Raw genomic sequence first — 55,986 nt, forward strand, 5'->3', positions numbered from 1 at the left:
TCGGTGGGCGGCGCGATGCCGGCCACGGCCACATCGGCGCCGGCCTGGGCCAGCGCTACGGCGATGCCCTGCCCCAGGCCGGTGTTGCCACCGGTAACGAGGGCGACCTTGCCTTCCAGACTGAACGGATTAGCCATTGCGGTTACGGTCCTTATCCAATGCGGTGTGGGTTACTTGAGCTGGCAGATGTCCAGCACGTGCATGTCGGTGTAATCCAGGTTTTCGCCGCCCATCGCCCAGATGAAGGCGTAGTTGCTGGTACCGGCACCCATGTGGATCGACCACGGCGGGGACACCACCGCTTCGTTGTTCTGGATCACGATGTGGCGCTGCGCGTCCGGCTCGCCCATGAAGTGGTACACGCGGTCGTTCTGGCCCAGGTCGAAGTAGAAATAGACCTCGCTGCGGCGGTCGTGCAGGTGCGGCGGCATGGTGTTCCAGACGCTGCCCGGCTTCAGCACGGTCAGGCCCAGCAGCAGCTGCGAGGACTGGCAGGTGGCCGGCACGATGTACTGGTAGATGGTGCGCTCGTTGCTGGTTTCCAGCGCGCCGCGTTCCAGCGCAACCGCATCCTTGATGGACAGCTGCTTGGTCTCGAAGCGCGCGTGCGCCGGGGTCGAGGCCAGGTAGAACTGCGCGGGGTTGGCCGCGTCGTCGGAGGCGAACACCACCTCTTCGCTGCCCATGGCCACGTACAGGCCGTCCTTCGGGCCCAGCGTGTACACGGTGCCGTCGACGGTGACGGTGCCGCTGCCGGCGCCGACGTTGATGATGCCCAGCTCGCGGCGCTCCAGGAACGCGTGGCCGGCGGCGGAGGCCGGTTCGGTCTGCTTCGGCAGCGACACCGGGCCCTTCACCGGGGCCGCACCGCCGAGCACGAAGCGCTCGTAGTGGGTGTACTTCAGGGTCACTGCGTCGGCATTGAACAGGCCGTCGAGCAGGTACAGCTCGCGCAGGTCATCGTTGCTGGCGCCCTTGATGGCGTCGGGATGGGTGGCGTAGTGGGTCTTGCAGTACATGGCGTCTCCAGAGCAGGGGTGGGCCGACGGGGCGGCCCCGGCGCGATTTCCCCCATTCTAGCCAAGGAGGAAACCGGTGTCATTTTGCATTGCGGGATCGGTGGGAAGTCACGACCAACGGTCGTGACCTACCGCGTGGAATCATCTCGTGGCGTTCGGCCGGGTGGGCTGCCTTGCCGGTAGGTCACGACCGTTGGTCGTGACCCGCACCGTCCCGTCAGTCCTCCGGCGGCTGGCACGAATCGCGAACGATCAGGTGCGGGCGCACGCTGGCGATCTGCAGCGCGGCCTGGCCGTCGGGCTGGACCAGCATCGCGGCGGCGGTGCGGCCGGTGTCGCGGGTGTGGCGGCGCACCGAGGTCAGCGAGGGCCACAGGCGCGAGGCCAGCGGGCTGTCGTCGTAGCCGATGATGGACAGCTGGCGCGGAATGTTGATGCCCGCGCGCAGCGCCACCTTGTAGATACCGGCCGCCATTTCATCGTTACCGGTGAAGATCGCGGTCGGGCGCTGCTTGCCCAGCAGCAGCTTTTCGGCGGCGGCCACACCGGACTCGAAGGTATAGCCGGCTTCCACGATGCGCCCGGGCGGCAGTTCGATACCGCGCTGGGCGAGGGCATCGATGAAGCCGGCGGTGCGCTCGTGCGCCGAGCGGTAGGCGCTGGGGCCGGTGACCAGCGCGATGTCGCGGTGGCCCAGCGACAGCAGGTAATCGGCCGCTTCTGCGGCGCCGTCGCGGTCGTGGGTCACCACCATCTGCGAGGTGTCATCCAGCGGCAGCGCAGCGATGCGGGTGAAGCGGCAGCCGATCTCATCGAGCATGTCCACCAGCGCCTGGTCTTCCGAGGCACGCGGCACCAGGATGACACCGTGCAGCTTCTGCTGCTGCACGAAGCGGCGCACGCCTTCGATGTAGCCGGGGCTGCGCGAATCGCACGGGTGCACCACCAATTCGAAGCTGGAGCCGCGCAGCGCGTCCAGCGCGCCGTACTGCATGTCCACGATGTACTGCGCGGTGGGGTTGTCGTAGACCATGCCGATCAGGAACGAGCGGCGGAAGGCCAGCCCGCGCGCCAGCGGGTCGGGCGTGTAGCCCACCTCGCGCATCAGCGTTTCCACCTTCTCACGGGTGTCCTTGCGCACCAGTGGCGAGTTGTTGATGATCCGCGAAACCGTTTTCTTGGATACACCCGACAGCCGCGCGATGTCATTGATCGTGGCGGCCTTGCCCTTGGTCAACCCGTGCGGTGGCGGGTCGGTCTTGCTGCGCAGTGACATGTGTTCAAACCATGAGAGGTCGAAGGAGTCTACCGGCGCCCTCAATCAAGGGCGCGGTAGCGGAACTGGCGGAAGGTCACCTTGCCGTCGCCGGCAGCGTACAGGGCCGGCTTCAGGGCGAGGAACTTCCCGGCCACATTGTGATGGTAGCCGGAGACTTCCATCTGAACCGGGTACTTCTGCCAGGTTTTGCCGTCGGTGCTGGAATGGATGGTGACGATGTGGCGGTTGTTGGTCACCCGCAGCCACAGCTTGCCGCCTTTGGCACTGGGGGCCAGCCGGGTGGGGCGCTCCTCGCCGTAGCGGTGCATGATGAACTTCTCGCCGTTGCTGCCCACGCCCACGTACAGCCGGTCGCTGTAGAAGAGCAGGGCACCGCCCACCGCGCCGGGCGCGATGTCCATTTCGACCTCGAACTGGTACGCCTGGTCGCCGGCGATGGCGGTCAGCGGCGAGCTGTCCTTCGGGGTGTCGCCCTTGCCCTGCACGGTCAGGCCGTTGGCGCTGAAGCCGAGGCGTTTGTACTCGTCCTGGGCCGGGTTGAAGAACGACCACTGCGCGCCCAGGGTCTTGCCGGTGAAGTCGTCCGACAGCGCCATGCCGTGCGGGCCGACCGACTCGCCCGAAGGCTTGGCCAGCGGCTGGCCGAGGTCGCCGCCCTTGGCCACGAACCAGCCATCGTCGGTCCACTCGATCGGCTCCAGCAGTGCCTGGCGGCCCAGGGTCCAGTAGCCGTTCTCGTAGCCGTGGTAGATCATCCACCAGCGCCCGTCGGTGCCTTCCACCACGGTGGCATGGCCACGCGACCACCACGGCTCACTGGCGGACTTCGTGCGGGTGATCGGGTTGTTCGGCGCGTTCACCCACGGCCCGTGGATCGAGCGCGAGCGCGCGGTGATCACCATGTGCCCGGTCGGCGGGCCGGCGGTGCCGCCCACGGCGGTGGTCATGTAGTACCAGCCGTTGCGGAAATTGATCTTCGGACCTTCCTGCGCGTAGGCCTCCACGTCCCAGCTTTCCGGGTACTTCCAGCCGTCGTAGACGTGTTTCGGCTTGCCCACCACGCTCAGGCCATCGTCGGCCAGCTGCACGTAGGCGCCGCCACTGAGGAACAGGTAGCGCTTGCCGTCTTCGCCCACCGCGTGGCCCGGGTCGATGTAGCCGCCCAGGCCGATGTCGATCGGCTCGCTCCACGGCCCGCGGATGTTGTCCGACCACACCACGAAGTTGCTGCGGGTTTCGCCGGTGCGTGCCGGGAAGTAAATGAAGTAGCGGCCGTCGTGCTTGACGATGTCCGGTGCCCAGATCGCGCCGACATTCTTCGTGATCGCGTGGCCCAGCGGCTGCCAGTTCACCAGATCGCGCGAATGCCAGATCGGCAGGCCCGGGTAGGCGTCGAAGGAGGACAGGGTGAGGTAGTAGTCGTCGCCATCCTTGAGCACCGAAGGATCGGGGCGGTCGCCGGCGAGCACCGGGTTGAGGAAAGTGCCGTTGCCCAGGTCGGCCTGGCGCTGGTTCTCGATGCCACGCTTCCACGACGTGGCCGGGACATCGGCGGCATGCAGGGCGCCGGCGAGCAGCAGGCCGGCGGTGGCCAGCCCGGCCAGCAGGGTCTTCATACGCATGGGGTGTCTCCCTGGTTCGGTGCAGGACCCGCCCGTGCGGGGCGGGTCCACGTCGGCGATGGCGGCACCGGGCCGCCGTGCGGTCAGGCGCGCAGCAGCGCCGGCAGCCACAGCGACAGCTGCGGGAAGAACGTCACGATCAGCAGCACGCCCACCGCCGCGAACCAGAACGGCCAGATCGAACGCATGCTTTCGCCCACGCTGATCTTGCCGATTGCCGTGCCGATGAACAGCACCGAGCCCACCGGCGGGGTCACCAGGCCCAGGCCGCCGGTCAGCACCAGCACCAGGCCGAAGTGGATCGGGTCGATCCCGTAGGCCTTGGCCACGGGCAGGAAGATCGGCGTGCAGATCAGGATCATCGGTGCCAGGTCCATGAAGGTGCCCAGCAGCAGCAACATCACCACGATCATCAGCAGCACCATGAACTGGCTGTGCGCGAACGACTGCAGGAAGTCCACCGCCGCCGCCGGCACCTGCAGGAACGCCAGCAGCCAGCCGAACACGGCAGCGGTGGCGATCACGAACAGGATTACGCCGGTACTGCGCGCCGCATGGGTCACCGTGCCCAGGAACTCGCGCCAGTTGAGCTGGCGGTACAGCACCGTGGTCACCAGCAACGCGTAGACCACGGCAATGGCCGCGCTTTCCACCGCAGTGAAGATGCCGGCGCGGATACCGATGAAGATCAACGCCACCAGGCCCAGGCCGGGCAGGGCGGAGACCATGCGCAGCAGCACCGCGCGCCAGCCCGGGAACACTTCCACCCCGTAGCCACGACGGCGTGCCACCACGTAGCCGGTGACCATCAGTGCCACGGTCATCAACAGCGCCGGCACGATGCCCGCCGCGAACAGGTCGGCAATGGACAGGCCACCACCGGCGGCGGCCGAGAACAGGATCAGGTTATGCGAGGGCGGCACCAGCAGCGCCACCAGCGCGGCGGTGATGCTCACGTTCACCGCGAAATCGCGGTCGTAACCACGCTTGACCATCTGCGGAATCATCGTGCCGCCGACCGCAGACACGTCCGCGATGGCCGAACCGGAGACACCGCCGAAGAACAGCGAGGACAGGATCGACACCTGCCCCAGGCCACCGCGCATGCGCCCGACCAGCGACGAGGCCAGCGCGATCAGCCGTTCGGAGATGCCGCCGCGCATCATGATTTCGCCGGCGAAGATGAACAGTGGAATGGCGATCAGCGAGGCCGAACCGGTACCGGCCGAAATCTGCTGCACCAGCACCAGCGTCGGCAGGTCCAGGTACCACAGGGTGGCAAGCGCCGCCGCGGCCAGCGCATAGGCCACCGGCACGCCGAGCAGCAGCAGCACCGCGAATACAGTGAAAAGAATCGTAATACCCATGACTCAGCGGTCTCCCTCTGCTTCAGCGACGGCCGGTTGCACGGCCTGCACCATCTGGTTCACGGCGAACACCGCCATCAGCGCACCGCCAATGCACAGCGGCAGGTAGTTGATGCTCTGCGGCAGGTTGGCGCCGGCAATCTTGATGTCCAGCCCATCCAGCAGCAGCACGGCTGCCCACCAGGCGATCACCACGCCAAGCAGGGCCACCACGAACGAGGCGAACACGTCCACGGCACGACGCAGGCCGGGACCCATGTGCGCGGCCAGCAGGAAGAAGCCGAAGTGGCGTCGGGTGTGCACACCGGTGGCCGCGCCCAGGCTCATGGCGGTGGCCAGCAGCAGCAGGGTCACCGGCTCGGTCCAGCTGGGCGAATCGTTGATCACATAGCGGGCGAACACCTGCCAGCCCTGCACCACCACCAGCCCGAGCAGGGCAAGTACGGCGATGTAGATGGTGATGTCGGCAATGCGGTCGAGTGCGCGCTGCGGCAGCGTGCGCAGGTCTACGGCGGTTTCGGAAGTCGGGTCGGACATCGCGGCAGGCCTCAGGCGAAGTCGCGGATGCGACGGGTGAGGGCAGCCAGCTCCGGCTGCTGCAGGTACTGCTGCAGCAACGGGTCGGCGGCCTTGCGGAAGGCCGGCATGTCGACCTCGTTGAACTGGATGCCGAAGTCGGCCACGGCTTGGCGGGCGGTGCTTTCCGAGGCGTCCCACTGCTGGCGCATCACCCCTACCGATTCGCGCGCGGTCTGCAGCAGCAGCTGGCGGTCTTCCGGGCTGAGCGACTCGAAGCTGCGGCGCGACATCAGCAGCACGTCGGGCGCATACGAATGGTCGCTCTGCGACCAGTAGCGCGCCGCCTCGAAGTGGCGGCTGGAGTGGAAGCTGCGCATGTTGTTTTCCGCACCATCGATCATGTGCGTTTCCATGCCCGAGAAGGTGTCGCCCAGCGACATCGGGGTCGGGTTGGCGCCCAGCAGGCGCATCAGCTGGATGAAGATGTCCGAGGACGCCACGCGCAGCTTCAGGCCGTGCAGGTCTTTCGGTTCCACGATCGGGTGCTTGGTGTTGTAGAAGCAGCGCGCGCCGGAATCGTAGATCGCCAGCCCCACCAGGTCGCGGCTTTCAAAGCCGCGCAGCACGGTATCGGCCACGCCGCCGTCGAGCGCGCGGCGCATGTGCGCCACCGAATCGAACACGTAGGGCAGGCACAGCGCCTGGGTGAGCGGGAAGGCGTTGTTGAGCGCGCCGGAATACACGCGGGTGATGTCGATGACCCCGAAACGGGCCATGTCGATCGCTTCCGATTCGCGGCCGAGCTGGCCCGAATGGTATTGGCGCAGCCGCAGGCGGCCGCCGGTCTTCGCTTCCAGCTGCTGGCCGATCCACTTCACCGCGGTCACGGTGGGGTAGTCGGCCACATGCACATCGGTTGCGGTCAGCAGGCGCGCGCCATCGGGCGCGTCACCGGTGGAACGTGAACACCCGGCCGACAACAGGGGCACGCTGAGCGCGCCCACGCTGGTGGCAAGGAAACTTCTGCGAGTAATCATCTGCGCCCTCCCAAGCGTACTCGCCATGGCCGCACGGTTACCCGGCGGCGATGGCCCTGCAGGTAATGTCGCCGTAACCGGCGAAACGGATCAGTGCCTGTTGGCCTACGGCGATGTCATGGATACCAGTGGCATTGCCACTGGCGATCAGATCGCCGGCCTTCAGCGGGCGCCCACGCTGGGCCGAACGGGCCAGCGCGAAGGCATACGCGGTGCGCAGGCCACCCGGCAGCAGGGTGGCGCCACCGGTACCCACCACTTCGCCCTCGATGCGGGTTTCGGCGCGCAGGTCGGCATCGTCCAGCGAGGTCCAGTCCGCAATCTCCGGGCCCAGCACCAGGCCGTTGTTGTTGCCGAAGTCCGACACCACTACGCGCGGGCCCAGCTTGTTGATCGTGGCGAGCGGGCTGCTGGCCACTTCCACGCCGATGAACAGCTTGGCGGGAAGGGCTTCTGCCTCTTCGGCCGTCCATTGCAGCTTGTCGGCCGGGGCGTCCTGCTGCAGCTGGATCACGTACTCGGCTTCCACCGCGCCGAAGCCGCCGACGAACACCGGGATGTCCACTGTTCCACCGGTAGCATTCCAGAGCCGCTGAGAGAAGATCGGGCCCAGCAGGCGGTCGTCGCCGGAGCCATCGCGGCGCTCGGCGGCGATGTAGCCGACCTTCCAGCCCACCACCTGGTCGTTCCAGAGCGCGATGGCCTGGTCCTGCACCTGGTAGGCGGTGACCAGGTCTTCCGGGATGGTTCCGGGGAAATCCGGCAGTGAACGGCCCTGCTGGCGGGCCGTGACGAACGCGTGGGCGATGTCGCCCAACCCTTGTTCTGGCAGGTCCTGTTTGCCTTGATCGTTGCTCAAGCGGGTCTCCCGGTGAATTGTTGCACTGCCCATCGACAGCACTTGGATGAGCTGTATATGGTAAACCGGTGTCATTGGCAATGTGCACCGCGTCAGAACCTGCACGAGCCCGGCACGCTCCCGTTTGCCCACCCCTGAGAGGACTGCCGCGGATGCGTTGTGCTGTGTTGATGTCCCTGCTGGCCGGCTGCCTGCTGGCCGCCGTTGCCCCACCGCCGGCCCAGGCCGTCGAGCGCCCGGTGCCGCAGAGCGAGCCCGCCCCCGGCACGCCCACCCGCATCGCGCTCTGGCCCGCCGGCAGGGTGCCGGGTGAGCCCAAGCACGCCTCAGTGCCCAACGTGGTCGAGCGCAGCGCCGACCCCGCGCTGCCGGACCGCTACATCGACAACGTCTCTGCGCCCTATCTGGTCGCCTACAGCCCGGCCAGACCCAACGGCACCGCCCTCCTGGTCATTCCCGGTGGCGGCTACCAGCGCATCGTGCTGGACAAGGAAGGCACCGCGCTGGTGCCGGCCTTCGTGGAGCAGGGTGGGGTAACCCTGTTCGTGCTGCGCTACCGGCTGCCGGCCGGGCGCGGGGACCGCCAGGCCGCACTGGCCGATGCACAGCGCGCGATGCGGGTGATCCGCGCCGGCGCGGCGAAGTGGCAGCTGGATCCGCAACGGATCGGCGTGATCGGCTTTTCCGCCGGCGGCCATGTTGCCGCGCGGCTGAGCAACGGCTACGCCACCGCGCTGCCGGGCATCGGCGATGCCACCGACACGCTCAGCGCGCGCCCGGATTTCGCGCTGCTGCTGTACCCGGTGATCGACATGGGCCGGCATGCACACAGCGGCTCGCGCACCCGGCTGCTGGGCGAACACCCCACGCCCGCGCTGGAGCAGCAGTATACGATGCAGGCGCAGGTCAGCGCGCAGACCCCGCCCACCTTCCTGGTCCACGCGCAGGACGACGACGTGGTGTCCGTGCACAACAGCCTGCTGTACTACCAGGCACTGGTGGCGGCGGGCGTGCCCAGTGAAATGCACCTGTTCGCGCACGGCGGTCACGGCTTCGGCGTACGCCTGCCGCCCGCTGCGCTTGCCACCCAGTGGCCCACGCTCGCGCTGCGCTGGATGCAGGCGCAGAACGGGGAGAAGGCGCCATGACGCTCACCCCTGCCGACCTGCAGCGCCGCCGCTTCCTGCGCGACAGTGCGCGCTACGCAATGCTGCTGGCGGCCGGTACGTTGCCGCTGGTGTCATCGCCTGCAGGCGCGACCACCCGCACCGCCCCGGCCGTTTCACTGGCGAAGGTGCGCGGCGGCCACCTGCGCGGCCGGTATGACCAGGGCGTGCACCGTTTCCTTGGCGTGCCCTATGGCGCGGACACCGCGACCCGGCGCTTCCAGCCGGCACTGCCTGAACGGCCGTGGCGCGGGGTGCGCGATGCACTGGCCTACGGGCCGGCCGCTCCGCAGGGCAGCAAGGAGGACGGCCCCGGCAGCGAAGACTGCCTGTACCTCAACGTGTGGACGCCGGCGCTGCGCGACGGCAAGCCCCGGCCGATCCTGTTCTACATCCACGGCGGCGCGTACAACAACGGCTCCGGCAGCGACCCGCAGTACGACGGCAGCGCGCTGTGCCAGCGTGGCGATGTAGTGGTGGTCACCGTCAACCACCGGCTCAATGTGTTCGGCTACCTGTACCTGGCGCAGCTGGGTGATGCGCGGTTCGCCGATTCGGGCAACGTGGGCCAGCTCGATCTGATCCAGGCCCTGCGGTGGGTGCGCGAACATGCGCACGAGTTCGGTGGCGATGCCGGCAACATCACCGTGTTCGGCCAGTCCGGCGGCGGCGCCAAGATCGCCACGCTGATGGCCATGCCCGCCGCGCGCGGCCTGTTCCAGCGTGCCTGGACGATGAGTGGCCAGCAGGTCACCGCGGCCGGGCCGCGCGCCGCTACCCAGCGCGCGCACATTGCGATGGAAGCGGTAGGCGCAACGGACGTTGACGCGCTGCTGGCGCTGCCTGCCCAGGCATTGCTGGCTGCCACCCGGGCCCGCGACCCCTCGCGAGTGGAAAGCAGCAGCCTGTACTTCGGACCGGTGGTGGATGGCCACAGCCTGCCGGTGCATCCGTTCTGGCCGCAGGCGCCGGCGCAGTCAGCGGCCATCCCCATGGTGATCGGCAACACCCACGACGAAACGCGCGCGTTCCTGGGCCACGACCCGGCCAACTTCGCGCTGACCTGGGAGACGTTGCCGGCCAGGCTGGAGAAGGAACAGTTCGTCGATCTGCTGCCATCGGTGGTGATCGCCGAATATCGGCGCCTGTATCCGCACTACACGCCCTCTGATGTGTTCTTTGCCGCCACCACCGCCGGCCGCTCCTGGCGCGGGGCGGTGGAGGAACTGGAAGCACGCGCGCGGCAGGGCGCGCCCACCTGGGCGTACCAGCTCGATTGGGGCTCACCGCTGGACGGGGGCAGGCTGGGCGCTTTCCACACGCTGGATATCCCGCTGGTGTTCGACAACACCCGGGCAGCGGGTTCGCGCACCGGTGAAGCGGCCGACGCGCAGCGCATGGCGGCAGCGATGAGCGATGCCCTGATCGCCTTCGCCCGCACCGGCAACCCGCAGCACCCTGGGCTGCCGCAGTGGGAGCAGTACGGGCTTGATCGCCGCCAGACGATGCTGTTCAACACCCCGCCGCAGCTCGCTGACGACCCGCGTGGCGGCGAACGACGCCTGTACCAGCAGGCCCCGTTTGTACAGCGAGGCACGATGTAGCCACACGCCACGCGTGTCCCACGCACAGTCGCCCACTCCAAACAACGATAGGCAGCACCAACCGAACAACGAAATCCAATAGATTTTCGGCCAAAAAGCGGTCATCAGCCGTGATTCAGATCAAACATGTCCTTAACCTCCATCGCCTAGACTGGGGGCATGCAGGACCATTGCGATTCCTTTCCGCCGTTCCATGGCCGCGATCGATTGATAGCCGCCATCGATCACGCCGTGCAGCATGACGATCCCCAGCAGATCGCCAGAACCTTGCGTGGTGCGCTCTGCGAGGCCATTGCCGACAGCCGCATCCAGCTGCCGGCCTGCGTGCACCGCCCGATCAGCGACCACTACGCACGCCGCGAGCTGTACCGCAGCCCGGCGCACGGCTACAGCATCGTGGCGATGAGCTGGGCGCCGGGGCAGGGCACGCCGCTGCATGACCACAGCGGCCTGTGGTGCGTGGAAGGGGTGTGGCTGGGGCAACTGGAAGTCACCCAGTACCGGCTGCTCGAACGCAGGGGCGAACGCTTCCGCTTCCAGGCCGAGCCGTCGGTGATCGGCGACTGCGGCAGCGCCGGCAGCCTGATTCCGCCGCACGAATACCACACCATCCGCAACACCAGCGACGAGCGGCTGGCCATTTCCGTGCACGTCTACCAGGGCGAAATGACCCGCAGCGCGATCTTCGAACCCGACCACGACGGCTGGTACGAGCGCCGCATGAAGGAAATGGAAACCGACGTCGCGTGACGCGACGTTGCCAAGCCGCAGTCATGCGGGATGGATGCACCACACCGCTTCTTCGCCTTTGCTGAAACGGGTAAGGGAGAAACGCGCACCGGCGTAGACCTCGGTGGCTCTGGCGCCCTCGGGCAACTTCAACCGCCAGTTCGGCAACGACACCCGCGCTGTGGGAAACCCTACGTGGAGTGCCCAGAACACGCCCGCGGCGTAGGCGATGACCAGTTGCACCCGGCCCGTGCCGTCGCGGACTTCAACGTGGTCCACACCGCCGTCCTCGTACTCCCGCACCCGCCAACCGTGGGTTGCGCCAGAAACGTCAGGCTGTGGGCGCGGACATACCTCGATCCGCACCGCCTCATCAATGTCGGCGACGTTGGTGTTCATAGGTGTTTCCCCAAGAGAGGTGGCGCTGTGCATCGGTGTGGTGATGACGACCAGATGCTATCTGCGGCCATTGGGGTGGTGCGTTGAAAAAGATCCTAGATTTGATGCAGGGTTCACCGCCAAGATGCACGCATGTCGCCACATCCCGCCAAGGAACCGCTGCCCATGACGTCCCACCCCTTCCTCCAGGTCAACGTCTTCAGCACCGATCCGCTGCTGGGCAATCCGCTGGCCGTGGTGCTTGATGCCGATGGGTTGAGCGATGCGCGCATGGCCGCCTTTGCGCGGTGGACCAACCTGAGCGAGACCACGTTCGTATCGAAGCCGAACGACCCGCGTGCCGATTACCGCGTGCGGATCTTCACCACGCTGGGCGAGCTGCCGTTCGCCGGGCATCCCACGCTGGGCAGTTGCCATGCGTGGCTGGCCAATGGCGGCGTGCCGCGTGGCGGGGAAATCGTGCAGGAGTGCGGGATCGGGTTGGTGCGGATCCGCCGCGATGCAGCCGGGTTGGCGTTCGAGGCGCCGCCATTGCGGCGGGAGGGGCCGTTGGACCCGTCGTTGCGCGAGCGGGTGCGGGCGGGATTGGGGGTGGCCGTGGATGAACTGGTAGATGCGCAATGGGTGGACAACGGCCCGCCGTGGTTGGCGGTGCGATTGCGCAGCCGTGCGGCCGTGTTGGCGGTGCGCCCCGATTACGCGGCGTTGGATGGGCTGATGGTGGGCGTGTTCGCGGCGTGTGGCGAAGGCGACGCAGTGGATGCAGATTTTGAATCGCGCGCGTTCATTGCCGGCGAGGCCGCGCCGGAGGATCCGGTGACCGGCAGCCTCAATGCGGGTATCGCGCGGTGGTTGCTACGGGAGAGTGCGGCGCCGGACCGGTATGTAATCAGCCAGGGCACGGTGATGGGTCGCGCCGGCCGCGTGCAGGTGGAACGGGTGGGGGATGCGCTGTGGATCGGGGGTGCCTGCGTGACGTGTATCGAGGGGGCGGTGACGTTGTAGGCGGTTACTCGACCGCCACCACGTTGTTGAGCTGGGTCACTTCGGCGCCCCCATCCGCCAACCTCACCCGCACCTTCAGGCCGCTTCGGTTACCCGTAGGCAGCGGCAATGCCACCGTGGTTGTCTTGGGCACCAGATCCGTGGGCGCTGCCATCGCTGGAATCTCGATCCGCGCCAGCTCGCGCCCGCCCGCATCTTCCAGCACCGCCGTCCCCAACGGCGTGCCCACATGCCCCAGGCTGTGCACGGTGACGTGCACCTGACGGCCATCCACGCGCACGTCGCCACGGCCTACCGCCAGGTCGGGCCGCTCTTCCACCGGCGTGCCCGCCTGGATCAGCTCGAACTCCACCACCTGCGCCTGCCCCGGCGCGAACCGCAGTGGCACGGACGCGCTGCGCTCCAGCGTCACCTCGCGCACGTCGGCCCTGCCGTCGATCCGGTCATCCCCGTCGCGGTCCACCCCGCTGGTCATCCGCCAGGTCCCGGCGGTGACATTCCACGTGCTCATCTGCGCATCCACCGCGCGCTTGCCGGTGTTGTAGGCAATCACCTTGAAGCGCTCGGTGGACGGTGCATGCACCAGCAGCGCCACCTGTTCGGCTGCATCGGGCTGGGCGAAACGCCAGCTCACCGTGTGGCCCGGCCAGCTCTGGTTGCGCTTGAGCGCGATACCGCCCAGGCGGGCGCGCTGCAGGAACTCGCTCGGTGCTTCGACGCGGTCGGACCACCAGTGGCCTTCAGTGTTCATGTACTCGCGCTGCGCCTTGGCCTGGATGCCATCGGCGTGCAGCGCCTCCAGGTACTTCTTGTCACCAGTGGCCTGCCACGCCATCAGGCTGGAGAACCCGGTGTTGCCTGCATCGGCATCGGCGACCAGGCCGGGGTTCCACTCCGCGCCCTTGCCCAGCACCTCGACGAAGTTTTCGCCCAGGTTGGCCAGTGCGCCAGGGCCCCCCCGCTGCACGCGGTAGTCCAGCGCCTTCAGGTACTTGTCGTCGCCGGTCCAGCGCCACGCCGCCCAGAAGGTGTGCATCACATCGCCGCCGCCGGAGCCGTTGTTGAGCTCACCGCCGCGCACCTTGCCGGTGGCCCAGTTGATCTCGTTGGGCAGCGCCCAGCGGCCCTTGTCGTCGGTGTAGGCGTGGGCCAGGTAGCTGTCGGCCAGTCCGGTGACCAGCTTGCGGCCGGTCGGGTCGGCGTTGTACTGGCCCATCAGGAAGGCCGGGTGCAGCGCCGGGAACGAGTATGGCTTCTGCCACTGCCAGTTCGGCTCGCGGTAGACCTTGTTGCCGCCGAACCAGTTGCTGGAGAACAGCAGGTGGCCCTGCGGGTTGGGCAGGATGATGCGCTCGTCGAACGCCTTCACCGTTTCCATCAGGCGCTCCACCGTGAGCGGGTCGCCCCAGTTGAGGTAGAGCATGGCGCTGTTGGCGTTGATGCCTTCCTCGTAGGCGTGCAGCTCGTCGGTTTCGATGGTGCTCAGGCCATTGGAGAACATGCCGTTGCGGTACACCGCGTCGGACAGGGCGGTGAGCGAGCGGTTGAGCCGGTCCGGCTCCACGCCCATCAGCGCCAGGCCCGGCCACTGCTGGGTCAGGTCGGTGTCGTCGGAGATGCCGCCACCGAAATCGCCGTAGGGGATCTGGCGGTTGTCGATCCACCAGTCCACGAAGCGGCGCACGAACTTCAGGTCTTCGGTCTGGCGGAACGCCCACAGCGGCACGCCCTTGGGCGCATCGGGCTGCGTGAACGGCGGTTTGCCCTGGCTGTTGTAGCTGATGTAGTTCCAGTACAGCCGCCCCAGTTCGTGGTCCGGGTCGACCCGCAGCAGGTCGGTCAGGTCCGCGTACACGCGCGCATACAGGCGCTGGCGCTTGGAGGTGGTGTGCTCTTCGACCAGGAAGCCCCAGTTGTCGCGGGCCTGGTTGAAGCGGTCGGCTACATGTTCCTTTTTCGCTTCGGCGCGATCCTTGTACACCATGCGGATTTCCGCGCCGTCCAGCGAGCCGGCGTTGAATCCGGGCGCACCGGAAGCGATGCTGATCCACAGGCTGTTGGCGGTGAGGATGCGGTCGCGCAGGTCCAGCCACAGCGTGCGCTTCTCGTTCGGCTTCACCGACACCGACACGTCGATCATGTCGCGCGCCGGCCAGATCGGGTCCTTGATGCGGATGTTGAGCGGAATGAGCCCGTCCTTCGCCGCCGGCAGGTCCAGCGCAGGCAGGTCGATGGCCACGCCGTCCAGGCCGTCATGCATGTTTTCCCAGCTGTGCGCCCAGCTGCGGATCAACGGCTGTGCAGCGGGGGCGTCGCCCACGCCGGAAGGAATCAGCACGTGCACGATCGGCAGTGGGTTGGCCGGCAGCGTATCGGCCGCACGCCGCCGCGAACCTGCGCCCTTGGGCAGGGCCATCACGGTGCTGCGTTCGGCCGCCGGATAGCGGCCGCCGATGTAGTCGCGCAGCGCGGTGATGTTGAGGTAGTCCGGCCGTGCCTTGCTGTCGATCAAGTAACGCTGCTTGACGGTGCCGGTCGGCTCGGCCGCGTCGCTGACCTGGTAGGCCCAGATTTCCTGGATGGGGGTTTCCTGCGCGGTGTTGCGGAAGTGCAGCACCCCGCCGGTCTGCGCCGGAATTGGGTCGACGCTGCGCACCACGCCCTGCGGGCGCTGCAGCAGCGGTGTGGCCGCCGTGCTGCCCGCGCTGTGACTGAGCGCGCCAAAGGCCGCGCCGCGCACCTCGATGCGGTTGACGGTCTCACCGTCAGGCAGGGTCAGGTCCAGCTGCTGCCCGCCTTCCACGTAGGTGTTCCAGTCGGGCAGCTGGAAATAGTCGTTGCGACCGGGCAGGCGCGAGCGGTTGTACACGCCCGGCCAGGTGGTCTCGGCGATGCCATCGGTGGCCTTCCACATCCACTGCTTGTGGTCTTTGGTGTCGGCGAACTCGATCTTGCGGATGCTGGTGCTGGGCGCGGTCAGCGCGGGCGGTGCCGCCGTGTCCCAGCCGAAGCGATGGTTCCAGGCGCGCATCGCATTGCCATCGGCAACGGCGGAGGCCGGCGCCCTGTTCGCGGCAAGCGCGGCCATGCCTGTCGGGTCCAGCAGGCGGTCGTAGACGCGTATTTCGTCGACATCGCTGCCGCGCAGGAAGTTGTAGCGGCTCTGCACTTGGTACGGCGCCATCACCCTGCCGGCCAGGCCGAGCTGATCCAGGGCGGCATCGTAATCGGCGGTGGTTTCCTGACGGGCGACCTCTTTGCCGTCCACGTACAGGCGCACGCCGTGGTTCTCGTCCCAGCCGAAGGCGATGTGCTGCCACTGCTGTGGCGACGGAAGGGCATCCAGTTTGAACGACACGCGGGTGCGTGCCAGGTTGGCGTCGGTCACGAAGGCATCGAAGCCGTGCCCGTTCCAGTCGATGCGCAGCCAGGCCATGTCCCAGCTGCTGTGGTCGGCATAGCCGACCCGGAAAATCACGAACGGCGCTTCACCCACCGCGTAGCGGGGGCGCCAGAAGAAACCCAGGGTGCCGCGTTGTGCCTGGATGTTGCCGGGGGCATTCCAGGACAGCACGCCGTCGTCTTCCCACTGGATGGCCGCACCGTGCGCGCCATCGGGCACGCGTTTGACCTTGTCCTGGAAGTTCGGAACCGCGTCGCCTTGCGCGGTGTCGGCGGTAAAGCCGCTGTCGGCCGAGACATGGAACAGCAGCTGCGGCGCGCCCTGTGCCCAGGCGCCGGCACTGCCTCCCAGCAGCAGCAACATCAGGCTGGCGGAAAGGCGGGTACGGCGGGGCGAACGGACAACGTGCAGCGGCATGGCAGGTTCCTTTCGACAACTCAGCAGTACGGCAGTGGCGTTGGAGAGCGGCACAACGCAGTGCACGTGCGCTGCGTGCAGGCGCGCGGACATCCCCGCCGCACGCCTGCACGCAGTACACGCTAGCAAAGCAGCGGTTCCCCAACATCTTGCGTCGCAGCAGCGGCGGCGTGCACGTGCACGCCGCCGCCGGCTCTGCGATGGATCAGAACTTGTAGCGCGCGCCCAGCATGAACTGCCGGCCGGTTTCGGTGTACTGAAGCGGCAGGCGACCGGTGGCCGGCGAGTACACCCACTCGTCGCTGGCTTCGTTGGTCAGGTTCATGCCTTCCAGGCTCAGCTCCAGCTTGTCGCTGATCGCGTAGCGGATCGAGGCGTCGATGAAGGTGGTGCCGGTCATGCCGTGGGTACCGTCCACGTTGAAGCCTGCTTCGGTGCCCGGCACCTGGGTCAGGTAATCGTCGCGGTTGGTGGCCGAAACGCGGCCGGAGAACACCTTGCCTTCGTAGAACAGCGTGGCGTTCCAGCTCGACTTGGACAGACCGGTCAGGTCGGCCTTCATCACCGGCTGGCCGCTGGAGTTGATGTACTGGATCTGCGATTCAACCCAGGTGTAGTTCAACTGGATGCCCAGGTTGGACCAGTTGCCCGGCAGGAAGGTGAAGGGCTGGGTGTAGTTCGCTTCCACACCGTGCAGCTCGCCACCGGGGGTGTTGACCGGCTTGGTGTAGGTGAAGTCATCGGCCGGCGACGCACCGGTACCGATCAGCAGCTCGGCCGGCAGGCCGCTGGCGCTGTACGGCGCCACTTCGCGGGTGGTCTGCACGAAGCTTTCGATGTCCTTGTAGAACAGGCCGATACCGGCCATGGCGCCTTCGCTGAAGTACCACTCGAAGCCCAGGTCCACGTTGGTGGCCCGGATCGGGTCCAGGTTCGGGTTGCCGCTGGAGATCGTGCGCGCACCGCCGGCCACGGCCACCGTGGCGCCCGGAGTCAGGCTGCCCAGGCCCGGGCGGCTCATCACCTTGGCCGCACCCAGGCGGATCAGGAAGTCCGGCGCCACTTCGGCCACCACGTTGAACGAAGGCAAGGTGTCGTCGTAGCTGCGGTCCACCGTGGTGGACACGGTGCCGGTGGCCAGCGTGGAAAGACCGGTGGAGCTCTGCTTGGTCTTGACGTAGCGCACACCGAAGTTACCGGAGAACGGAATGCTGCCCAGGTCGGTGGAGAACTCGCCCATCAGGTAGCCGCCGCGGTCTTCCTCATCCACGCTGCGCACGTTGTTGGCGCGCGGGGCGACGGCGAAGGTGCCCGAGTTGCTGTAGATGTTGAACTGGTCGGCGATGGCGTCCAGGTTCGGCACGACCCACTGGTCCGGCGTACCGGTGATGCCCTTCAGGCCGGCCTGCTGGGTCATGTCCACCGGCACGATCTTGGTGCCGTTGGGGAAGTTGGGCACGGCCAGTTCGCTGGCGCGGCGCAGTTCCACGGTGCTGAAGGTGTAGTTCTTGGCCAGGATGCCGCCCTTCAGGCGGAAGCCGGGGCTGATGTTCCAGTTGAAATCGACCTGGCCGGTGTCGAAGTCATTGTCGACGTACTGCGGGCGCAGGCGGATTTCCGCCAGTTCCCAGCCCGCCGGGTTGGTCGGGTCGATGCCGTAGTTCAGCTTCGGGAACCGGCTGTTGCCCCGGTAGTCGTAGCTGTAACCATCCACATCGTACTTGTCCATGATGATGGTGGTCTGGATCGGGTTCTCGTGCTTTGAGCGCGAGATGCCGACTTTGCCGGACAAGGTGAAGTCATCGCCGAAGCGGTGCTGGCCGTTCAATGCGATCTGCTTGAACTCGGTGCTCCACTCGTCGTGGCGGTTTTCGGTGCGGATGTCGACGTTGTCGAATTCGCCGTAGACCAGCGCGTTGTTCTCGATCACGCCATCCTTGACGATCATGTTCGGCTTGCCGACCAGGCGCGGGGTGCTGCTGGTGCCGCGGCTGAAGGAAATGGCTTCGATGTAGTGCTCGTCGCGCTCGGCGTCGATCTTCGAGTACAGCGCATCCAGCGAGATTTCAGTGGCGTCGGTCGGCTTCCACTGCAGGGTGCCGGTCACGCCCAGGCGCTTCTGCTCGTGTTCCATCTGCACGTAGCGCGGGAAGCGCGGGTGGTAGACGTTGGCCGAACGCGCGGCGGCGAACGGCGAAGTCGCGCTGAAGTTGCCGTTGCTCGGGCCGTTGGCCCAGCGGCCGGTGTTGGAACCTTCTTCCAGCGCCTGGCGCTCGGAATAGGCCACCGACAGCAGGCCCCCGAAGGTGCCATCGGCCCAGGTGTTGGAGATCAGCGCGGCGACGCGCGGGTCGGCCTTCTCGGCCATGGCGTTGTAGCTGGCCTGGCCGCTGGCGGCGAAGGTGTAGCCGTCATAATCGAACGGACGCGCGGTGCGCAGGTCGACCGTGGCGCCCAGCGAGCCTTCTTCCACGTCGGCCGACGCGGTCTTGCGCACGATCAGCTGCGAGAACAGGTCCGAGGCGAACACGTTGAAGTCGAAGCCACGGCCGCGGTTGGTGCCGCCGCTCTGGTCGCCCGCGCCTACCGTGGTCAGCGCTTCCATGCCGTTGATGCGGACGCGGGTGAAATCCGGGCCCAGGCCGCGCACCGAGATGTTGCGGCCTTCACCGGCTTCACGGGTGATGACCACGCCCGGGACGCGCTGTAGCGACTCGGCCAGGTTCAGATCGGGGAACTTGCCGATATCCTCGGCAACGATGGCGTCGACCACGCCCGATTCGCTGCGCTTGATGTCCAGCGCCTTCTCGACGCTGGCGCGGTAGCCGGTGACGGTGACGGTGTCCAGGTCGGTGGCCGCGGCCGGGGCAGGATCCTGCGCCAAGGTGGTACCGCTCAGCGCCAGGCCGATGGACAGGGCGAGCAAGGTAACCGGTGTCTTTTTATGGATGTTTCGATATTGCATGTTTTCCCTCTCCCAAGGTGCTACATGAAACAGCTATCCGGCGACATGTCAGTGCAATGACACCGCTGGTCAGGGCGGACGTTAACAGTCCGTTGGGGATCGGGCATCTTGCACCGCAACAGACTTTCAATGTCCCGTAGACGCTTGCGGGACATAGGTTCCGACAAACTGGGTAGGTGGACGAAGGCCACCGCCCCGCTAGAATGACACCGCTAGCCATTACTGTCCGGGCCCTGACCCGCAGGTCATGCCCACCACGAAGGGATCCATCGCCATGAGTCGTGTTGTCTGTTTCGGGGAGTTGTTGCTGCGCATGAGCGCGCCGGGCCGTGAGCTGCTGCTGCAGACGCCGCAGCTGGCCGTGCATGCCGGCGGCGCGGAGGCCAACGTGGGGGTTTCGCTGGCCCACTTCGGGCACACCGTGCAGATGGTCAGCACGCTCCCGGCCAACCCGCTGGGCCAGTTCGTGGCCGGAGAACTGCGAAAGCATGGCGTGGGCACCTCCACTGTGCAGACCCGTCCCGGCCGCATGGGACTGTACTTCCTCACCACCGGGGCGGTGCAACGCGCCAGCGAAGTGGTCTACGACCGCGTGGACTCTGCCTTCTCGCTGGGCTCGGCGGCGGACTACGACTGGGATGCGTTGCTGCGCGGCGCGCAGTGGCTGCACCTGTCCGGGGTGAGCCCGGCACTGAACCCGGCGATGGCCGAGGCGACCCTGGTCGCAGCGCGCGCGGCGTGCGAGCGGGGGGTCAAGGTCTCCTTCGACGGCAACTTCCGCCCGTCGCTGTGGGCGCGCTGGGAAGGCGATGCACCGCGCATCCTGCGCGAGCTGTTCGGTTGCGCCACGGTGGCGTTTGCCGACTACCGCGATATCGGCGTGGTGTTGGGCGGGCAGTTCGAGCAGCCCGCGCTGGCCGACCGCGTGGACGCCGCTGCGATACAGGCCTTCGCCGCCTTCCCGCGCCTGCAGTGGATGGCATGCACGCAGCGCACACCGGTCAGCGTGGATCACCACACGCTCGGCGCGATGCTGCTGGGCCGCGACGGCACCCGCGCGGTGGCGCCGGCGCGCGAATTGATCGGCATCGTCGACCGCATTGGCGGCGGCGATGCATTCGCTGCCGGCATCCTGCATGGCATGATGCAAGGGTTCGAACCGGACGTGATCGTGCGTTTCGGCCTGGCCGCGGCCAGCCTGAAGCATTCCATCCCCGGTGATTTCAACCCCGTCAGTGAAGCTGACGTACTGGCCCTGACGGGCGAGGAGCGATTCGATGTCCGGCGCTGATCCACGCGTACGCGCAGTCCTGAAACTGGCCCCGGTGATTCCGGTGTACACCCCTGAAAGCGTGGACGAGGCGGTGCATGTCGCCCAGGCGCTGTTCAACGGGGGGCTGCCGGTGATCGAGGTGACCCTGCGTACCGCCATTGCGATGGAGGCGATCCAGGCGATGGTGGAAGCCGTGCCCGATGCGGTGGTCGGTGCCGGTACCGTGCTGACCGCCACCCAGATGGAGCGGGTCAAGGCCGCAGGTGGCCGCTTTGCGGTGGCGCCCGGTGCGACCGAACGGCTGTACGCCGCCGCACGCGATACCGACCTGCCGTTCCTGCCGGGCGTGGCCACCTCGTCCGAGCTGATGCTGGGGCTGGAGCACGGGCTGGATACGTTCAAGTTCTTCCCCGCCGTGCAGGCCGGTGGCACGGCAATGCTGTCGGCTTGGAACGGCCCGTTCGGCGATGTGCGGTTCTGCCCGACCGGCGGAATCAGCGCGCAGACCGCGCGCGACTTCCTGCACCTGCCCAATGTGCTGTGCGTCGGTGGCTCATGGCTGACCACGCGGGCGCTGCTGCAGGCGCGCGATTGGGCGGGGATCGAGGAACTGGCGCGGGCGTCGGCAGCGCTGGTGGGCTGAGCTCGATGTCCGCACTGTCCACCGCGAAGACCGTAGTGCTCTCGGTGCTCTGCGTCGTGGTGGCGCTGTTCGTGCTGGGCATGGTGAGCGGTGCCGGTGGATGGATCGCGCCCTGGCTGGGGTTGGGCGAGGGCGAGGTGCGGCTGGCGTGGGACCTGGGCTGGACGATCCTGGGTGGCATTGCCGCTACGGCATTTGCTGCGCGCTATGCGCCGATGTGGCCGTACGCACATGGCGGCGTGGTGTGGGTATTGATTGCCGCCGCGTCGGTGTTTGCCGCGTGGGACCTGGGCAGCGATTACCCGTTCTGGTTCGTGGTGACGTTGTTGGTGTCGTTGCCGGTACAGGCGATTGGAATCTGGTTGGGGGCGCGGTATCGGACTCGGTGAGTCCGCGCGCCCGATCACAGCGTAGGCAACACCTGCTTGACCTGATCGATTCCTTCCCAGGGATCTTTCTTCAGCTTCTGCGCACGCTGCAGCGCCTTGGGCAACGCAAACGCATCGGCGGCGGTGACACGTCCCAGCTCTTCCCAGCGCAGCGGCACTGCCACGCCGGCTGATGGCCTGGCACGCAGCGACCACGAACACACGCTTGTGGCGCCGCGCGCATTGCGCAGCCAATCAATGAAGATCACGCCGGTGCGCTTGGCCTTGCTCATCGTGGCCACGTAGCGATCCGGTGCGTGCTCGGCCATCGCCTGGGCGAACGACTCGCAGAAATCCTTGGCCTGCGCCCAATCCGCCTTGGGCGTGAGTGGCACCACCACGTGCACGCCCTTGCCGCCGGACAGGCGTACGAAGCTTTCCAACCCGATATCCTGCAGGCGGTCGCGCACATCGCGTGCTGCGGCCTTGATCGCCGCCCAGGTCACGCCCTCACCGGGATCCAGGTCGAACACCAACCGGTCCGGATGCTCGGGGTCGTCCACGCTGGCGCCCCACGGGTGCAGTTCCAGGGTGTTCATCTGCACCAGCTGCAGCAGGCCTTCGGTGTCTTCGATATAGAGGTAGTCCTCGCGGCCGCTCTTCTGCTCCAGCGGGATGGCTTCCACCGCGTCGCCCAGGCCGGTGCCGTGGTGCTTCTGGAAGAAACACTGCTTGTCCACGCCATCGGGGCAGCGCAGCAGTGACAGCGGGCGGCGGGCGACCTCGGGCAGGATCCAGCGCGCCATCTGCCGGTAATAGTCGGCGACGTCGCCCTTGGTCAGCCTGGCTTTGGCGAACACCACACGTTCGGGGTGCGAGATGTTCACGCCGTCGGCGGCGCGATCGGGCGCTTTCGCCTTTGCGGGTGCCTTCGTCGCCTTCGCGGCCTTGGCAGGTACCGCACTGGCAGCCGCACCCAGCTCCTTGGCCGTCTTGTCTTCGCGCAGGCGCTTGAAGCTGGCCTGCCGCAGCAGCCCTTCCTTGGCCCAGCCACGGAAGGCGACTTCGGCCACCAACGTGGGTTTGACCCAATGCACGCTGCTCGCCTTGAACGGCACGTGCGAAGGCAGTTCCACGGCGGCCTTGTCGGTATCCAATGCCTTCAGCTGGCGGTGCATGGCAGCCAGCTTGGCATCATCGAAGCCGGTACCCACGCGGCCCACGTAACGCAGGCCGCTTTTTTCGGGCACAGCCATCAACAGTGAGCCGAAGCCACTGCGTGATCCCTTGGGGTCGGTGTATCCCACCACCAGGAACTCATCGGTGTTCTCGTGCTTCACCTTCACCCAGCTGGGCGAGCGCGCGTTGACGTACGGCGCATCCACCCGCTTGCTGATGATGCCTTCGAAGCCGGCCTTGCCGCTTGCCTCGAAAACCGCCGGGCCGTGATCGAGCACGTGGTCGCTGTATGCCAGTGTGCCGGGCGTGTCACCCAGCAGGTCCTTCAGCAGTGTCTTGCGTTCCAGCAGCGGCGCGCGGCTGATATCCACACCGGCCACGCCGGGCATGTCGAACACCACGTAGCGCAGCGGCTGCCTGGCGGTGCCGTCAATCACTTTCTGCAGGCCGGTGAAATCGCTGCGGCCCTGCGCATCCAGCACCACCAGCTCGCCATCCAGGCGCAGGTCGGTGACCGGCAGTGCCTGAATGGCCTGCACCACTTCCGGGAAGTCTTCCGTCCAGTTCAAGCCGTTGCGCGAGCGCAGCGCCACCACGCCATCGCGCACATCGGCCAGCAGGCGGTAGCCATCCCACTTGATCTCGTGCAGCCAGGTTTCGCCGTCGGGTGCAGTGTCGCGGTGATCGGTGAGCTGGGGTTTGAAGTCGTGGGGATAGGGCTTGTCGCCTGCATGCTGCAGCGACAGCGCGCGTTTTGCCCAGCGCGCGTCGGCATTGCGGCGTGCAACCGGTTTGATCGTCCTTGTCGTCCTGGAAGAGCGGCTGGAGCTTGTCTTTGTGGTCGTGGTGGACTTGATGGTCTTTACGGTCTTCGTAGACGTTCGCTTCGGTGGCACAGCTTCCTCCAGCATCGCGTCCGCGTCGGTATTGCGCGCCTCTTCGTCATCACGCTTGATCAGCAGCCACTGATGCTGCTTCCCTTTCATGTTGGTGCGCACCAGCTTCCAGCCGCCCTTGAGCCGGCTCCCATGCAGCACGAGGTCGACTTTGCCGGCGGCGATCGCCTCCAGCGGGTCGCCATCACAGGCCCACGTGCCGTGGTCGTAGACATCCACATGCCCGGCGCCGTAGTGGCCTTCGGGAATATCGCCCTCGAACGTGGCGTAGGACAGCGGGTGGTCTTCCACCTCCACCGCCAGCCGCTTCTCGCCCACGCGTAGCGACGGTCCCTTCGGCACGGCCCAGCTCTTCAGCACGCCATCGGCTTCCAGCCGGAAATCGTAGTGACGGGCACTGGCGTGATGCAGCTGCACCACGAAGATGGGTCGGGGCGCGACGGCGCCCCGGCGCTCGTCGTCGGGTTCGGGGGTTTCACCGAAGCGGCGCTTGCGCCGGTACTCCTGCAACGACATGGCGCTTACCCGGCCTTGCGCGTCGGCGCGCTCTTGGCAGTCTTCTTCGTCGCCTTCGTGGCTTTGGTTGCCTTGGTTGCCGCCTTGGTGGTCTTGGCTGCCTTCTTCGCAGGTGCCGCCTTCTTCACCACTTTCGACACCGCCGTCTTCTTGGCCGGGGTGCGCTTCTTCGCATCCAGGCTCTTCTGCAGCAGCGACATGAAGTCCACCACGTTGGTGGTGGCGTCATGCGGCGCGGCCGGCTCGTCTTCCACGGTGGTGGTGCCGCCCTTCTGCTTGATGCGCTTGGTCAGCACTGCCTGCAGGCGTTCGCGGAATTCGTCGTGGTAGTCGTCCGGCTTCCATTCACCGGACATCGATTCGATCAGCTGCTCGGCCATCGCCGTTTCCTTGCTGCTGATCCGGTAGTCGGCCAGCGAGCCGGTAGGCAGCTTGTGTTCTTCAGGATCCACCAGCTCCTGCGGGTAGCGCAGGATGAGCAGCACCAGCGCATGCTCGTGCGGCATCACCGCGCACAGGTATTCGCGGGTGCGCACCACCACGCGGGCAATGCCCACCTTGCCGGTGCTGCGCAGGGTTTCGCGCAGCAGCACGTAGCCCTTCTCGGCCTTTTTGCCCGGTACCAGCAGGTAGGGCTTTTCGAAGTAGCGCGGGTCGATCTGGCTGGCGTCGACGAAGCTTTCCACTTCCACGGTTTCGTGGCTTTCCGGCGCGGCCGATTTGATATCGGCCTCATCCAGCACGACATAACTGCCCTTGTCGTATTCGTAAGCCTTGACGATGTCCTTCCATGGCACTTCTTCGCCGGTATCGGCGTTGACCCGCTCGAAGCGGATCGGCTTGCGGTCGCGTGAATCGAGCATGCGGAAGCTGAGGTCGGTCTTGCGCTCGCCCGACATCAGCGACACCGGCACATTCAGCAGCCCGAATGACAGGGTTCCAGTCCAGATCGGTCGGGCCATGGCGGCGCCACTCCAGTGCAAGGCGGGAGGCCAGCTGTACCGCGCAGGGCGTGAAACGCCCGTGTCCGGCCCGTAAAGGCCGGCTGCACGCGCCGCTTACTGCAGCTGGCCGTGCACTGCGGCGGCGGGCATGTGGTCCAGCGCCATCCAGGCGTCTTCGACAATGGCGCGCGCCTGCTGCCAGCCCAGCCGTGACTGGCCGCGCATCTGTTCCCAGTGCTCGGCAAGCTCGCCGTCGGTGTCGTCGTCGCTGCCACGCGGCCAGTCTGCGTAGTGGGTGGTCAGCGCAAAGGCATACGCCGGGTAAAGATCCTTCCAGCTGCGCCTTCCCTGACTGCGGCGGCGTTCGTAATCGCTGCGCATGTACTGCAGGTAGTCCTGCGCCACGGCCTCCGGCTCTTCGGCGCGCGGACGACGGCCGCGGCGCGCGTTCCGGTCCGGCTGCAGGTAGGCGTTGAACAGCGCGGGTGCGGTGCGGCGATCCAGGCGGGGCATGGCACGTCTCCGGCGGGGGTGGGGGTTGGCAGGAATAGCCCCGCCGCCGTTATCCAGCCGTGACAGATCCGTTGAGATCGGCGCGCTGCGCTTCACGTCGGCCTCCCCTCGGAGGTGCGTACAGTCCAGCCAACCCTCCACGGAGACCACCACCATGCAACGCGATCCCCTGCGCGAAGCCACCGCCCCGGTACCGGGCGAACAGCGCGCCAAGCACGACCTGCAGAACGAAGAAGACCGCGGCGCTGGCATGTCGCCGTCCGAAGCGCCCGAGCACATGCGCACCGGCATCGACCCGGTCCACGCCGGTGAGGTGCACCCCTCCCGCGACCGCAAGGATCCGGCCGCCGCGCCGCACCCGGGCGGGGAAGAGCATGAGCACCACCGCGCCGCGCGCAAGGCGCACGAGAGCGACAACCAGGACGAGGCGTTGGAGGAGACGTTCCCTGCCAGTGACCCTACGTCGCCGTTCGTGCCGGCCAAGATTCCCAAGTGAATGGGGCAGGGTGGGCGTGGGTCATTGCCACGCCCACTGCACGCCCAAGCTGTAGCGCCGGTCCGGCCCCGGTTCGAAGAACCGCTGGTTGCCGTCGTTGACGATCACCGAGCCGATGTAACCCTGGTCCAGCACGTTGTCCACCCTCGCGAACACCCGCAGCGCGCCCTGCGCGGTGGTCCACCTGCGGGCCGCTTCCAGATTGACCAGGGCATACCCCGGCGCCTGGTCGGTGGCCAGGTCGTTCACCACCGTATCGCTTGAGGCCACCACCTCGCCGGCCCACTGCCACGCGCCCGGCTGGTACTGCAGCCGCCCGAACCACTGCTGCTCCGGCACGCCAGGCAGGCGTGAGCCGGCCGCCACCACCGTGTTGGGGACGGCGCAGCCCGAGCCCGCGCACACCAGATACGGCTCGCGCACCGTGGCTTCCACGTAGGTATAGGCCAGGCTGGCCTCCAGCGCTGCGGTGATCGGCAGCTGCAGGCTGGCTTCCACGCCCTGCCGGCGGGTCTTGCCGATGTTGCGGTAGGTGCTGCGCCCGTTGGTGTTGCTGGCCACGGCCAGCTCGTCATCGGTATCGGCGCGGAACACCGCCGCATCGAAGGACGCGCCACCGGCACCGCGCCACTTGCCGCCCAGCTCCAGGTTCCGGCTGCGCGCGGCCGAGAGGTTCAGCGCCAACCCGGCCGCGCCATCTGACCGGTAGCCCAGTTCGTTGAAGGTGGGCGTTTCAAACCCGCGTCCGGCCGAGGCATACACCCGCCAGGCATCGCTGGCGTGGAGCACCACCCCGGCCACCGGCGTGGTGGCCGCGTAGTCGCGCGCGCCGCTGTCATCCGGGTTGCGCGCGGTGACGTAGTGGTCGTTGGAGCGGAACCGCACCTCGCTGTGCCGCACGCCCAGCAGCAGCGACCAGCGCGGCGCCCACTGCCAGAACGCCTGCGCGAACTGGTCCACGTTGCGCACCCGGTCGGCCTGGTCGCGCCGCAGTGCGCCGCGCACACCCAGCGTATCCCCGACGAAATTCTCATAACCGCGTCGATCCTGCTGCTGCTGGTCGGCATTGGCGCCGATCACCACTTCCAGCGGCCGCCCGGCCCAGTCGCCCTGCCAGGCCCAGCGCAGGTCCAGCCCGCCATAGCCGCCGTCCAGGTCGATCACCCCGCCGGCATGCAGCGGGTTGGCCTGCGGCCCCGGCGGAATGGCCAGGAACTGCTCCACGCTGCGCTGCCCGGCATAGCCCATCGCGCGCCAGGTCTGGGCCCCTCGGGTGCGGGTGAACACCAGCCCAGCCTGCGCCTGGCGCACCGATTTTCGGGTGTTGTACTGGGTGGCCACCGCCGTGGCCTGGCGCGGGTCCTGCCGCACCTGCTCGCGGGTGAGGCCCAGCGGGTCCTGCGCGTCGGGGGAATCGAAGTAGTTCAGCACCAGGTCCAGCTCGCCGCCGCCCACGTCGGTGCCCAGCCGCGCGTTCACCGATTCGCGGCGCGCTGCGCTGTGCTCGCGCCAGCCATCGGTGCGGAAGTGGTTGGCCGCCACGTTGTAGCGCACCGGGCCCTGCTCGCCGCGCAGCTGCGCCCCGGCGCTGAGCGTGCCGTCGCTGCCGCCGGCCACCCGCAGCCGCCAGGGATCGCCGGCCTGGCCATCGGCGCTCCACACCTGCACCACGCCGCCGGACGAGTTGCCGTACAGCGCCGAGAACGGCCCGCGCAGCACCTCCACGCGCTGGGCGGAAAGCATGCTGGCGTGCGAGAGCTGACCCTGCCCATCGGGCATGGTGGCCGGCACCCCGTCCACCAGCACCCGCACCCCGCGCACCCCGAAGGTGGAACGCGCGCCGAAGCCACGGATGGAAAGCTGGGTGTCCTGGGCCAGGTTGTGGCGGTCGCGCGCGACCACGCCGGGCACCCCGCTCAATGCGTCAGCGATCTGGGCCAGGGTGCCGTTGGCATCGTCATCCAGCCACACCGTGCTGAGCGAGGCCGGCAGATCCACGTCGGCCACCTGCTGGCCCCGTGCGGCCTGCACCTGAACCGTGGGAAGCCGCTCGATCGGGGCTGCGGAAACCGGGGCGGCCTGGGCCTGTGCCAGGTTCGGCAGGGAGGTGGCCGAAAGCAGCGCACACCAGTACGCCAAGGGGGTAAGACGGAACATACGCAGAGGGGAATCTCCAAAAAATGAGCACCGCACGACAGGGTACGGTCCCAAGCGTGACGGCAGCCGCCGCGCCCACGCCGAGGCTTTGTTACGATGAGGTAGTTTCGCGCCAACCTCCCCCATCCGTCATCCGAATGAGTACCGCCGTGTCCTTCTTTGCAAATGTGGAACTGGTCCCGGGCGACCCGATCCTGGGCCTGACCGAGGCATACAACGCCGACAGCCGCCCCACCAAGGTCAACCTGGGCGTGGGCATCTATTACGACGAAAGCGGCCGCATTCCGCTGCTTCGCGCCGTGAAGCAGATCGAGCAGCAGCTGGCTGGCGAAGCCAAACCGCGCGGCTACCTGCCGATCGACGGCCTGCCTGCCTACACCCAGGCCACCCGCGAACTGGTCTTCGGCAAAGATTCGCCGCTGCTGGCCGCCGGCCGCGTGGCCACCTCGCAGACCATCGGTGGCAGCGGCGCCCTGCGCGTGGGCGCGGACCTGCTGCACCGCCTGCTGCCGCACGCCACCATCGCCATCAGCAACCCGAGCTGGGAAAACCATCGCGCGGTGTTCGGCGCGGCCGGCTTTGAAGTGGTCGAGTACGCCTACTTCGACCCGGCAACCCACGGCGTGGATTTCGCCGGCATGCTGGCTGACCTGAACAAGCTGCAGCCGGGCACCGTGGTGCTGCTGCACGCCTGCTGCCACAACCCCACCGGCGCCGACCTCACCGTGGCCCAGTGGAAGCAGGTGGCCGAGCTGCTGAAGGAACGCCAGCTGTTCCCGTTCATCGACATGGCCTACCAAGGCTTCGACAAGGGCATCGACGAAGATGGCGCCGCCGTGCGCATCATCGCCGAGGCCGGCATCGACAGCTTCGTGGTCGCCAACTCGTACTCCAAGTCGTTCTCGCTGTATGGCGAACGCGTGGGCGCGCTGTCGGTGGTGGCCCCGGATGCGAACGCCGCCAAGGCCGTGCAGTCGCAGGTCAAGCGCATCATCCGCACCATCTACTCCAGCCCCTCCACCCACGGCGCCGCCCTGGTGGCCGGCGTGCTGACCAGCCCCGAGCTGCGCCAGCTGTGGGAGCAGGAACTGACCGAGATGCGCGAGCGCATCCACGCCCTGCGCCACGGCTTGGTGGACAAGCTGGTGGCTGCCGGTGCACCGGAGTTCGCCTTCATCAACGACCAGGCCGGCATGTTCTCGTATTCGGGCCTGAGCCGCGCACAGGTGGACCGCCTGCGCGACGAGTACGGCATCTACGCCGTCGGCACCGGCCGCATCTGCGTGGCCGCGCTGAACCAGGGCAACCTGGAATACGTGGCCAAGGCCGTGTCGACCGTCGCCAGGGGCTGAGCTGCTGCAACGGTGAAATGAAGGACGGCCGCCACGTGCGGCCGTTTTTCTTTTCGTGCAGCCAGGTTGAAACCGGTTACGTGTCCCGGTTGCCTCGTAATGCCCTGCCGAACGGGCCACAATACGGCCCCCGAAATGTCTTTGGCAGCCATTCCATGTCCCGTACGTCGCTTACCCGGTACCTGATTGAAGAGCAGCACGCAGGCCGCATCAATGCCGACCTGCGCCAGCTCATCGCAGTGGTTGGCCGCGCCTGCACCAACATCTCCATCGCGGTCAGCAAGGGCGCGCTTGGCGGCGTGCTCGGGGACGCCGGTACCGGCAACGTCCAGGGCGAGGCGCAGAAGAAGCTCGACGTGATCAGCAACGAGATCCTGCTCGAGGCCAACGCCTGGGGCGGCCACCTGGCGGCCTGTGCCTCCGAGGAAATGGATCACTGCCAGCCCGTGCCGGACACCTACCCGCGCGGCGACTTCCTGCTGCTGTTCGATCCCCTCGATGGCAGCTCCAACATCGACGTGAACGTCTCGGTCGGTACCATTTTCTCGGTGCTGCGCAGCCCGGCGGGCACCGAACAGCCCACCGACGAGAGCTTCCTGCAGCCGGGCACCGCCCAGATCGCGGCGGGCTACTGCATCTACGGCCCCAGCACGCAGATGGTGCTCACCACCGGCCACGGCACCCATTCGTTCACCCTGGACCGTGAAACCGGCGAATTCGTGCTCACCCAGCGTGACATGCGCATTCCAGAGGACACCCAGGAATTCGCCATCAACATGTCCAACCAGCGCCATTGGGAAGCCCCGATGCAGGGCTACGTGCAGGACCTGCTGGCCGGCAAGGAAGGCGCGCGCGGCAAGAACTTCAACATGCGCTGGATCGCCAGCATGGTGGCCGACGTGCACCGCATCCTTACCCGCGGCGGCATCTTCATCTACCCGTGGGACAAGAAGGACCCCAGCAAGGCCGGCAAGCTGCGCCTGATGTACGAAGCCAACCCCATGGGTCTGCTGGTGGAACAGGCCGGCGGCGCCGCCACCACCGGCCGCGAGCGCATCCTGGACATCCAGCCCGACCACCTGCACCAGCGCGTGCCGGTGTTCCTCGGCTCACGCAACGAAGTGGCCGAAGCCACCCGCTACCACCGCGAGCACGACGCCCGGGCCTGACGTAGCGCGACCCTTTGTGACCCCGTTCCCAATCATGGCAACGGGGTGACACCTGCACCAACACAGGTCACCATCGGGCTGAAACGCCCACGGATGACCCCATGCCGGCCGATACCCCGCTCGACTTCATCGAAGTAATCCACAACGCCATCCCCGTTGAGACTTGCGCCGCCATACAGGCCCAGATGCGCGCCAGCGCACAGTTGAAGCCCGGCGAAGTAGGCAGCGGCGTGTTCCCGGAACTCAAGCACAGCAAGGATCTGCGCATAAGTGGGCGTCCCGAGTGGCGCCAGGTGGAAATCCAGCTGCAACAAGCAGTATTCAGCGGGGTTTTGACTTATCTACGCCGTTATCCACAGGCGCTGATCTCCCCGCTGATGTTGCAGGTTCAAGACAACGATGGCACCGCGCGCCGCCTGAAGGCTGAAGATTTCCCCGGCATGGACGACAACGCGCTGTCCGAACTGGCCCGTACCTGCCTGCGCCCGGGCGCCATCAACCTGCAGTGGTACGCGGCGGGCGAGGGCGGTTACCCCTATTGGCACTGCGAGCTTTACCCGCGCGACCCCGGTGCGGAGACCCTGCACCGGCACCTGCTGTGGACGCTGTACCTCAACGACGAGTTCGACGCCGGCGAAACCGAGTTCCTGTTCCAGGACCGGAAGATCGCCCCGCGCACCGGCAGCCTGCTGATTGCGCCTACCGCATTCACCCACACCCACCGGGGCAACCGCCCGCAGGGCGGGGACAAGTTCATTGCGACAAGCTGGATCCTGTTCCAGAGCGCGGAGAAGCTTTACGGGGGTGGGTGAGATGCGTGGGCTGGTTCACACAGAAACACCAATCGGAATGCTGCAACGGGCTGCACGCGTCATCAGTAGGCTGTGCCTACTGAAATCGAAAATTCAACAGAAACAATCGTTTTGTGTTGCGCAGCCGACGTCTGCATGGTGGGTGCCGGAGCTCAAAAACTCCGCATAACCGAAAATAGTGGATGCCCCATGTCGGGAGGGTGGTTAATACAAGACCCTTTACGGGGGAATACGCCCGCCGTCTGGTTATGCACGGTTTTTGACCTCCCGACGCCCTCGCCCTCACCGGCGGGGGCCATTCCCCGTTTGGAGGCAAACCATGAAGAGCGACCCGGCCCAGCCGACTGAAGACCACCGCGTCCCGCGCGAGCGGTGGATGCAGTACAGCCAGATCAACAACGTACGTGCGGTTCCGCAGATCTCCGAGCGCGACCGCGACCATTTTGGCCCCGTTCCCTTTGTGATGCTGCGCGGCACCTGGCTGCGCAGGTTCGGCTTTGAAGTGGGTGTCCATATCAGGATTGAAGTGGTCCACGGCCAGATCACCGTCAGGCCGCTGTGGAACGACGGCCAGTTCGAAGGCCAGGGCACTGCGGCAGACAAGCCCATCACGTGGCGCGCGCAAGTAAAGGACCGCTGAGGACCGAGGCTGGGCGGCCCCCCACGCAGCGCCATGTAGTGGCACCGCACCCGCCCATGTGCTTCCATTGCCAGGCACACAGATCCGTGAGGAATCCGCCATGCCCCTGGCCCGCATTGACCTCCGCAAAGGCAAGCCCGCCGCCTACCGCCAGCAGGTTGGCCAGGTGGTGTACGACGCCATGCTCAGCATCGGCGTGCCGAAGGATGATCGCTTCCAGATCATCCAGGAGCACGAACCGGATGGACTCATCTACGACCCCGGCTACCTGGGCATTGCGCGCACCGATGACTTCATCTGCGTCCAGGTCACCTGGAACGAGGGCCGCACGCTGGAGCAGAAGAAAGCCTTCTACAGCGCCGTCGCCCATGGCCTGCACGACGCGGTGGGCATTCGTCTTGAGGATGTCTTCATCAACCTGGTGGAGGTGAAGCGCGAGAACTGGTCGTTCGGCAATGGCTTGGCGCAGTATGCGATGTGAGTCACCAGTCGGGCTTGCGGTAGCGGGCTGAACGCTCGCGCGGTAGGCGATCAAGTTTTTACATTGTCATTCCAAGGAAGAGCGAGGGACAAAATGAAGAGGAATCGCTTGGTCAGTCAGCAGGATGAGTGGGGTTGTGGCATTGCATGCGTAGCCTCGCTGACGGGGCTTTCGTACCGAGAGGCAAGGAGTCGCCTGGAAGCGCGTAAGGGAGGTCTGATCGATGCCGACGCCCCGGGATTGGAGCTTGAACCGATCATCGACGTGCTGCGGGATGCCGGCATCCTCATGGAGCAGCGGGTTGGTGCCAAGCGTTGGCCGTCAGGCGCAATCGTGTTCCTTTCCGAGGAGTGGGGGCGCTATCGGGGGACGGGTCACTACCTGCTCAGGACCGACGATGGATGGATGGATCCGTGGGCCAATCCGGACGAAAAGCGTCCTCGGGCCGAGTATCTGGACCGATTGCCGCGAGGGACAACCGTCCAAGTGGCTCTAGTTCCTGTCGAAGACTGATTCTCGATCTCCTGTCGGGCGCTGCCGGTTCGTCGAGTTAGGCGGCGGCGCCTGGTCCATTGTTATGGTCTGCGCTGGGTGCAAGAATCCGGCAAAACGGGGACCTAGCCAATGCCATCAAAAGCCAGCCAGTCGTTCGACCACGCTATGAGGGATGCGGTAGATCTGGTCAATCACTTCGATCGCCTTAACACTCAACCCCCTCCACCAGAGAATGAGGTATTAAAGCGGGCCAGTCTGGTCATGATGCTGGCGGCGTTGGAGACCTACTTCGAAGATCGACTCGTCGAAGCAGTTGCGACCATTACCGGGACCGATGATTCCCGGACGTCCAAGTTCATGCGCGACTGCCTGGCCAGCGACCTAAAGACGTTCCACACGCCGAGCACCGATCGCGTCAGGCCGATGTACCAGAAGTATCTGGGGCTTGACATCACGGATGCTTGGCGTTGGAACAACATGGAGCCTTCGTCAGCACGCTCGGAGTTGAATGCCCTGGCGAAGAAGCGAGGAGACATCGCCCACCGCTCGGGCCGACCAGTTGAGGGCGGTCCAACCAAACACCCAGTCTCCCGCGATGACCTGCGCAGGCACATGCACTTCTTCCGGCAACTGGTTTCGGCGACGGAAACGGTGCTCGCCGAGTAGAAGAAGCTTCATTGGCTTCCAGCCCTAGATTGCCCGTGCCGTTGCCGCGCGTTTCTTCGCCGCTCAAGGCGCTGCTAACCTTCGCCGGGTAGGCAATCCGGTCTGAGCCTGAGGAGTAGGGCAGTGGGAAGAACCTGCGATTCAACCTTGCACCGCCAGCAGCTGCTCGCAAGCGATGTGGCGGCCTGCTACTACTGCTTCTCGGAATTTCCGCCCAGCGCCGTCGACGAATGGTGCGATGGCGATGATCAGGATCAGACCGCGCTCTGCCCGCGTTGCGGAGTGGATGCCGTGGTGGGCTTCAATGGCCCAGTGGATACGACGTGGATTCGGTCCGCGCACCAGATTGGATTTGGTTAGAGCCAAGGTGAACTGAACATGCTGAAGGAAGTTGGCGGCGTCCCCATCCAACCCAAGCACCGCGCCACGTGCCACTGCGGCGCCGTGGAGCTGGAGCTTGATCTTCCCAACGGTATCGAGAGCCCACGCCGGTGTGACTGCTCGATCTGCCGGCGCAAAGGCGCGGTGGTGGCTTCGGTCCCTCTCTCCGGGCTTCGTGTCGTGAAGGGGGCAGAGCACCTCAAGCGCTACGAGTTCAACACCCACACGGCCAAGCACTACTTCTGCGGCATCTGCGGGATCTATACCCACCACCAGCGCCGCTCGAACCCTCATCAGTACGGGTTCAACGTCGGGTGCCTGGAAGGCATCAACCCCTTCGCCATACCCAACGTTCCCGTGGAGGATGGAGTTCACCATCCAGCAGACGGCACAGGCTGACAAGCGATCCGGCAAGGGTTCCACAGCCTGCGCGCGTGATAATCTGATGGGTTGCACCCACCCACCTGCCAACCCATGCCCACCACGCCCAAACCCCGCGTTGCCACCCAGGCCGGAACCGGCTTCCGCACGCTTTGGCCCCTGCTGGCGGTCATGCTGTTCTTCCTCGGCAGTGGGTTCCTGGCCGGCAAGAACATCCACACCATCCGCGAGGGCAACGCGCTGGTGATCCGCTCCCAGGAGACGATGACCGCGCTGGGCGATGTGCTCTCTGCGGTGCAGGACGCCGAGACCGGCCAGCGCGGCTATCTGCTCACTGGCGATGACAGCTACCTGGAACCCTATCGCACCGCCCTGGGGGTAGCCAGCACCCGGCTGGAGACAGTGGAAAAGTCCTTGGCCGATGACCCGGCCCAGGTCGACCGGCTCAAGCTGCTGGCACGGCGGGTCCAGGACAAGCTGGACGAACTGCATGAAACCATCGAGGTGCGGCGCACCCAAGGCTTGGAGCCCACCCTGGAGGTGGTCGGTTCCAACCGCGGCAAGGCAGCCATGGATGACATCCGCGCGCGCCTGGCCTCAATGGGGGCCATCGAACTGGACAAGCGCGCCAAGCGTCTTGAAGAGATGGAATCGGCCTACAACGCGGCGCTGAGCTCCGGCGCGGCCAGCGCGGTGCTGGGCATCGTGCTGACGATCTTCATCGCCATCCTGCTGCGCCGCCATACTCGGGCCCGCGAGCGCGATGCGTGGTTGCAGCGGGGTCGGCTGGAGCTCACCACCGCCACCGGTGGCGACCTGGACAGCGGTTCGCTGGCGCGGGCCAGCCTGGGCTTCCTGGCCGGCTTCACGGGCGCACAGGCCGGCATGCTGTTCGTGCCGGAGGACAACGGCTTCCGGCAGATCGGTGCGGTGGGCACCGCCTCCGCCCCGGACGGCACCGACCAGTTGCGCGACAGCGGCAGCCTGCTCGGCCGCGCGGTGGACGAGAAGCGCGTGCTGGTCGTGTCGGACGTGCCGCAGGATTACTTCACGGTCGGCTCCGGGTTGGGGCAGGCACAGCCGCGCCACCTGGTCATCGCTCCCAGCATCCACGAGGGCGAAGTGAGCGGGGTGATCGAGCTGGGCTTCTTCAGCGCGGTACCAAGCGAAGTGGTGGAGCTTCTCCAGCTGGCATCCGGCGACATGGCGGTAGCGCTGCGGTCAGCGGCGTACCGCGCCAAGCTTTCCGAGCTGTTGGCACAGACCCAGCGGCAGACCGAAGCGCTGCAGGTGCAGAGTGAGGAACTGCGGGTTTCCAACGAGGAACTGGAGGAGCAAAGCCGGGCGCTGCGCGGCTCCCAGCACGAGCTGGAAGAGCAGCAGGCCGAGCTGGAGCAGACCAACAACCAGCTGTTCGACCAGTCGCAGCAGTTGGAGAACGAGCGCGACAAGCTGGCGCGGGCCAACGCGGCCATCGTGGCCGAGGCGGACAAGGTGCAGCGCGCGAGCCAGTACAAGTCCGAGTTCCTGGCCAACATGTCGCACGAGCTGCGTACGCCGCTGAACTCCGCGCTCATTCTTTCCAAGCTGCTGGGCGACAACCGCGACGGCAACCTGAGCGCGGAGCAGGTGAAGTTCGCGCGCACCATCCATTCGTCCGGCACCGACCTGCTCAACCTCATCAACGAGATCCTGGACCTGTCCAAGATCGAGGCCGGGCACATTGAAGTGCACGCCGAGCGCTTCGGCGTGGAAAAGCTGCTGACCGACATCTCGGCGCTGCTGGGTCCGGTGGCCAGCGAGAAGGGCCTGACGCTGGACGTGTCGATGACGGCCGATTGCCCGGTGGTGATCGAATCCGATCGCCAGCGCATCGAGCAGATCCTGAAGAACCTGCTGTCGAACGCACTGAAGTTCACCGAAACCGGCGGGGTGACGGTGTCGGTTTCGTCGGCCGGGAACGGCAAGGTGGCGTTCGCGGTGACCGACAGCGGCATCGGCATTGCGCCGGAGCAGCAGGCGCGCATTTTCGATGCCTTCCAGCAGGCCGATGGTTCGATCAGCCGGCGCTATGGCGGCACGGGCCTGGGGCTGTCCATTTCCCAGGAACTTGCACGCCTGCTGGGCGGCGACATCACGGTGGAAAGCGAGCCCGGCAAGGGCAGCTGCTTCCGGCTGGTGGTGGCCACACGGCTGGCAACCACCGAGCGCCCTGCCGCGCCTGAAGCGCTGCCGGCGCCGGTGCCTGCACGCGCGGCATTCGCAGCGGGTGGTGTGGCCACGGCCTTGGAATCGCGCCCCGTGGGTGCCCCAGGCAGCAAGGCCAGCAGCAACGGCCGCGGCCTGATCCTGATCATCGAGGATGACCCTGCCTTCGGCCAGATCGTCAGCGATCTGGCGCTGGAGATGGGCTTCCGTGCACAGGTGGCGCAGACGGCGGCAGAGGCCCTGGCCGCCGCGCGCACGGAGCTTCCGCACGCCATCGTGCTGGACATCGGCCTGCCCGACCAATCCGGCCTGTCGGTGCTGGACGTGCTCAAGCACGACATCCGCACGCGGCACATTCCCATCCATGTGGTGTCGGCGACGGACCATTCGCGCAAGGCGCTGGCGCTGGGTGCGGTGGGTTATCTCGGCAAGCCGGCCACCCGCGAGGAGCTGGGCAACGTGCTGCTCTCGCTGGAGCGCAGGCTGTCGCAGCGGCCGCGCCTGGTGCTGGTGGTGGAAGATGACGATGTGCAGCTGGACGCGGTGCGCCAGCTGCTGGCGCTGGCCGATGTGGAAACCATCGGCGCGCGCTCGGCCTCGGAGTGCCTGCAGGCGCTGGCCCAGCACACGTTCGACTGCATGGTGCTGGACCTGAGCCTGCCCGATGCCTCCGGCTTCGAGCTGCTCGAGCTGCTCAGCGAGCAGAGCCCGCATGCGCTGCCGCCGATCATCGTCTACACCGGCCGGGTGCTGTCCCCTGCCGAGGAGGTGCGGCTGGGACGGTACTCGAGTTCGATCATCATCAAGGGCGCGCGCTCACCCGAACGCCTGCTCGATGAGGTCACGCTGTTCCTGCACAAGGTAGTGAGCGACCTGCCCGAATCACAGCAGGGCATGATCCGTTCTGCGCAGCACCGCGACACCGCGTTGGAAGGCCGCCGCGTGCTGGTGGTCGAGGATGATGTGCGCAACATCTATGCGCTGATGAACGTGCTGGAGCCCCACGGGTGCAAGGTCACCATCGCGCGCAACGGCCAGGAAGCCATTGACGTGCTGACGGCGGCCGTCGGCGGCCCGTCGCCCATCGAACTGGTACTGATGGACATCATGATGCCGGTCAAGGATGGCCTTACCGCCACCCGTGAGATCCGCCAGGACGGGCGCTTCGGCAAGCTGCCGATCATCGCCCTCACCGCCAAGGCGATGCCCGATGACCAGCAGCAATGCATCCAGGCCGGTGCGAACGACTACGTGGCCAAGCCGCTGGACGTCGACAAGCTGGTGTCGCTGATCCGGGTGTGGTTGATGGCGTGAGCTGCACAAGGAAACGCGGCACCATGTAAGCTGCGCTTGATCAACGTGGACAACAAAGGAGCTTCATGAAAAAGGCATTTCAACGTTTGACCATGCTCTCGGTACTTGTTCCATTGGCTGCAGCGGCCGATGCCGCTTCCCACGAAGCAGGCTATAGCGCGGGTTACAAGCTGGGTTGGTACGTGGGATGGTTTATTGGAACCTTCGGTCCGTACCTGATCGCCGCCGCCTTGGTAGGTGTTGTTGGGTGGCTGTGGTTCCGCCGGGCAAAGGCACGGCGGATCCGTGGTGATGGCAGCTGAGTCATCCCAAGCGCTGCTGTACCTCCAACCGAAGCCGCGCCTGCTCCCGCTGCACCCATAGCTCGGCGCCGGTTTTGCCATTGGCAAAGGCGGTGCAGCGCCGGTGCCGCCGGCCTTCCGGCTCCCGATGCGCATCAAGCATGGCCACCCATTCCCTGCCTCGCTCGGGTTGATAGATGTGGACCACCCACGTGTCGCCATGGGCGATCACCGTTTCGTCGTAGGCGGTGGCGGCGGGTTTGATCCATCGGAAGTCGGGCGGGAGCATGGGCGAGAGCATTACCGTTCCGGCTCTCAGAAACTGCGACGGGGAGGGTGGCCTGCGAAGTCCTGCTGGTCTGACCGTTGCTTCAGAGTTTGCCAGCTGCCTTGTAACGGGAGACGCCCTGTTCGATCAGCTGCTGGAGCTCCTGCAGCAGGGTGGGATCGATGACGTCGAAGTTGAAGCATGATTTCCCCTGCATGCGCTTCTTCAGGCCAGGACTGAGGCTCTGCAGCAGCTCGGGAAAGTCGTAGACCGGCATGAAGTGGAAGGCGTGCTTTCTGGCAGAGACTTTCACCGCCCCGAAGAACTGCGCCTTGCCCTTGCTGTCATCGTCTTTGCAGTTGGCGTAGAAGTGGGTGTCGGTATCGTGCACGACCGCCAGCGCCTGCTTGTGGGCCAGCAGCAGATTGCGCAATGCGACGAACAACGCCGAGGGCGTCCCCGATTCCAAATGGTGCGTCTGGGAGGCTGGTTTGCCGGGAGTCTTCATGGGTACCTCCGGAAGTTCTCGCAACCATACCCCCGGGGAGGGCACGACAGGTAGTGGCATGCCTGGGCCCAGCGTTTGAGGGTGACCGGCGACGGAGCTATGCTGGACCGGCTATCAAGATGGGAGCTGCGGGTGCGAAAGGGATGGGCTTGCTGTGTCGTTCTGGCGCTCGCGTGCATTTCGGGTATCGCCCATGCGGCCGAACCGGATCGGCGCATCGCGCTGACCATCGACGATCTTCCCTGGCAGCGGCTGGGCGAACGTACCGAGCCGGAGCTCGCCGCCCAACACGCCAGGTTGCTTGCCGCGCTGAAGCAGGCCAACGTGCCGGTGGTGGGCTTCGTCAATGAAGCCAAGCTTGAGGTCGGCGGCCAGGTGCAACCTGCGCGCGTGCAGATGCTGCGCGACTGGCGTGATGCCGGGTTCGAGCTGGGCAACCACACCTTCGGGCACGTCGACCTGCATGCGATGCCGCTGCAGGCTTACGAGCAGGACATCCTTCGCGGTGAAGCCACCCTGCGCCCACTGCTGGCCGAAACCGGGCAGGTGCCGCGCTGGTTCCGGCATCCCTACCTGCATGCCGGGCAGTCGCCTCAGGTGCGCGCTGAACTTGGCGCGTTCCTGCAGCAGCACGGCTATGAGATCGCCCCGGTCACGATCGACAACAGCGAATGGATCTGGGCCTTTGCTTACGACCATGTGCGCGACACCGAAAGCGATCCGGTCAAGCGGGATGCGCTGATGCAGCAGCTGCGCCGGGGCTACGTGCCGTACATGCTGAACAAGCTCGACTACTACGAACAACGCTCGCAGGAACTACTCGGCCGGCTGCCGGCGCAGGTCTGGCTGATGCATGCCAATGCGCTTAATGCCGATTGTGTAGGCGAGCTGATAGCCGCCACCCGTCGGCGCGGCTACCGCTTCATTTCGCTGGAAGCTGCGCTGCAGGATCCTGCCTACCAGCACGCCGACGGCTACAACGGCGGTAGCGGCATGAGCTGGATACAGCGTTGGGCGATGGCCGAAAAGGTGCCGAAGTCCTTCTACGCGGGCGAGCCCACGGTGCCTGGCTGGGTCATGAAGCTTGCCGGGCGGGATGGCGAGTAGTTGAGCCCGGCAGATCGATCAGTTTTCCTGATAATCGCTTTCATCGTACGTGCCCGCAACCGTGCAGGTCAGCTGCGGCGCTACGCCCTCGCCCAGCATGAGTTCCCCCATCGTAGTCGTGCGTCCACCCGCCGTGCCGAGTTTTGCAGCTTTGCGCACCGCCGTTGCGTTGGCACCCAGGGTTGCGGTGTAACTCTCACCCAGTTCGCCGTCCGCGTCGATGAAGATGGACACTTCCTGCACCGGTAGACCGAACACCGTGAAGGGCACGGGTGGCTTGATTGCCTCAATGGCACCGGATTCGTCGCGGGGCAGCGCCTTCCAGGCCGTAGCAGTGGTATCGGGCTTTGCGCGGCATTCAACAGCTGCCTGGATCGCGGGTGCTACGGCCTGCCATTGCGCCGCGTCGAACGCCTGCGCTGCCGGAGCGAACAAGGCGCCAACAAGCAGGGTGGTAAGGATCTTGATGGTTGCGCCGCGCTGATGCGGCTTCCCTTGGGTATTGGTCATGAGGCATTCCATTTGCGCTGTAGGGCTCTACTTCCAAAGCAAGTTTACTGTGCAACGCATCAGGCCGCCCAATAGGCGGCCTGATGGTCTACAGGGTTGCGATGCTCAGAAGAAAATCGCGTAGAGGATCAACAGCGGGATTGGTACGCCGAGTGCCCAGAGCAGCAGGGTCTTCATGGGAAGTCTCCTTGTCGATTGAAAAGTTACAGGTCGCGGCGACGGCCGCCCCAGGTGGCACTGAGGCTGGCGAAGAAGGCGCCGATCAAAAGGGTGATGAACAGCCACAGTGCCGCGTAGGCGGTAGCCTTGCGCGCATCGTCGGCCACCTGCTTGGCGGTGTTCTTGGCTTCTTCCAGTGCAGCACGCATGCGGGTCTGGGTTTCGGTAACCCGGGCCTCGGCCTCGGCCTGGCTCATGCCGGTCTCGCGGGCAATCACCTGCGCCAGGTACTGCTTGTCTGCCGGGTTGAGGGCTTCGGACTGCAGGCTGGTGACGATGATGCGGTTCACCTCGGCACGCACTTCACGGCGGTCGCCGCCCGGTCGCGGGCCCTGCGGCGGCAGCGGGCGCGGCGGTGCAGCGTTTGCAGCACCCACCGCGGGAACCATCGCCGACGGATCGACCGGTGCGGCCGGATCAGCCGGCGTTTGGCCGGGCATGGGTGCGGGCATGCTGCCAGTGCGGAACAGCGAGTCCACCCAGTAGTTCAGGTCGCCCTGGTCCGAACCCGCGGCGGCGGCGGTGCCGGCGCCTGCGGCCGCAACACCGGCGGTGGATGCTGCAGCACCTGCAGTTGCGCCGACAGCTTTGACGCCGGTGCCGAGCACTCCGCCAATGGCCGAGGTCAGCAGGCCGGCGGTGAGGAGGGTGGCGACGGCCCAGGAGACGAAGCCATGGGCGGTATCGCGGAAGTAGGTTTCATCGCCGTGCAGGCGGGTCCACTTGGTGCGCAGGCGGCCGGCCAGATAGCCGCCCAAGCCGGAGGCAGCGAGGGCGGTGAAGGTCAGCCAGACGATGCTGCCCCAGCCGAAGGTTTCCTTCGAGACGCCATCAAACGCCCACGGCGATACCGAGGACAGGCCCAGCCCGACGCCGAGGATCAGCAGAACCAGCGACAGCGCTGCGGCGGCGACGGCACCGGCCAGGATCGCGCCCCACGAAACCGCGCTTTCGGGTGCGGGTTCGATGATGGATGTTTCAGTCACAACGGCGATGTCGGGCCCGAGGGCGCCTCGATCAGGGTAATCAACTCGGGTGTTCATCGGTACTTCGCTCCGTCTTGATGCTGCGTGTGCAGCTGGCACCCAGAGGCTGCGCGAACGCAGGTGAAATCGGTGAGACCTGCGTCTTCACTTCCTGCATGCGCGGGCGGATGCCAGGGCGATATGCTGTCTGGCGGGCGTGGTGGCGAGGTCGTACAGCCAGGCCATGGATCTGTCATTCAGGGATAGGAGGGCACATGAAGCGCCGCGCAAAAGTACTGATCGCCATCGTGTGCACCCTGATGCTGGCGCCCGCCGTGGCATTCCTGATCTATGACGCATTGGTGTTCTGGCCGCATCGCGATCACATGCGAACCGTCCTGGAGAATGCAGATCCGCTGGATCGTTCGCCGCCTGCAAAGGTTCGCGCCTACATCCGCGCACAGCATGATGGCGCGTTGCCGTCCGCAGTGGTGGCGCGTCAGTTGCACTCCCGCTGGCTGCCCCGCATAGGCATGCTTGACTGGCACGTGCGAAGCTTCCTGTGGGAGCGGCTTGTCTCCCTGCACCTGTCACAGGACGAGGTGTTGGGACTCTATGCGAGCCTTGCCTACAACGGAGAGGGGCAGGGGTTGAACTCCCTTTCGCAGCGCTTGTTCACCAAGCCATTGGATGCGCTGTCGGACGAAGAGGCTGCGATGGTGGTTGCCTACACATGGGCACCTGATCTCTATGCCCAGCATCCGGAACGGCTGCGGGCGCGTACGGACATCCTGCTTTCCCGGGCGCGCCGCACCCAGCTCAACGCTCTTTGATGGCGCCGCGAGCGATCGCTTGCGCGACTTCTCTGTCAAAGCGCTCACTCTTGGTGATGTGTCGTCTGACGTCGTCGGCCATCAGCTGGTCAGCGTCCAGGTAGGAAAGCTCGACCAGCTTCAGCAGAACGTCTTTCGACGGAGATTGCTTCAGCCACCAATGGAAGACGCCATTGCGGTCGTGTTCGGAAGCATCCTCCATGCCAGGTTCGTAGCTCTCCATCAGCAGTTGCAGCTGGTCCGCCGGTACCAGCCCGTACTCTTTCCACTTGGGGTGAAAGTGCATGAGTGCGAGGTAGCTCTCAATGTCCATCACGCGCTCCGTTGAAAACGTGACCAGGTCGGTGCCGGTGTCCAGCACCCAGGCAACGCGATCCATGAGAGGAGGAAACCGACCCAGAGGCGTGTTCTTTCTTTCGGGGAGAGCGGTGGTGCGATTGTCCTCTTGCCTTCCATGAGCAGCTCCTGCGGAATGGTATCGGCGTGTGACGCTTCAGAACAACTGCCCCTGCGGCGAATCCTCACGCGGCGGCCGCGACGGGCGACGGAGCAGACACCTCTGCCGGAAAGCGGGCCGGCTCACTGTCTTGGTGGAGGTTACAGGGCAGAGGACTCACCATCCAGATGGCTACACGATTCACCTGGGGTCAGGAGGCGAACTTCAGATTTGCTTGTCAAGAAGGTGAGAAGCAATGAAGAGGACAAGAACAGATGCAATGATGAGATAGATGTAGCCCTCAATCGAAACCGGATAATTCTGGCAGAGCTCGATTACCACCGGCTGCGCTACTTGTTCCACGCACTCGCGTAGTTGCTTGTATGTGCTGACCGCCTTGAACTGCGCATAGAAGAAAGCGACCAAGGAGATCGTGCGCGCTCCAAGAAGTGTCCATCTTTGGGCCTGACCACTCATCTTCATTTACATTTCTCAAAGAAAGTCCGCTTGGAACCTTACCAGCTTGATCCTTCTCCACTCAGCCCAATTGGGTCGCTCTGAATGTAGCTGCCGACACTGGCGTCGTAGCGCCCGAATCCGTTGTACCAGAGCCGGGAAGGTGCCATCAAATTGCCCTGCGTTGGTGCCAAGCGGTGCCGGTGTTTGCCCGCGGGTTCTACAGCTCAACAGCTCCTGCTATGCGATGGGGTTCTTTGCAGTCCTCCGGCCAACCGAGCGGACTCACAAGCCGAAACTGGAGTTTGTAGTGCAGGGTAGTTGTATTTGCCGACTTCTTGATCTCCGCTGTTCCATCTTCCAACACGCCTACGCAGCCAGTTTTTCCCCTCAGGTCAAACAAGCCCTGCGAATAGAACGCATCGAACCTGACAGGGCCTTCCTCGCCTATTGCGCTAGCCGGCCGAATAAAGATCGATGTCATCTCTCTTTCAGCCGTGTCACTGCGCACGGACACGCGCCTATTTGCGTTCGAAATAAGCACTTGAACTCCATCTCCCGCAATTCCTTGATGGCATGCCATCTGTGATCCAGCTATTTCATCGGCGATTGCAGAGGTCGGACGGCAGTTGGTCGCATTAGGAATTTCCCCTGTTCTCAAATTTACTGACGTGCTATTGCAAGCTGCCAATAAAAGAACTGCAGCAAGATAGAGAACAGGTTTAGTTTGTGCAGCCACAGCCCTCACCTCCAGCGTTGGTCTTGGCCGCTTCCGTTCTCTTAGCGGCTTCGTCGTAGATCTTGGGATTCAGAACAACGACCCCTGCGGCGACTCTTCCCTCGGCGGCAGCGGCCGAACAAACTTCGTGCAGTCCAGCTTCGGCCAATGGCTGTTCTGCGCGTCGAAGCCCAGGCGCTTGCGGGCGAGCTTGAAACGGCTGGAGAGCAGATCGGCGTAGACGCCTTCGCCGCGCATGCGGGTGCCGAACTCGCTGTTGTAGTCCTTGCCGCCACGCAGCTGGTTGATGGTGCTCATCACGTGCGCGGCGCGGTCCGGGTGATGCGTATCGAGCCAGTCGCGGAACAGCGGTGCCACTTCCAAAGGCAAACGCAGCAGCACATAGCCGGCGGTGCTGGCGCCGGCGTCGCGTGATGCTTCGAGCACCGCTTCCAGCTCGGAATCGTTGATCCAGGGAATCACCGGGGCCACCATCACGCCTACCGGAATGCCGGCTTCGTGCAGGCGGCGCATGGCGCGCAGGCGCGCGTGCGGGGCCGATGCGCGCGGCTCAAGGCGGGCCGACAGGTGCGGGTCCAGCGAGGTCACCGAGAAATGCACGCTGACCAGGTTCTTTTCCGCCAGTGGGGCGAGCAGGTCGATGTCGCGCTCGACGAGGGCGTTCTTGGTGATGAGCGAGAACGGGTGCTGGGTTTCCAGCATCACTTCGATCAGCTGGCGGGTGAGTTTGAGCTTGCGTTCTATCGGCTGGTAGGCGTCGGTGTTGATGCCCAGGGCGATCGGCTGCGGGGTGTAGGCGGGCCGCGAGAGTTCCTTGCGTAACAACTGCGGTGCGTTGGTCTTGGCAAACAGCTTGGTTTCGAAGTCCAGGCCCGGGGACAGGTTGAGGAAGGCGTGCGAGGGGCGCGCGAAGCAGTACGAGCAGCCGTGCTCGCAGCCGCGGTACGGATTCACCGATTGGCTGAAACCTACATCGGGGGACTTGTTGCGGCTGATGATGCTCCGCGCGGTTTCGGCGCGCACTTCGGTGCGCAGGCGCGGGGCGGCGAATTCTTCGCTGGTTTCCGGTTCCCAGCCGTCGTCCATGGCTTCGCTGACCGTGACTTCGAAACGTCCGGCGAGGTGTGTGGTGGAACCACGGCCTTTGATTGCGATACCCATCTTCAGAGGCTACCGGCGAGACGTCTCAGGGGTTGAGACCTTGGGTGGAGCGTGGCAGAGGGCGGAGCGGCATGCATGGGTTAGTAGTATTACTAACCACAGGGTCGATGGGAAGCGCAATCCGCGCCCCTGTTGGGTTTGGGCTGAATGGTTGGGGTTTGTTCCCCAGGGTTATCCACAGGGGATTCTTCAGCGCAGTTGGGTCCCAGCGAAGAGCATCCGGGCAGGGCCCGGAGCCGCGGTTTGCGCGGGATCCATCAAAGGAGGGCGAGGTAGCCCTTTACCGTTGCGTCCAGGCCGGCGTAGAGGGCTTCGCTGATCAGGGCGTGGCCGATCGAGACTTCGAGGACGTTCGGGACCGTTTGCAGGAAATCCCGGAGGTTTTCCTGGGAAAGATCGTGGCCGGCGTTGACCCCGAGGCCGGCGGCCTGGGCGCGGCGGGCGGCGTTGGCGAACAGGGCGAGCATGACGGTGGCGTCGCCTGCGGCGTGCGCCTCGGCATAGGGGCCGGTGTAGAGCTCGATGCGGTCGGCGCCGATGTCGGCGGCCTGGGCCAGGTCCGGGTTGCCGGCGTCCACGAACAGGCTGACCCGGCAGCCGTAGCTTTTCAGTTCGGCGATCAAGGGGCGCAGGCGGTCGGCGTCGCGGCTGAAGTCGAAGCCGTGGTCGGAGGTGAGCTGGCCGTCGCTGTCGGGCACCAGGGTGGCCTGGGCGGGGCGGGTCTGCGCGCAGAGCGGCAGCAGGCCCGGGTAACCCAGGCGCGGTGGGGCGAACGGGTTGCCTTCGATGTTGAACTCCACGCCGCGCGCGGTGGTCAGCGCCGAGAGGGTGAGCACGTCCTCGGCGTGGATATGCCGACGATCCGGGCGCGGGTGCACGGTGATGCCGTGGGCACCGGCGTCCAGGCAGGCGGTGGCCGCCTGCAGTACATCAGGGTCCTGGCCGCCGCGCGAATTGCGCAGGACGGCGATCTTGTTCACGTTGACGCTGAGGTGGGTCATAGGCTCGGGGGAAGGTCATTCGGGTCGCGGTCGGCCTCGCGCCGGGCCTGGGCCTGCTCGCGCAGCCGGCGCAGCTCGGCAGGGTCGATCGCGTTGTAGATATCGTGCGACCCGGCCGCATCCCGCTGGCTGCCGCCAAAGCTGGCCAGGTAGCGGCCGCGGATCCAGGCCAGCAGGAACACCAGTGCGCCGGCCAGCCACAACATCATCATGCCGGTGGACGGTGTCTTGATGGCAAAGGTGAAACAGCCCAGCGACAGCAGCAGGAACAGCCAATACATTGTCATTCTCCCCGTTGACCTGCGCAGTGTAGCGCCGGGGCGGGGGGCGGTTCCACGTGGCGGCTACAGCAGCGGGGAGGCCAGGCGGGCGAACGCCTCGGGGACCCGGTGCAGCCACAGCGAGCGCTGGCGGTCGTTGCGCACGGGCGTGGAAGCGGCGAACTCCGCGATGAGGATTTTCTCCAGTTCCGCTACGCACTCGGGGCTGCTGATCATCATCGACAGTTCGAAGTTGAGCCGGAAACTGCGGTGGTCGAAGTTGGCGCTGCCGGCGATGCAGACGTCGTGGTCGGCGATGAACGCCTTGGTGTGCAGCATGCGCGGCCCGTACTCGTAGATCTTCACCCCGGCCTGCAGCAGCTCGTCGAAGTAGGAGCGCGCGGCCTGGGTGACGAACCAGGAATCGCTCATCTTCGGTACCAGCAGGCGCACGTCCAGCCCGCCCAGTGCGGCCGAGGTGAGCGCCATGCGCGCGGCTTCGCCCGGCACGAAATAGGGCGTGACCAGCCACACGCGTTCGCGCGCTTCGTGGATGGCGGCCACCTGCAGGCGGTGGATGGTTTCCCAGCCCGAGTCCGGGCCCGAGACCAGCACCTGGGCGTTGATGGCGCCGTCCTGGCGGCCCGGCATGTCGGTGGGCCACAGCTGGGCGATGTTGAAGCGCTCCTTCGGTTCGCCGGTGGCGTAGATCCAGTCTTCGACGAACACCAGCTGCAGGCTGCGCACCACGTGGCCCGTCAGGCGCATGTGCAGGTCGCGGTAGGCATCGGGCCGGCGGCTTTCGTCTTCTTCGTCGGTGATGTTGATGCCACCGGTGAAGGCGACGCGGCCATCGATCACCACCAGCTTGCGGTGGGTGCGCATGTTCATCCACGGCCGCTTGAACGGTTTGAGCAGCTGGCGCGGGTGGAACCAGGCCACTTCGGCGCCTGCATCACGCAGCGGCTTGAGGAACCGCGTGCGGATGCCGGACGAGCCCACCGCATCCAGCAGCAGGCGCACGCGCACGCCTGCCTTGGCGCGTTCGACCAGGGCATCGCGCAGCGCGGTACCGGCGTGGTCGGGATTGAAGATGTAGTACTCGACGTGCAGGTGGTCGCGCGCCTGGGCCACGGCCTTCAACAGCGCGGCATAGGTCTGCGCGCCGTCCACCAGCCACTCCACTTCGGTCGCCGAGCTGGGCGCCAGGCCGGTGGTGGCCTGGGCGATCTTGGCCAGTTCGGTGCAGTCCGCATCGGGCGGGCACACGCTGCTGTAGTGCTCCATGCCGGAACGCGCGCGGCCACGGCGCAGGCGCTGCCGTTTCACCTTCTGCGGCCCGAGCAGGTAGTACACGAACAGGCCCAGATAGGGCAGGGCGGCCAGCGAAAGGATCCAGCTGAGCGTGGCCACCGGCTCGCGCTTCTGCAGCATGATCCAGCCGATCAACCACAGCAGGTACAGCACGTAGGCGGCGATGAGCAGCGGGCGCAGGTGCGGGAACGCATCCAGCCAGTGGAGCCAGTCGGCAAGCGCGGGGTAGGTGGCAAGCATCCGCGGATCATAGCCGGACGCGGGTGTCCGACGCATGCGTGACTGTTTTGGCCTTGAAGTCGGGGCGCCTGTAGCCCGAGTCTCTTGACGCACAACACGGTGTCATGGAGCAAGGGATGGCGGTCAACTGGTCAGGCGGTCTAATCCGCTGGATGCCCCACAGGGACAGGCAGGGCAAGGCCTTCCCCTTGAATCACCTGCATCCCTTTCGTCTCAACTACGCCCTGCTTGCCGCTAAGGGGCACCCCGGCCGGGAGGTCGTCCTGTATGTCGGCTTTGGGCTTCATTGCTTCTCTGTGCAGCGTCGTGGAGCTGATGACGACATGATTTCCGACAATCGCGAGTGCCGCGCATTTGATGGTGTTCGATACACGTTGTCGAAGCGGCTTCCGGAGATCATTCGCCACGTGATCGAAGGGCGACAATCCTGCGAGCGCACCGCAGCGGACAACTATGTTGCCGTGCGGCTGGACAGCGGCGAACGCTATGGCGTCTTCTTCAATCTTAAACGGTGGAAGCGGCACGGCTCGAACAGTGTGCTGCTGCTGGTGCAATCCGCGTATCCGCTTGATCCGCGCAAGCCGCATCCCGGCAAGGGACGCTATTCCTTCAATCTTTTATTGGGAGAGATCCTGCGGGGACGCGCAAGGCAGGACGATGAACCCGATCCAAGACGATTCGCGGATGTACTGGAGGCGCCTCAAGAACGAAAGCCCCGGCCAGCGATGCTGGGCGAGGCTCCGTGAGTCCGATTCCCTTGGATATACCCGGGCCGGCCGGGACCTGGTGACCAGGTGGGATGCACAATGGCTCGGCTATGTGTTGCTTGCGCGTAACCATGGTGGAACGGCCCCGGATTGATGTCAATGGCCGAACGCGCCAACAAAAAAAGCGCCCCTGTTTCCAGGGGCGCTTTCCAGTCGCGTCATGACTTGGTGTTGCGTCTTACTGCTGCTGCTGGAACCCGATCTTCTTCATCTGCGCGTTCTTCGCGGCGGCCAGAACCTTGGCCATCACGTCGTACTCGGAGTCCGGGCTGGCGTCGATGCGCAACTCGGGCTGGTTGGTCGGGTCACGCTGCACTTCCTGTTCCATACGCTGCTGGAGCTCAGCCGTTGCAACCGGGCTGTTGTTCCAGAACACCTGGTTGCTGGCGTCGATCCGCAGCTCGATCGGCGGCGGCGGTTCGACCAGCTGCGGCGGTGGGTTGAGCACGCGCTGCGGCAGGTCCACGGCGATCGGGTACGTCATGATCGGCGCGGTAACGATGAAGATGATCAACAGCACCAGCATCACGTCCACGAGGGGCGTAACGTTGATGTCGGCCATTGGGCCCTTGCCACCACCAGAACTGAATGCCATGGCTTACTGCCCCTTCTCTTTGGTGGCCACGAAGCCAACGTCGAGCATGCCCTGCTCCTGCGCGACCTTCGTCATCTCGTTGATGACGCGCATCTTGGTGGTGCGGTCACCACGCAGATTGAGCGGGGGCTGGGGGGTCTGCTGGGCGGCGGTCGCCAAGCGCGACTCGAGAGTCTGCTTGTCGATCTCTTCGTCGTTCCAGTAAATCGAGCCGTCTTCCTTCACCGCCAGGGTGATGGGGCCCTTGCGATCAGCCGCATCTTCCGGCTTCTGCACCAGGTTGGCCTCAGGCAGGTCGACCTTGACCTTATGGGACATCAGGGGCGCCGTGATGATGAAGATGATCAGCAGCACCAGCATCACGTCCACGAGGGGCGTAACGTTGATGTCGGCCATGGGGCCGCCGCTGTTACCACTACTGAAAGCCATAACGGGCTCCGTCTAGATCGTGTTGACTACGTTCTCGCTGGGTACAGCGCGTCGCAATTAGCGGACGCGCGAACCGGTGGCGAAGAAGTCGTGCAGGTCGTGAGCGAACGTATCGAACTTGCTGATCGTGGCGCTGTTGATCTTGCTGAAGAAGTTGAAGGCGAACACGGCCGGGATTGCCACGAACAGACCGATGGCGGTCATGATCAGGGCTTCACCCACCGGGCCGGCAACGGCGTCGATGGAGGCCGAACCGGTTGCACCGATCTTGATCAGCGCGCCGTAGATGCCCCACACGGTGCCGAGCAGACCGACGAACGGAGCGGTTGCACCGACGGTGGCCAGCAGGGTCATGCCCGACTGCAGGTTGTTGCTTTCGCGGGTCACGGCCTGACGCAGGGCGCGGTCGACGAACTCCGAACGGCTCAGGTTTTCACCCAGGCCACCGGTGGCGCCACCTTCGGCACGCTGGTGGTGGGCGGCAGCCTGGGCTGCGTCCAGGGCGATCTTGGAGAACGGCTCGGAAGCCGGCTGTTCTTCCATGGCGCGGATGGCGTCCTGTGCGTTCGGGGTATCCCAGAACAGGCTCACGACCTTGTCAGCAGCGCTCTTCAGGCGGGTAGCACGGAAGATGTTGATGACGGTCCAGTACCAGGACATGGCCGACATGATCACCAGGGTCAGAAGCACGACCCAGGAGACGGCGAAGTCGCCCGGCTTGGAGGTCATTTCGTGGATCAGATGCTCGAAGCCCATCTGCGAGAGGGCATTCGACGGGTTGCCCCCGGCAGCAGCGGCGATGAAGAGTTCCTGCAGCATGACGCTTACCTTTGTTGTGTGTGGTGATGAATGTTGTAGCTAGGTTCAAGTGACAGGAGGGTGGCCGGCAGGCCACCCGGCCCATCAATTCAGCGCAAAGTTGACCGGGACGCGGACGCGACCTGCAGCTTTCTTCCCGCCCGATTCGGCTGCGTTGAAGCGCCATTTACGGGCGGCTTCCATCGCTGCACGGTCCAGATCGCGGTTACGGCTGGACTTTTCGACCGACACATTGGTGACGTTGCCGTTGGCATCGACATCAATGATCAGGATCACTTCACCCTGGATACCTGCGCGGAACGCGGCCGGCGGGTAACGCGGGGGATTCATGGCCTTGGACGAGATATCGACGCTGGCCTCGATGGAACTCGGGGGCTGCGGCGGGCTCGGCGGACTCGGCGGCGTGACGATGTCGTTCGGACGCGGTTCCGGCACGTCGATCACCGGCGCCTGCGGCGGCGGCGGCACCGGCGAGGGCTTGGGCGGCGACAGGTTCTTGACCGGCGGCGGCGGCGTTTCAGTCGGCGGCGGCGGCGGCGGCGGCGGTGGGGGCGGCGGCGGAGCGTCGACCAGGGTCACCATGATGTTGCGTTCCTTCTCCGTCACGGCCTTGGGGGCCACGGCGGGGATGAGGAGCAGCATCAGGGCGGCGAGATGCAATGCGATTACAAAGGCGATACCCACGATGCGCGGCCAGCTGAGGCCGGTGTCATCGCGTTGTTCGTACCTGTGAACGACTAGTTGTTCCGTCATGCGCCAAGAGCTCATTAGTGGGGCCGGGTACCTGGGGACAGATAGCCCATGATCAGCGGTGCATGACACCGCAGGAACCTCCAAGCTTATACCAATCCTGAGCGCCTGCGCATCACTCACGCAGGCGTTCAGGCGTTATTCCTACTTACTTCAGGTTGATGATTTTCTTGGCATCCGCCTGGTTCTTCACACCCTTCGCCAGCGCCTGCTGGGCGGCCGTCTTGGCCTCCGGAATGCGACCTTCCGAATGCAAGACACGTGCCAGGTTCAAGTAGGTTTCACCGTCCTTGGAAAGCGGGGCGGCCTTCTGCCACGCTTCGATCGCCTTTTCGACCTGCGGCGGTTCCGAGTAGTAGTACGCCTGGGCTTGGGCCAGGTACACCTGGTAATCCGGCTTCAGGATGCCCTTCTGCAGGCCATCGTTGATCACCGCGATGACCTCGGCTTCCTTCTTGTCCGAGTTGGCGTAGATGGAGTACGCCTGCTTGTACTCGCGCTCCTCGGTCAGCTGGCCGCCCTTGAAGAGCTTGTCCATGACCGCACCGGCCTTGTCCATCTGGTCGGCCTGCAGGTACATGCTGGCCAGGTTCATCTGGGCCTTCTTGTCGGCCGGGTTCTTGGCAGCAAGGGCTTCAGCCTGCTTCACTGCTTCACCGGTCTGGCCGGACTCGGACAGGGCGGCCATCAGCAGCTGGTTCCAGTTGTCCTTCGGCTCGGTGGCGCCGGCGATGGCCTGCTGGATCACCGGCACCGCTTCCTGGTAGCGCTCGAGCTGGTACAGGGCCTGGCCCTTGATGATCAGCTCTTCCGGCTTGGTCGACTTGGTTTCAGCGAAGTACTTGTCCAGGGTGGCCAGGCCTTCGGCAAGCTGGTCGTCCTGGATCTGCAGCTGGCCCAGCATCAACATCGACTGGAAGTGGCCGTTGTTGTCCAGGCCATTGAATTCCAGCACCTGCAGCAGGTACTTCTTGGCAGCGGCGTTGTCGTCGGTGTTGTAGGCGGCCTGCGAGGCGAGCTGCGCGGCCAGCGACTTGTCGTACGCATTGGCGGCGCTGTTGCCCAGGATTTCATTGGCCGCAGCCAGCGTCTCGGGGAACTTCTGATCGTTGTAGCTGTCGATCATCTTCTGCAGCTGCTTGCCCAGCTTCGGCGATGCCTTGATGTCCGGCTCGGCGCGGGTGGCCTGCGGGTACAGCGCTTCAGCCTTGGCCTGGTCCTTCTTGCCACCACGGCGATCGGCGCTGCGATCGGTGGAGCGGGTCTGGGCGACGGCGTCAGTGACCACAACGCCACCAATGGCGGTCGCGATGAGGACGGAAAGCACGGCTTGCTTGTGGTTGCGGAAAATCATCTTTCACCTCGATCGAACCGCCGCGGCGGCATCAAAACGGACTGTCAGAAAAATCTGAGCCGCCAAACGTATCAGAAACCGATGGCGTGAGAAATCGTTTCCGATGCTGCAATACAGCATCCTTTAGTCGAATCACCCGCACTTGGGGCGCCGTCCAGCCGCCTGGGCCTGCTGGAAAACACCGGTCAGGGCGGGGGCATCGCGTTGCAGCTCCCGGATCCGGTTGGCGGGGTCCGGGTGGGTGGACAGCCATTGCGGGGAACGCCCGCCGCTGGCGGCCATCATGTTCTGCCACAGGTTGACCGCCTGGGCCGGGTCGAACCCTGCCTCGGCCATCAGCCGCTGGCCGACCACGTCGGCTTCGCTTTCCTGGGTGCGCGACCCGGGCAGCAGGAAGGCGGCCTGTGCGCCGGCACCGCCGAGCTGGTTGACCGTGCTGGCCGCGCCGTCGCCGTATGCCGCGCCGGCCAGCGCACCAAGCACGGCCAGGCCGGTCTGCGCGCCCATCTGGCGGGTCAGGCGCTCTTCGTGGTGGCGCGAGATGACATGGCCGATCTCATGCCCGATCACGGCGGCGAGCTGGTCCTGGTTCTTGGCCACGGTGAAGATGCCGGTGTTCACGCCGACCTTGCCGCCGGGCAAGGCGAAGGCGTTCGGCTCGGCATCGACGAATACTGCGGTCTCCCACCGTACGCCACGGTACTGAGGCGGCAGCTGCGCGACCAGCGCATTGACCACGCACTGCACGTAGCCGTTCTGGCGGCCGTCGCTGCTGATCTTCTGCTTCTGTTTGGTTTCGGCGAAGGCCTGCGCGCCAAGCTGGTCCAGCTCGGCCTGCGATACACCGCCCACCATCTGCTTGCGCCCGGTGGGCGAGGTGGTGGTGGCGCAGGCGCTGAGCGCCAGGGTGATGACAAGTCCGAGCAGCAAGGGTTTCAAGGCGGGGACTCCCGTGTTCATGTCTGCAGTGTGGCGGGCCGAATGTAAGGTTTTGTCAAACCGTCGGATCAGTGCAAGCCCAGGAATACCAGCGCGGCCAGCGCGATGGCGTTGTTCAACGCATGCGCCACGATCGGGGCCCACAAGGTGCCGGTACGCTGGTAAAGCCACGCGAACGCGGCGCCCATGCCGCCGTACACCAGCCACAGTTGGGCGATTTCCCACGGGCCGTTGGCACTGGTGCCGGGCACTTCGTGGACCAGCGCGAACGCCAGGCTGCTGAGCAGCATGCCCAGCCAGGGACGACCGGCCTGCCACAGGCGGCCGAACAGCACGCGGCGGAACAGCAGTTCCTCGTAGGCCGGGGCCAGCACGATCGCGAACACGGCCAGGAACCACGGGAAGCGGGCCAGCGCCTGTTCCATCAGGGCCAGGTTGGTGGGTACCGGTTCAATGCCCGCCTGCCGGGCCAGCCAGGCGATGCCGTTGCTGCCGATGATCACGCCCACCGCAACCAGCGCGGTCCAGCCCCAGGTGGACGGCCGGCGGGCCGCCTCGAACGAGGCGCGGCGCTCGGTGGCGTCGGCACGGCGCCTGAGGAAGTACAGGAAAATCGCAGCGCCGCCGGTGGCGAACACGGCCATCAGGATCTGCGCGAGCGCACCAGGCTGGCCCACCTGCTGGGCCAGCGCATCGGCCGCTTGCGCGCCGGTGTCGCGGACCACGATCACGGCGCGGTAGAGGCCCCATAGCAGGCCGCTGGCCATGCTCAAGGCGAGCAGCGAGAGCGTGGCGATACCGAGATCGATCAGGAATCCCGCGATCGGGGAGCCTGGTTTCCGTTGGGGCGCCTTGGGCAGGGCGGGCGGCAGCGGAGGCGTGGTGGACGCCGGGGCGGTAGCGGACATCGGGTTCCTGGCAGCAATAGGCGGTGGCCAGGCCGGTTGCAGGTCGCAACCGGCCGGCCCTGAGCCGATTGTGTCAGATATCCAGGTTGGCGACCCGCAGCGCGTTGTCTTCGATGAAATCGCGGCGCGGTTCCACCACGTCACCCATCAGGGTGCTGAAGATCTGGTCGGCCGCCACGGCGTCCTCGATGCGCACCTGCAGCAGCCGGCGCGTATCGGGGTTCACGGTGGTGTCCCACAGCTGTTCGGGATTCATTTCGCCCAGGCCCTTGAAGCGCTGGATCTGGCGACCCTTCTTGGCTTCGTCCAGCAGCCAGTTGCGGGCATCGGCGAAACCACCGATCTCCGACGACTTGGCACCGCGGACGATCTTGGCACCTTCACGCACCAGCCCGTGCAGCAGCAGCGAGGACTGGTGCAGGGCACGCAGTTCGCCGGTTTCGAAGGCCGACAGCGGCAGCACCTGGATCAACTGTTCGCCCATGTGGCGACGGGTGACCAGCAGCGCAGCGGGACGCTCTTCGGTGGGTTCCTGCAGTTCCAGGCTGAAGCGCGGCGAGCCCAGGCTGCCCTGGTTGAGGCGCTTGGCCAGTGCGGCCAGACCTTCGTCGGCGCCTGCCTTGCGCAGGTGCTCCAGGTCCATCGGAGTGAAATCGACCAGGGCTTCAAGCACCTGGCGGTCGTAGCGATGGGCATTGCGGCCGATCGCTTCCTGCGCCGAGGCGTAGGCCAGCAGCAGCTTTTCCAGGGCGACGCCTTCGATGGCCGGCTCGTTCTCGGCCGGAATCAGCGAGGCGTTTTCGACCGCGTTGCTGGCCAGGTAGGCATCCAGCGCGGGGTCGTCCTTCAGGTA

Annotated in this window: 55 protein-coding genes (2 of these 55 running past the window's edge); 21 read left to right on the forward strand and 34 right to left on the reverse strand. The window is 65.7% G+C overall.

Annotated features, from left to right (window positions below; all coding sequences use genetic code 11):
• The 8 genes from kduD to QE395_RS18370 all read right to left on the reverse strand — a co-directional run.
• Window positions 1-137: the start of a 2-dehydro-3-deoxy-D-gluconate 5-dehydrogenase KduD gene (kduD, locus tag QE395_RS18335; protein WP_093535379.1), read on the reverse strand. The gene continues 619 nt to the left of window position 1, outside the view; only the first 137 of its 756 coding nucleotides appear in the window; the start codon lies at window positions 135-137; its stop codon lies off the left edge, out of view.
• A gap of 33 nt (window positions 138-170) precedes the next feature.
• Window positions 171-1,019, reverse strand: a complete 849-nt coding sequence (kduI, locus tag QE395_RS18340) for a 5-dehydro-4-deoxy-D-glucuronate isomerase (protein WP_068848104.1) — start codon at window positions 1,017-1,019, stop codon at window positions 171-173.
• Window positions 1,020-1,236: 217 nt separating this feature from the next.
• A complete protein-coding gene (locus QE395_RS18345; protein ID WP_068848102.1) occupies window positions 1,237-2,295 on the reverse strand; it encodes a LacI family DNA-binding transcriptional regulator in 1,059 nt (352 codons plus the stop codon).
• Window positions 2,296-2,336: 41 nt separating this feature from the next.
• On the reverse strand, window positions 2,337-3,914 hold the full coding sequence (locus tag QE395_RS18350; protein ID WP_306990560.1) for a family 43 glycosylhydrolase: 1,578 nt from the start codon (window positions 3,912-3,914) through the stop codon (window positions 2,337-2,339).
• An 89-nt stretch (window positions 3,915-4,003) separates the two neighbouring features.
• Window positions 4,004-5,287 carry a TRAP transporter large permease gene (locus QE395_RS18355; RefSeq protein WP_068848098.1) on the reverse strand — a complete coding sequence of 428 codons (1,284 nt, stop codon included), beginning with the start codon at window positions 5,285-5,287 and terminating at the stop codon, window positions 4,004-4,006.
• Window positions 5,288-5,290: 3 nt separating this feature from the next.
• A complete protein-coding gene (locus tag QE395_RS18360; protein ID WP_249833411.1) occupies window positions 5,291-5,824 on the reverse strand; it encodes a TRAP transporter small permease in 534 nt (177 codons plus the stop codon).
• A gap of 11 nt (window positions 5,825-5,835) precedes the next feature.
• Window positions 5,836-6,843 (reverse strand): TRAP transporter substrate-binding protein, encoded by a 1,008-nt coding sequence (locus QE395_RS18365; RefSeq protein WP_095362417.1) that lies wholly within the window; start codon window positions 6,841-6,843, stop codon window positions 5,836-5,838.
• A 37-nt stretch (window positions 6,844-6,880) separates the two neighbouring features.
• Window positions 6,881-7,702: a 2-keto-4-pentenoate hydratase gene (locus tag QE395_RS18370; RefSeq protein WP_093535391.1), complete on the reverse strand. Its 822-nt coding sequence runs from the start codon at window positions 7,700-7,702 to the stop codon at window positions 6,881-6,883.
• A 170-nt stretch (window positions 7,703-7,872) separates the two neighbouring features.
• On the opposite strand from QE395_RS18370, the gene QE395_RS18375 reads away from it, so the two are divergent.
• From QE395_RS18375 to QE395_RS18385, 3 genes are all read left to right on the forward strand, one after another.
• Entirely contained in the window at window positions 7,873-8,850 is a 978-nt protein-coding gene (locus QE395_RS18375; RefSeq protein WP_306990279.1) for an alpha/beta hydrolase, read from the forward strand.
• Window positions 8,847-10,472 carry a carboxylesterase/lipase family protein gene (locus QE395_RS18380; protein ID WP_306990280.1) on the forward strand — a complete coding sequence of 542 codons (1,626 nt, stop codon included), beginning with the start codon at window positions 8,847-8,849 and terminating at the stop codon, window positions 10,470-10,472. Before QE395_RS18375 ends, QE395_RS18380 begins: the two co-directional genes overlap by 4 nt.
• Window positions 10,473-10,631: 159 nt before the next feature.
• Window positions 10,632-11,222: a cysteine dioxygenase family protein gene (locus QE395_RS18385; protein WP_306990282.1), complete on the forward strand. Its 591-nt coding sequence runs from the start codon at window positions 10,632-10,634 to the stop codon at window positions 11,220-11,222.
• A gap of 21 nt (window positions 11,223-11,243) precedes the next feature.
• Here the strand turns inward: QE395_RS18385 and QE395_RS18390 are convergent, their stop codons facing one another.
• Window positions 11,244-11,600: a hypothetical protein gene (locus QE395_RS18390; RefSeq protein WP_093535399.1), complete on the reverse strand. Its 357-nt coding sequence runs from the start codon at window positions 11,598-11,600 to the stop codon at window positions 11,244-11,246.
• A 165-nt stretch (window positions 11,601-11,765) separates the two neighbouring features.
• Between QE395_RS18390 and QE395_RS18395 the strand changes: the two genes are divergently transcribed.
• Window positions 11,766-12,605 (forward strand): PhzF family phenazine biosynthesis protein, encoded by an 840-nt coding sequence (locus QE395_RS18395; protein WP_306990285.1) that lies wholly within the window; start codon window positions 11,766-11,768, stop codon window positions 12,603-12,605.
• A 4-nt stretch (window positions 12,606-12,609) separates the two neighbouring features.
• Here the strand turns inward: QE395_RS18395 and QE395_RS18400 are convergent, their stop codons facing one another.
• On the reverse strand, window positions 12,610-16,371 hold the full coding sequence (locus QE395_RS18400; protein ID WP_249834400.1) for a LamG domain-containing protein: 3,762 nt from the start codon (window positions 16,369-16,371) through the stop codon (window positions 12,610-12,612).
• A 259-nt stretch (window positions 16,372-16,630) separates the two neighbouring features.
• Entirely contained in the window at window positions 16,631-19,390 is a 2,760-nt protein-coding gene (locus QE395_RS18405) for a TonB-dependent receptor (protein ID WP_249833406.1), read from the reverse strand.
• Between the two features lie 268 nt (window positions 19,391-19,658).
• Between QE395_RS18405 and QE395_RS18410 the strand changes: the two genes are divergently transcribed.
• The 3 genes from QE395_RS18410 to QE395_RS18420 are packed head-to-tail and all read left to right on the forward strand — an operon-like array spanning window position 19,659 to window position 21,695.
• Complete coding sequence (locus QE395_RS18410; RefSeq protein WP_176472573.1) at window positions 19,659-20,681, forward strand: sugar kinase; 1,023 nt, start codon at window positions 19,659-19,661, stop codon at window positions 20,679-20,681.
• Complete coding sequence (eda, locus tag QE395_RS18415) at window positions 20,668-21,306, forward strand: bifunctional 4-hydroxy-2-oxoglutarate aldolase/2-dehydro-3-deoxy-phosphogluconate aldolase (protein ID WP_068848083.1); 639 nt, start codon at window positions 20,668-20,670, stop codon at window positions 21,304-21,306. The genes QE395_RS18410 and eda overlap by 14 nt, the downstream gene beginning before the upstream one ends.
• 5 nt (window positions 21,307-21,311) lie before the next feature.
• Window positions 21,312-21,695: a hypothetical protein gene (locus QE395_RS18420; RefSeq protein WP_095362409.1), complete on the forward strand. Its 384-nt coding sequence runs from the start codon at window positions 21,312-21,314 to the stop codon at window positions 21,693-21,695.
• 14 nt (window positions 21,696-21,709) lie between these two features.
• Here the strand turns inward: QE395_RS18420 and ligD are convergent, their stop codons facing one another.
• The 3 genes from ligD to QE395_RS18435 all read right to left on the reverse strand — a co-directional run bounded on the left by ligD (window position 21,710) and on the right by QE395_RS18435 (window position 25,722).
• Complete coding sequence (ligD, locus tag QE395_RS18425; RefSeq protein ID WP_249833405.1) at window positions 21,710-24,265, reverse strand: DNA ligase D; 2,556 nt, start codon at window positions 24,263-24,265, stop codon at window positions 21,710-21,712.
• Between the two features lie 5 nt (window positions 24,266-24,270).
• Window positions 24,271-25,227, reverse strand: a complete 957-nt coding sequence (locus tag QE395_RS18430; protein WP_093535409.1) for a Ku protein — start codon at window positions 25,225-25,227, stop codon at window positions 24,271-24,273.
• A gap of 96 nt (window positions 25,228-25,323) precedes the next feature.
• On the reverse strand, window positions 25,324-25,722 hold the full coding sequence (locus tag QE395_RS18435) for a hypothetical protein (protein WP_068848077.1): 399 nt from the start codon (window positions 25,720-25,722) through the stop codon (window positions 25,324-25,326).
• 154 nt (window positions 25,723-25,876) lie between these two features.
• On the opposite strand from QE395_RS18435, the gene QE395_RS18440 reads away from it, so the two are divergent.
• Window positions 25,877-26,218, forward strand: coding sequence for a hypothetical protein (locus QE395_RS18440; RefSeq protein ID WP_095362407.1), 342 nt, complete (start codon window positions 25,877-25,879; stop codon window positions 26,216-26,218).
• Window positions 26,219-26,239: 21 nt separating this feature from the next.
• Here the strand turns inward: QE395_RS18440 and QE395_RS18445 are convergent, their stop codons facing one another.
• Entirely contained in the window at window positions 26,240-28,375 is a 2,136-nt protein-coding gene (locus QE395_RS18445; RefSeq protein WP_306990289.1) for a TonB-dependent receptor, read from the reverse strand.
• Window positions 28,376-28,524: 149 nt separating this feature from the next.
• Here QE395_RS18445 and QE395_RS18450 point away from each other — a divergent pair, with 149 nt between their 5' ends.
• The 10 genes from QE395_RS18450 to QE395_RS18495 all read left to right on the forward strand — a co-directional run bounded on the left by QE395_RS18450 (window position 28,525) and on the right by QE395_RS18495 (window position 38,576).
• Complete coding sequence (locus QE395_RS18450; RefSeq protein WP_095362627.1) at window positions 28,525-29,727, forward strand: amino acid aminotransferase; 1,203 nt, start codon at window positions 28,525-28,527, stop codon at window positions 29,725-29,727.
• A 155-nt stretch (window positions 29,728-29,882) separates the two neighbouring features.
• The gene (locus QE395_RS18455; protein WP_095362405.1) at window positions 29,883-30,896 is read left to right on the forward strand and encodes a class 1 fructose-bisphosphatase; all 1,014 of its coding nucleotides are present in this window, start codon (window positions 29,883-29,885) and stop codon (window positions 30,894-30,896) included.
• A gap of 101 nt (window positions 30,897-30,997) precedes the next feature.
• The gene (locus QE395_RS18460; RefSeq protein WP_068848069.1) at window positions 30,998-31,708 is read left to right on the forward strand and encodes a 2OG-Fe(II) oxygenase; all 711 of its coding nucleotides are present in this window, start codon (window positions 30,998-31,000) and stop codon (window positions 31,706-31,708) included.
• A 319-nt stretch (window positions 31,709-32,027) separates the two neighbouring features.
• Window positions 32,028-32,348, forward strand: coding sequence for a SymE family type I addiction module toxin (locus QE395_RS18465; protein ID WP_095362404.1), 321 nt, complete (start codon window positions 32,028-32,030; stop codon window positions 32,346-32,348).
• 100 nt (window positions 32,349-32,448) lie between these two features.
• Window positions 32,449-32,829: a tautomerase family protein gene (locus QE395_RS18470; RefSeq protein ID WP_249833402.1), complete on the forward strand. Its 381-nt coding sequence runs from the start codon at window positions 32,449-32,451 to the stop codon at window positions 32,827-32,829.
• 93 nt (window positions 32,830-32,922) lie between these two features.
• On the forward strand, window positions 32,923-33,342 hold the full coding sequence (locus QE395_RS18475; RefSeq protein ID WP_249833401.1) for a hypothetical protein: 420 nt from the start codon (window positions 32,923-32,925) through the stop codon (window positions 33,340-33,342).
• 111 nt (window positions 33,343-33,453) lie between these two features.
• A complete protein-coding gene (locus tag QE395_RS18480; protein WP_249833400.1) occupies window positions 33,454-33,990 on the forward strand; it encodes a HEPN domain-containing protein in 537 nt (178 codons plus the stop codon).
• 378 nt (window positions 33,991-34,368) lie between these two features.
• Window positions 34,369-34,770 (forward strand): GFA family protein, encoded by a 402-nt coding sequence (locus QE395_RS18485; protein WP_093535423.1) that lies wholly within the window; start codon window positions 34,369-34,371, stop codon window positions 34,768-34,770.
• A gap of 75 nt (window positions 34,771-34,845) precedes the next feature.
• Complete coding sequence (locus QE395_RS18490) at window positions 34,846-38,274, forward strand: response regulator (protein WP_095362401.1); 3,429 nt, start codon at window positions 34,846-34,848, stop codon at window positions 38,272-38,274.
• Between the two features lie 65 nt (window positions 38,275-38,339).
• Window positions 38,340-38,576 carry a hypothetical protein gene (locus QE395_RS18495; RefSeq protein ID WP_141236168.1) on the forward strand — a complete coding sequence of 79 codons (237 nt, stop codon included), beginning with the start codon at window positions 38,340-38,342 and terminating at the stop codon, window positions 38,574-38,576.
• A gap of 1 nt (window position 38,577) precedes the next feature.
• Here the strand turns inward: QE395_RS18495 and QE395_RS18500 are convergent, their stop codons facing one another.
• Entirely contained in the window at window positions 38,578-38,856 is a 279-nt protein-coding gene (locus tag QE395_RS18500; RefSeq protein ID WP_095362400.1) for a hypothetical protein, read from the reverse strand.
• Between the two features lie 70 nt (window positions 38,857-38,926).
• Complete coding sequence (locus tag QE395_RS18505; protein ID WP_141236167.1) at window positions 38,927-39,331, reverse strand: hypothetical protein; 405 nt, start codon at window positions 39,329-39,331, stop codon at window positions 38,927-38,929.
• 126 nt (window positions 39,332-39,457) lie between these two features.
• Between QE395_RS18505 and QE395_RS18510 the strand changes: the two genes are divergently transcribed.
• The gene (locus QE395_RS18510; RefSeq protein WP_255220450.1) at window positions 39,458-40,438 is read left to right on the forward strand and encodes a polysaccharide deacetylase family protein; all 981 of its coding nucleotides are present in this window, start codon (window positions 39,458-39,460) and stop codon (window positions 40,436-40,438) included.
• Window positions 40,439-40,456: 18 nt separating this feature from the next.
• On the opposite strand, the gene QE395_RS18515 is transcribed toward QE395_RS18510, so the two are convergent.
• Together QE395_RS18515 and QE395_RS18520 are read right to left on the reverse strand one after the other, a co-directional pair.
• Window positions 40,457-40,948, reverse strand: a complete 492-nt coding sequence (locus QE395_RS18515; protein ID WP_095362398.1) for a hypothetical protein — start codon at window positions 40,946-40,948, stop codon at window positions 40,457-40,459.
• 203 nt (window positions 40,949-41,151) lie between these two features.
• Window positions 41,152-42,210, reverse strand: a complete 1,059-nt coding sequence (locus tag QE395_RS18520) for a hypothetical protein (RefSeq protein ID WP_306990296.1) — start codon at window positions 42,208-42,210, stop codon at window positions 41,152-41,154.
• A 197-nt stretch (window positions 42,211-42,407) separates the two neighbouring features.
• On the opposite strand from QE395_RS18520, the gene QE395_RS18525 reads away from it, so the two are divergent.
• The gene (locus tag QE395_RS18525) at window positions 42,408-42,965 is read left to right on the forward strand and encodes a transglycosylase domain-containing protein (RefSeq protein WP_176472563.1); all 558 of its coding nucleotides are present in this window, start codon (window positions 42,408-42,410) and stop codon (window positions 42,963-42,965) included.
• On the opposite strand, the gene QE395_RS18530 is transcribed toward QE395_RS18525, so the two are convergent.
• The 7 genes from QE395_RS18530 to cls all read right to left on the reverse strand — a co-directional run bounded on the left by QE395_RS18530 (window position 42,952) and on the right by cls (window position 48,572).
• On the reverse strand, window positions 42,952-43,344 hold the full coding sequence (locus QE395_RS18530; protein WP_255220444.1) for a hypothetical protein: 393 nt from the start codon (window positions 43,342-43,344) through the stop codon (window positions 42,952-42,954). The genes QE395_RS18525 and QE395_RS18530 overlap by 14 nt on opposite strands.
• A 282-nt stretch (window positions 43,345-43,626) precedes the next feature.
• Window positions 43,627-43,884 carry a hypothetical protein gene (locus QE395_RS18535; protein ID WP_095362396.1) on the reverse strand — a complete coding sequence of 86 codons (258 nt, stop codon included), beginning with the start codon at window positions 43,882-43,884 and terminating at the stop codon, window positions 43,627-43,629.
• Between the two features lie 193 nt (window positions 43,885-44,077).
• Window positions 44,078-44,596, reverse strand: coding sequence for a hypothetical protein (locus QE395_RS18540; RefSeq protein ID WP_141236166.1), 519 nt, complete (start codon window positions 44,594-44,596; stop codon window positions 44,078-44,080).
• Between the two features lie 69 nt (window positions 44,597-44,665).
• Window positions 44,666-45,757 (reverse strand): PA0069 family radical SAM protein, encoded by a 1,092-nt coding sequence (locus QE395_RS18545; protein WP_095362395.1) that lies wholly within the window; start codon window positions 45,755-45,757, stop codon window positions 44,666-44,668.
• A gap of 257 nt (window positions 45,758-46,014) precedes the next feature.
• A complete protein-coding gene (locus QE395_RS18550) occupies window positions 46,015-46,758 on the reverse strand; it encodes a pyridoxine 5'-phosphate synthase (RefSeq protein WP_095362394.1) in 744 nt (247 codons plus the stop codon).
• Window positions 46,755-47,039 carry a hypothetical protein gene (locus QE395_RS18555; RefSeq protein WP_095362393.1) on the reverse strand — a complete coding sequence of 95 codons (285 nt, stop codon included), beginning with the start codon at window positions 47,037-47,039 and terminating at the stop codon, window positions 46,755-46,757. Before QE395_RS18555 ends, QE395_RS18550 begins: the two co-directional genes overlap by 4 nt.
• Before the next feature lie 63 nt (window positions 47,040-47,102).
• Window positions 47,103-48,572: a cardiolipin synthase gene (cls, locus tag QE395_RS18560; protein ID WP_095362392.1), complete on the reverse strand. Its 1,470-nt coding sequence runs from the start codon at window positions 48,570-48,572 to the stop codon at window positions 47,103-47,105.
• Window positions 48,573-48,688: 116 nt separating this feature from the next.
• Between cls and QE395_RS18565 the strand changes: the two genes are divergently transcribed.
• Window positions 48,689-49,318 (forward strand): hypothetical protein, encoded by a 630-nt coding sequence (locus QE395_RS18565; protein ID WP_141236165.1) that lies wholly within the window; start codon window positions 48,689-48,691, stop codon window positions 49,316-49,318.
• A gap of 199 nt (window positions 49,319-49,517) precedes the next feature.
• Here QE395_RS18565 and QE395_RS18570 read toward each other — a convergent pair whose 3' ends face one another.
• From QE395_RS18570 to gyrB, 8 genes are all read right to left on the reverse strand, one after another.
• Window positions 49,518-49,934, reverse strand: a complete 417-nt coding sequence (locus QE395_RS18570; protein WP_068848037.1) for a biopolymer transporter ExbD — start codon at window positions 49,932-49,934, stop codon at window positions 49,518-49,520.
• A 3-nt stretch (window positions 49,935-49,937) separates the two neighbouring features.
• The gene (locus tag QE395_RS18575) at window positions 49,938-50,363 is read right to left on the reverse strand and encodes a biopolymer transporter ExbD (protein ID WP_068848035.1); all 426 of its coding nucleotides are present in this window, start codon (window positions 50,361-50,363) and stop codon (window positions 49,938-49,940) included.
• A 57-nt stretch (window positions 50,364-50,420) separates the two neighbouring features.
• Window positions 50,421-51,182 (reverse strand): TonB-system energizer ExbB, encoded by a 762-nt coding sequence (gene exbB, locus QE395_RS18580; RefSeq protein WP_068848033.1) that lies wholly within the window; start codon window positions 51,180-51,182, stop codon window positions 50,421-50,423.
• Window positions 51,183-51,266: 84 nt separating this feature from the next.
• Entirely contained in the window at window positions 51,267-51,824 is a 558-nt protein-coding gene (locus QE395_RS18585) for an energy transducer TonB (RefSeq protein WP_184126410.1), read from the reverse strand.
• Window positions 51,825-52,080: 256 nt separating this feature from the next.
• Entirely contained in the window at window positions 52,081-53,286 is a 1,206-nt protein-coding gene (locus QE395_RS18590; protein WP_093535445.1) for a tetratricopeptide repeat protein, read from the reverse strand.
• A 132-nt stretch (window positions 53,287-53,418) separates the two neighbouring features.
• A complete protein-coding gene (locus tag QE395_RS18595; RefSeq protein ID WP_093535447.1) occupies window positions 53,419-54,225 on the reverse strand; it encodes a M48 family metallopeptidase in 807 nt (268 codons plus the stop codon).
• Between the two features lie 68 nt (window positions 54,226-54,293).
• Window positions 54,294-55,133: a CPBP family intramembrane glutamic endopeptidase gene (locus tag QE395_RS18600; protein ID WP_306990305.1), complete on the reverse strand. Its 840-nt coding sequence runs from the start codon at window positions 55,131-55,133 to the stop codon at window positions 54,294-54,296.
• A gap of 73 nt (window positions 55,134-55,206) precedes the next feature.
• Window positions 55,207-55,986 carry the end of a DNA topoisomerase (ATP-hydrolyzing) subunit B gene (gene gyrB, locus QE395_RS18605; protein ID WP_068848023.1) on the reverse strand. The gene runs 1,680 nt beyond the window's last position, so 780 of the gene's 2,460 nt are visible here — the last part of the coding sequence; its start codon lies beyond the right edge, outside the window; it ends in the stop codon at window positions 55,207-55,209.

Origin of the sequence: Stenotrophomonas sp. SORGH_AS_0282, assembly GCF_030818125.1 — a bacterium.
Classification (GTDB): Bacteria; Pseudomonadota; Gammaproteobacteria; order Xanthomonadales; family Xanthomonadaceae; genus Stenotrophomonas; species Stenotrophomonas rhizophila_A.

Bases quoted from the DNA above. Each gene is read 5' to 3' on its own strand.
- kduI (WP_068848104.1), bottom strand. From the start codon at position 1,019: ATGTACTGCAAGACCCACTACGCCACCCATCCCGACGCCATCAAGGGC.
- QE395_RS18345 (WP_068848102.1), bottom strand. From the start codon at position 2,295: ATGTCACTGCGCAGCAAGACCGACCCGCCACCGCACGGGTTGACCAAG.
- QE395_RS18350 (WP_306990560.1), bottom strand. From the start codon at position 3,914: ATGAAGACCCTGCTGGCCGGGCTGGCCACCGCCGGCCTGCTGCTCGCC.
- QE395_RS18355 (WP_068848098.1), bottom strand. From the start codon at position 5,287: ATGGGTATTACGATTCTTTTCACTGTATTCGCGGTGCTGCTGCTGCTC.
- QE395_RS18360 (WP_249833411.1), bottom strand. From the start codon at position 5,824: ATGTCCGACCCGACTTCCGAAACCGCCGTAGACCTGCGCACGCTGCCG.
- QE395_RS18365 (WP_095362417.1), bottom strand. From the start codon at position 6,843: ATGATTACTCGCAGAAGTTTCCTTGCCACCAGCGTGGGCGCGCTCAGC.
- QE395_RS18375 (WP_306990279.1), top strand. From the start codon at position 7,873: ATGTCCCTGCTGGCCGGCTGCCTGCTGGCCGCCGTTGCCCCACCGCCG.
- QE395_RS18380 (WP_306990280.1), top strand. From the start codon at position 8,847: ATGACGCTCACCCCTGCCGACCTGCAGCGCCGCCGCTTCCTGCGCGAC.
- QE395_RS18385 (WP_306990282.1), top strand. From the start codon at position 10,632: ATGCAGGACCATTGCGATTCCTTTCCGCCGTTCCATGGCCGCGATCGA.
- QE395_RS18390 (WP_093535399.1), bottom strand. From the start codon at position 11,600: ATGAACACCAACGTCGCCGACATTGATGAGGCGGTGCGGATCGAGGTA.
- QE395_RS18395 (WP_306990285.1), top strand. From the start codon at position 11,766: ATGACGTCCCACCCCTTCCTCCAGGTCAACGTCTTCAGCACCGATCCG.
- QE395_RS18400 (WP_249834400.1), bottom strand. From the start codon at position 16,371: ATGTTGCTGCTGCTGGGAGGCAGTGCCGGCGCCTGGGCACAGGGCGCG.
- QE395_RS18405 (WP_249833406.1), bottom strand. From the start codon at position 19,390: ATGCAATATCGAAACATCCATAAAAAGACACCGGTTACCTTGCTCGCC.
- eda (WP_068848083.1), top strand. From the start codon at position 20,668: ATGTCCGGCGCTGATCCACGCGTACGCGCAGTCCTGAAACTGGCCCCG.
- QE395_RS18420 (WP_095362409.1), top strand. From the start codon at position 21,312: ATGTCCGCACTGTCCACCGCGAAGACCGTAGTGCTCTCGGTGCTCTGC.
- ligD (WP_249833405.1), bottom strand. From the start codon at position 24,265: ATGTCGTTGCAGGAGTACCGGCGCAAGCGCCGCTTCGGTGAAACCCCC.
- QE395_RS18430 (WP_093535409.1), bottom strand. From the start codon at position 25,227: ATGGCCCGACCGATCTGGACTGGAACCCTGTCATTCGGGCTGCTGAAT.
- QE395_RS18435 (WP_068848077.1), bottom strand. From the start codon at position 25,722: ATGCCCCGCCTGGATCGCCGCACCGCACCCGCGCTGTTCAACGCCTAC.
- QE395_RS18440 (WP_095362407.1), top strand. From the start codon at position 25,877: ATGCAACGCGATCCCCTGCGCGAAGCCACCGCCCCGGTACCGGGCGAA.
- QE395_RS18445 (WP_306990289.1), bottom strand. From the start codon at position 28,375: ATGTTCCGTCTTACCCCCTTGGCGTACTGGTGTGCGCTGCTTTCGGCC.
- QE395_RS18455 (WP_095362405.1), top strand. From the start codon at position 29,883: ATGTCCCGTACGTCGCTTACCCGGTACCTGATTGAAGAGCAGCACGCA.
- QE395_RS18460 (WP_068848069.1), top strand. From the start codon at position 30,998: ATGCCGGCCGATACCCCGCTCGACTTCATCGAAGTAATCCACAACGCC.
- QE395_RS18465 (WP_095362404.1), top strand. From the start codon at position 32,028: ATGAAGAGCGACCCGGCCCAGCCGACTGAAGACCACCGCGTCCCGCGC.
- QE395_RS18470 (WP_249833402.1), top strand. From the start codon at position 32,449: ATGCCCCTGGCCCGCATTGACCTCCGCAAAGGCAAGCCCGCCGCCTAC.
- QE395_RS18475 (WP_249833401.1), top strand. From the start codon at position 32,923: ATGAAGAGGAATCGCTTGGTCAGTCAGCAGGATGAGTGGGGTTGTGGC.
- QE395_RS18480 (WP_249833400.1), top strand. From the start codon at position 33,454: ATGCCATCAAAAGCCAGCCAGTCGTTCGACCACGCTATGAGGGATGCG.
- QE395_RS18485 (WP_093535423.1), top strand. From the start codon at position 34,369: ATGCTGAAGGAAGTTGGCGGCGTCCCCATCCAACCCAAGCACCGCGCC.
- QE395_RS18490 (WP_095362401.1), top strand. From the start codon at position 34,846: ATGCCCACCACGCCCAAACCCCGCGTTGCCACCCAGGCCGGAACCGGC.
- QE395_RS18495 (WP_141236168.1), top strand. From the start codon at position 38,340: ATGAAAAAGGCATTTCAACGTTTGACCATGCTCTCGGTACTTGTTCCA.
- QE395_RS18500 (WP_095362400.1), bottom strand. From the start codon at position 38,856: ATGCTCTCGCCCATGCTCCCGCCCGACTTCCGATGGATCAAACCCGCC.
- QE395_RS18505 (WP_141236167.1), bottom strand. From the start codon at position 39,331: ATGAAGACTCCCGGCAAACCAGCCTCCCAGACGCACCATTTGGAATCG.
- QE395_RS18515 (WP_095362398.1), bottom strand. From the start codon at position 40,948: ATGACCAATACCCAAGGGAAGCCGCATCAGCGCGGCGCAACCATCAAG.
- QE395_RS18520 (WP_306990296.1), bottom strand. From the start codon at position 42,210: ATGAACACCCGAGTTGATTACCCTGATCGAGGCGCCCTCGGGCCCGAC.
- QE395_RS18525 (WP_176472563.1), top strand. From the start codon at position 42,408: ATGAAGCGCCGCGCAAAAGTACTGATCGCCATCGTGTGCACCCTGATG.
- QE395_RS18530 (WP_255220444.1), bottom strand. From the start codon at position 43,344: ATGGATCGCGTTGCCTGGGTGCTGGACACCGGCACCGACCTGGTCACG.
- QE395_RS18535 (WP_095362396.1), bottom strand. From the start codon at position 43,884: ATGAAGATGAGTGGTCAGGCCCAAAGATGGACACTTCTTGGAGCGCGC.
- QE395_RS18545 (WP_095362395.1), bottom strand. From the start codon at position 45,757: ATGGGTATCGCAATCAAAGGCCGTGGTTCCACCACACACCTCGCCGGA.
- QE395_RS18550 (WP_095362394.1), bottom strand. From the start codon at position 46,758: ATGACCCACCTCAGCGTCAACGTGAACAAGATCGCCGTCCTGCGCAAT.
- QE395_RS18555 (WP_095362393.1), bottom strand. From the start codon at position 47,039: ATGTATTGGCTGTTCCTGCTGCTGTCGCTGGGCTGTTTCACCTTTGCC.
- cls (WP_095362392.1), bottom strand. From the start codon at position 48,572: ATGCTTGCCACCTACCCCGCGCTTGCCGACTGGCTCCACTGGCTGGAT.
- QE395_RS18565 (WP_141236165.1), top strand. From the start codon at position 48,689: ATGGCGGTCAACTGGTCAGGCGGTCTAATCCGCTGGATGCCCCACAGG.
- QE395_RS18570 (WP_068848037.1), bottom strand. From the start codon at position 49,934: ATGGCATTCAGTTCTGGTGGTGGCAAGGGCCCAATGGCCGACATCAAC.
- QE395_RS18575 (WP_068848035.1), bottom strand. From the start codon at position 50,363: ATGGCTTTCAGTAGTGGTAACAGCGGCGGCCCCATGGCCGACATCAAC.
- exbB (WP_068848033.1), bottom strand. From the start codon at position 51,182: ATGCTGCAGGAACTCTTCATCGCCGCTGCTGCCGGGGGCAACCCGTCG.
- QE395_RS18585 (WP_184126410.1), bottom strand. From the start codon at position 51,824: ATGCTGCTCCTCATCCCCGCCGTGGCCCCCAAGGCCGTGACGGAGAAG.
- QE395_RS18590 (WP_093535445.1), bottom strand. From the start codon at position 53,286: ATGATTTTCCGCAACCACAAGCAAGCCGTGCTTTCCGTCCTCATCGCG.
- QE395_RS18600 (WP_306990305.1), bottom strand. From the start codon at position 55,133: ATGTCCGCTACCGCCCCGGCGTCCACCACGCCTCCGCTGCCGCCCGCC.